Origin of the sequence: [Mycoplasma] cavipharyngis (assembly GCF_042984175.1) — a bacterium.
GTDB lineage: Bacteria > Bacillota_I > Bacilli_A > Mycoplasmatales > Mycoplasmoidaceae > Mycoplasma_N > Mycoplasma_N cavipharyngis.
Window position 1 is genome coordinate 634,386 of the sequence record NZ_CP155569.1, and the last position, 57,671, is coordinate 692,056.

46 protein-coding genes (2 of these 46 cut by a window edge) are annotated in these 57,671 nt (G+C 25.3%); 31 read left to right on the forward strand and 15 right to left on the reverse strand.

Annotated elements, in window-relative coordinates:
• Both MCAV_RS02575 and MCAV_RS02580 read left to right on the forward strand, forming a co-directional pair.
• Positions 1 to 530: the 3' end of a hypothetical protein gene (locus tag MCAV_RS02575; protein WP_391591573.1), read on the forward strand. 982 nt of this gene lie to the left of the window's left edge; 530 of the gene's 1,512 nt are visible here — the last part of the coding sequence; its start codon lies off the left edge, out of view; its stop codon occupies positions 528 to 530.
• A gap of 139 nt (positions 531 to 669) precedes the next feature.
• Positions 670 to 1,359, forward strand: a complete 690-nt coding sequence (locus MCAV_RS02580) for a ribulose-phosphate 3-epimerase (RefSeq protein ID WP_391591574.1) — start codon at positions 670 to 672, stop codon at positions 1,357 to 1,359.
• Between the two features lie 81 nt (positions 1,360 to 1,440).
• Here the strand turns inward: MCAV_RS02580 and MCAV_RS02585 are convergent, their stop codons facing one another.
• A complete protein-coding gene (locus MCAV_RS02585; protein WP_391591575.1) occupies positions 1,441 to 2,301 on the reverse strand; it encodes a hypothetical protein in 861 nt (286 codons plus the stop codon).
• 352 nt (positions 2,302 to 2,653) lie between these two features.
• On the opposite strand from MCAV_RS02585, the gene rpmG reads away from it, so the two are divergent.
• From rpmG to proS, 6 genes are all read left to right on the forward strand, one after another.
• A complete protein-coding gene (gene rpmG / locus MCAV_RS02590) occupies positions 2,654 to 2,803 on the forward strand; it encodes a 50S ribosomal protein L33 (RefSeq protein WP_391591576.1) in 150 nt (49 codons plus the stop codon).
• A gap of 6 nt (positions 2,804 to 2,809) precedes the next feature.
• Positions 2,810 to 3,193, forward strand: a complete 384-nt coding sequence (locus tag MCAV_RS02595) for a preprotein translocase subunit SecE (protein ID WP_391591577.1) — start codon at positions 2,810 to 2,812, stop codon at positions 3,191 to 3,193.
• A 46-nt stretch (positions 3,194 to 3,239) separates the two neighbouring features.
• Positions 3,240 to 4,337: a hypothetical protein gene (locus tag MCAV_RS02600; RefSeq protein WP_391591578.1), complete on the forward strand. Its 1,098-nt coding sequence runs from the start codon at positions 3,240 to 3,242 to the stop codon at positions 4,335 to 4,337.
• 116 nt (positions 4,338 to 4,453) lie between these two features.
• Entirely contained in the window at positions 4,454 to 4,873 is a 420-nt protein-coding gene (locus MCAV_RS02605; RefSeq protein WP_391592246.1) for a PTS glucose transporter subunit IIA, read from the forward strand.
• A 27-nt stretch (positions 4,874 to 4,900) separates the two neighbouring features.
• A complete protein-coding gene (coaD, locus tag MCAV_RS02610; protein WP_391591579.1) occupies positions 4,901 to 5,317 on the forward strand; it encodes a pantetheine-phosphate adenylyltransferase in 417 nt (138 codons plus the stop codon).
• A 50-nt stretch (positions 5,318 to 5,367) separates the two neighbouring features.
• Positions 5,368 to 6,789 (forward strand): proline--tRNA ligase, encoded by a 1,422-nt coding sequence (gene proS, locus MCAV_RS02615; protein ID WP_391591580.1) that lies wholly within the window; start codon positions 5,368 to 5,370, stop codon positions 6,787 to 6,789.
• Positions 6,790 to 7,057: 268 nt separating this feature from the next.
• Here the strand turns inward: proS and MCAV_RS02620 are convergent, their stop codons facing one another.
• Positions 7,058 to 7,327: a TM2 domain-containing protein gene (locus MCAV_RS02620; RefSeq protein ID WP_391591581.1), complete on the reverse strand. Its 270-nt coding sequence runs from the start codon at positions 7,325 to 7,327 to the stop codon at positions 7,058 to 7,060.
• Positions 7,328 to 7,536: 209 nt separating this feature from the next.
• Here MCAV_RS02620 and MCAV_RS02625 point away from each other — a divergent pair, with 209 nt between their 5' ends.
• Positions 7,537 to 8,154, forward strand: coding sequence for a hypothetical protein (locus tag MCAV_RS02625; RefSeq protein WP_391591582.1), 618 nt, complete (start codon positions 7,537 to 7,539; stop codon positions 8,152 to 8,154).
• 62 nt (positions 8,155 to 8,216) lie between these two features.
• Here MCAV_RS02625 and MCAV_RS02630 read toward each other — a convergent pair whose 3' ends face one another.
• The 3 genes from MCAV_RS02630 to MCAV_RS02640 are packed head-to-tail and all read right to left on the reverse strand — an operon-like array spanning position 8,217 to position 12,452.
• A complete protein-coding gene (locus MCAV_RS02630) occupies positions 8,217 to 10,643 on the reverse strand; it encodes a DEAD/DEAH box helicase family protein (RefSeq protein WP_391591583.1) in 2,427 nt (808 codons plus the stop codon).
• Between the two features lie 13 nt (positions 10,644 to 10,656).
• Positions 10,657 to 12,030, reverse strand: a complete 1,374-nt coding sequence (locus MCAV_RS02635; RefSeq protein WP_391592247.1) for a site-specific DNA-methyltransferase — start codon at positions 12,028 to 12,030, stop codon at positions 10,657 to 10,659.
• Positions 11,931 to 12,452: a type III restriction endonuclease subunit M gene (locus MCAV_RS02640; protein ID WP_391591584.1), complete on the reverse strand. Its 522-nt coding sequence runs from the start codon at positions 12,450 to 12,452 to the stop codon at positions 11,931 to 11,933. The genes MCAV_RS02635 and MCAV_RS02640 overlap by 100 nt, the downstream gene beginning before the upstream one ends.
• 600 nt (positions 12,453 to 13,052) lie before the next feature.
• Here MCAV_RS02640 and MCAV_RS02645 point away from each other — a divergent pair.
• The 3 genes from MCAV_RS02645 to MCAV_RS02655 all read left to right on the forward strand — a co-directional run bounded on the left by MCAV_RS02645 (position 13,053) and on the right by MCAV_RS02655 (position 15,093).
• Positions 13,053 to 13,247 carry a hypothetical protein gene (locus tag MCAV_RS02645; protein WP_391591585.1) on the forward strand — a complete coding sequence of 65 codons (195 nt, stop codon included), beginning with the start codon at positions 13,053 to 13,055 and terminating at the stop codon, positions 13,245 to 13,247.
• Positions 13,248 to 13,267: 20 nt separating this feature from the next.
• Positions 13,268 to 13,483: a hypothetical protein gene (locus MCAV_RS02650; protein ID WP_391591586.1), complete on the forward strand. Its 216-nt coding sequence runs from the start codon at positions 13,268 to 13,270 to the stop codon at positions 13,481 to 13,483.
• A gap of 686 nt (positions 13,484 to 14,169) precedes the next feature.
• The gene (locus MCAV_RS02655; protein WP_391591587.1) at positions 14,170 to 15,093 is read left to right on the forward strand and encodes an Mbov_0400 family ICE element protein; all 924 of its coding nucleotides are present in this window, start codon (positions 14,170 to 14,172) and stop codon (positions 15,091 to 15,093) included.
• 82 nt (positions 15,094 to 15,175) lie between these two features.
• On the opposite strand, the gene MCAV_RS02660 is transcribed toward MCAV_RS02655, so the two are convergent.
• From MCAV_RS02660 to MCAV_RS02670, 3 genes are read right to left on the reverse strand one after another with little or no spacing between them, the layout of a single operon-like run.
• Entirely contained in the window at positions 15,176 to 17,314 is a 2,139-nt protein-coding gene (locus MCAV_RS02660) for a Z1 domain-containing protein (RefSeq protein WP_391591588.1), read from the reverse strand.
• Between the two features lie 36 nt (positions 17,315 to 17,350).
• Positions 17,351 to 18,598 (reverse strand): DNA cytosine methyltransferase, encoded by a 1,248-nt coding sequence (locus MCAV_RS02665; protein ID WP_391591589.1) that lies wholly within the window; start codon positions 18,596 to 18,598, stop codon positions 17,351 to 17,353.
• Between the two features lie 39 nt (positions 18,599 to 18,637).
• Positions 18,638 to 20,221 (reverse strand): ATP-binding protein, encoded by a 1,584-nt coding sequence (locus MCAV_RS02670; RefSeq protein ID WP_391591590.1) that lies wholly within the window; start codon positions 20,219 to 20,221, stop codon positions 18,638 to 18,640.
• A 453-nt stretch (positions 20,222 to 20,674) separates the two neighbouring features.
• Here MCAV_RS02670 and MCAV_RS02675 point away from each other — a divergent pair, with 453 nt between their 5' ends.
• The 10 genes from MCAV_RS02675 (at position 20,675) to MCAV_RS02720 (ending at position 36,216) form a co-directional block, all read left to right on the forward strand.
• Complete coding sequence (locus MCAV_RS02675) at positions 20,675 to 22,711, forward strand: alpha-amylase family glycosyl hydrolase (protein ID WP_391591591.1); 2,037 nt, start codon at positions 20,675 to 20,677, stop codon at positions 22,709 to 22,711.
• 2 nt (positions 22,712 to 22,713) lie between these two features.
• Positions 22,714 to 24,363 (forward strand): alpha-amylase family glycosyl hydrolase, encoded by a 1,650-nt coding sequence (locus tag MCAV_RS02680; RefSeq protein WP_391591592.1) that lies wholly within the window; start codon positions 22,714 to 22,716, stop codon positions 24,361 to 24,363.
• A gap of 62 nt (positions 24,364 to 24,425) precedes the next feature.
• Entirely contained in the window at positions 24,426 to 26,789 is a 2,364-nt protein-coding gene (locus MCAV_RS02685) for a glycosyl hydrolase family 65 protein (protein ID WP_391591593.1), read from the forward strand.
• A 343-nt stretch (positions 26,790 to 27,132) separates the two neighbouring features.
• Positions 27,133 to 27,987 (forward strand): carbohydrate ABC transporter permease, encoded by an 855-nt coding sequence (locus MCAV_RS02690; RefSeq protein ID WP_391591594.1) that lies wholly within the window; start codon positions 27,133 to 27,135, stop codon positions 27,985 to 27,987.
• Complete coding sequence (locus MCAV_RS02695; protein WP_391591595.1) at positions 27,987 to 28,949, forward strand: carbohydrate ABC transporter permease; 963 nt, start codon at positions 27,987 to 27,989, stop codon at positions 28,947 to 28,949. Before MCAV_RS02690 ends, MCAV_RS02695 begins: the two co-directional genes overlap by 1 nt.
• A 14-nt stretch (positions 28,950 to 28,963) precedes the next feature.
• A complete protein-coding gene (locus tag MCAV_RS02700; protein ID WP_391591596.1) occupies positions 28,964 to 30,694 on the forward strand; it encodes an ABC transporter ATP-binding protein in 1,731 nt (576 codons plus the stop codon).
• A gap of 40 nt (positions 30,695 to 30,734) precedes the next feature.
• Positions 30,735 to 32,231: an extracellular solute-binding protein gene (locus MCAV_RS02705; protein ID WP_391591597.1), complete on the forward strand. Its 1,497-nt coding sequence runs from the start codon at positions 30,735 to 30,737 to the stop codon at positions 32,229 to 32,231.
• A gap of 695 nt (positions 32,232 to 32,926) precedes the next feature.
• A complete protein-coding gene (locus MCAV_RS02710) occupies positions 32,927 to 34,423 on the forward strand; it encodes an extracellular solute-binding protein (RefSeq protein WP_391591598.1) in 1,497 nt (498 codons plus the stop codon).
• 5 nt (positions 34,424 to 34,428) lie between these two features.
• The gene (gene pgmB / locus MCAV_RS02715; RefSeq protein ID WP_391591599.1) at positions 34,429 to 35,091 is read left to right on the forward strand and encodes a beta-phosphoglucomutase; all 663 of its coding nucleotides are present in this window, start codon (positions 34,429 to 34,431) and stop codon (positions 35,089 to 35,091) included.
• Between the two features lie 234 nt (positions 35,092 to 35,325).
• Complete coding sequence (locus tag MCAV_RS02720) at positions 35,326 to 36,216, forward strand: hypothetical protein (RefSeq protein WP_391591600.1); 891 nt, start codon at positions 35,326 to 35,328, stop codon at positions 36,214 to 36,216.
• Positions 36,217 to 37,055: 839 nt separating this feature from the next.
• Here the strand turns inward: MCAV_RS02720 and MCAV_RS02725 are convergent.
• The gene (locus MCAV_RS02725) at positions 37,056 to 37,220 is read right to left on the reverse strand and encodes a hypothetical protein (protein WP_391591601.1); all 165 of its coding nucleotides are present in this window, start codon (positions 37,218 to 37,220) and stop codon (positions 37,056 to 37,058) included.
• Between the two features lie 452 nt (positions 37,221 to 37,672).
• On the opposite strand from MCAV_RS02725, the gene rpsD reads away from it, so the two are divergent.
• Positions 37,673 to 38,290, forward strand: coding sequence for a 30S ribosomal protein S4 (gene rpsD, locus MCAV_RS02730; RefSeq protein ID WP_391591602.1), 618 nt, complete (start codon positions 37,673 to 37,675; stop codon positions 38,288 to 38,290).
• A gap of 48 nt (positions 38,291 to 38,338) precedes the next feature.
• Here rpsD and MCAV_RS02735 read toward each other — a convergent pair whose 3' ends face one another.
• Positions 38,339 to 42,427, reverse strand: coding sequence for a hypothetical protein (locus MCAV_RS02735; RefSeq protein ID WP_391591603.1), 4,089 nt, complete (start codon positions 42,425 to 42,427; stop codon positions 38,339 to 38,341).
• Between the two features lie 290 nt (positions 42,428 to 42,717).
• The gene (locus tag MCAV_RS02740; protein WP_391591604.1) at positions 42,718 to 47,022 is read right to left on the reverse strand and encodes a hypothetical protein; all 4,305 of its coding nucleotides are present in this window, start codon (positions 47,020 to 47,022) and stop codon (positions 42,718 to 42,720) included.
• Between the two features lie 87 nt (positions 47,023 to 47,109).
• Here MCAV_RS02740 and MCAV_RS02745 point away from each other — a divergent pair, with 87 nt between their 5' ends.
• The 8 genes from MCAV_RS02745 to MCAV_RS02780 all read left to right on the forward strand — a co-directional run bounded on the left by MCAV_RS02745 (position 47,110) and on the right by MCAV_RS02780 (position 53,655).
• Positions 47,110 to 48,012, forward strand: a complete 903-nt coding sequence (locus tag MCAV_RS02745; protein WP_391591605.1) for a hypothetical protein — start codon at positions 47,110 to 47,112, stop codon at positions 48,010 to 48,012.
• Positions 48,013 to 48,022: 10 nt separating this feature from the next.
• Positions 48,023 to 48,442 (forward strand): iron-sulfur cluster assembly scaffold protein, encoded by a 420-nt coding sequence (locus MCAV_RS02750; RefSeq protein WP_391591606.1) that lies wholly within the window; start codon positions 48,023 to 48,025, stop codon positions 48,440 to 48,442.
• On the forward strand, positions 48,433 to 49,344 hold the full coding sequence (locus tag MCAV_RS02755; protein WP_391591607.1) for a deoxyribonuclease IV: 912 nt from the start codon (positions 48,433 to 48,435) through the stop codon (positions 49,342 to 49,344). The genes MCAV_RS02750 and MCAV_RS02755 overlap by 10 nt, the downstream gene beginning before the upstream one ends.
• Positions 49,317 to 49,859 carry a Fur family transcriptional regulator gene (locus MCAV_RS02760; protein WP_391591608.1) on the forward strand — a complete coding sequence of 181 codons (543 nt, stop codon included), beginning with the start codon at positions 49,317 to 49,319 and terminating at the stop codon, positions 49,857 to 49,859. The genes MCAV_RS02755 and MCAV_RS02760 overlap by 28 nt, the downstream gene beginning before the upstream one ends.
• Before the next feature lie 77 nt (positions 49,860 to 49,936).
• Positions 49,937 to 50,530, forward strand: coding sequence for a hypothetical protein (locus MCAV_RS02765; protein WP_391591609.1), 594 nt, complete (start codon positions 49,937 to 49,939; stop codon positions 50,528 to 50,530).
• 144 nt (positions 50,531 to 50,674) lie between these two features.
• Entirely contained in the window at positions 50,675 to 51,763 is a 1,089-nt protein-coding gene (locus MCAV_RS02770) for a hypothetical protein (RefSeq protein ID WP_391591610.1), read from the forward strand.
• Between the two features lie 22 nt (positions 51,764 to 51,785).
• On the forward strand, positions 51,786 to 52,886 hold the full coding sequence (locus tag MCAV_RS02775) for a hypothetical protein (RefSeq protein ID WP_391591611.1): 1,101 nt from the start codon (positions 51,786 to 51,788) through the stop codon (positions 52,884 to 52,886).
• Positions 52,879 to 53,655, forward strand: a complete 777-nt coding sequence (locus MCAV_RS02780) for an ATP-binding cassette domain-containing protein (RefSeq protein ID WP_391591612.1) — start codon at positions 52,879 to 52,881, stop codon at positions 53,653 to 53,655. The genes MCAV_RS02775 and MCAV_RS02780 overlap by 8 nt, the downstream gene beginning before the upstream one ends.
• Before the next feature lie 147 nt (positions 53,656 to 53,802).
• Here MCAV_RS02780 and MCAV_RS02785 read toward each other — a convergent pair whose 3' ends face one another.
• From MCAV_RS02785 to mraZ, 4 genes are all read right to left on the reverse strand, one after another.
• A complete protein-coding gene (locus MCAV_RS02785; RefSeq protein WP_391591613.1) occupies positions 53,803 to 55,200 on the reverse strand; it encodes a hypothetical protein in 1,398 nt (465 codons plus the stop codon).
• A 67-nt stretch (positions 55,201 to 55,267) separates the two neighbouring features.
• Entirely contained in the window at positions 55,268 to 56,380 is a 1,113-nt protein-coding gene (locus MCAV_RS02790; protein WP_391591614.1) for a hypothetical protein, read from the reverse strand.
• A gap of 3 nt (positions 56,381 to 56,383) precedes the next feature.
• Positions 56,384 to 57,307 (reverse strand): 16S rRNA (cytosine(1402)-N(4))-methyltransferase RsmH, encoded by a 924-nt coding sequence (rsmH, locus tag MCAV_RS02795; protein WP_391591615.1) that lies wholly within the window; start codon positions 57,305 to 57,307, stop codon positions 56,384 to 56,386.
• Positions 57,307 to 57,671 carry the 3' portion of a division/cell wall cluster transcriptional repressor MraZ gene (mraZ, locus tag MCAV_RS02800; protein WP_391591616.1) on the reverse strand. The gene runs 79 nt beyond the window's last position, so only the last 365 of its 444 coding nucleotides appear in the window; its start codon lies off the right edge, out of view; the stop codon is at positions 57,307 to 57,309. The genes rsmH and mraZ overlap by 1 nt, the downstream gene beginning before the upstream one ends.

Here is a 57,671-nt window from a genome sequence, read left to right on the forward strand (position 1 = left end):
CTGAAACGATTATGACATCAAACAAAAATAATTCCACTAGCCAAACAACAACTAATACAAATTTACCTTCTGAAACTTTAAACATTATTGGTGCTGATAATTTAGCATGAAATAATTTAGCTAATCAAGATAAATTGTTTGATGATAGTATTATTAAACTAACTAATCAATTAAGCCCTGATAAATTTTTTAATGTTAATGATCGTGCTTTAGTGCAAAATACTTATAGTCATTTTATTAACACTAAATTATTTTTTCCTAACAATAAGTTAATTAGTTCAATTAGTACAACAATTAATGCTTTTAAAAATGTTGATCCGTCTAACAATTTGATTGATTGATCTAATTTGAAAAAATTACAAGTTAATGATTTATTATTTAGTTTTTTCCCTGATTTTCAATTTAGTAGCAATTATGATAATGTTGAAAAATCAAAATCAAGTACTAATTCAAACCAATGATTAAATCATGATGATGAAACTACTTTAAAAGCTAATTTTAAAAAAAATTCAACTGCATCAGTAAAATAGAATTTTAATAAAATTAGAATCAATAAAATTATTGATAAAAATAATTAATTTAGTTCAATAAAATTAAAATGATCTTTACAATATAATTATTAAAACTTAAATAATTAAATAACAATAATAAATAAGCAATTTTATTTTTATGGATCGTACTATTCAACCATCTTTATTAGCCTTTAATCCTAAAATTATAGAACAACAATTACAAACGTGTGCTAATCATGGTATAACATGAATTCATTATGATGTAATGGATCATATTTATGTTAATAATAAAGCATTTGATTTAGAATACATTGATTTAATTGTTAAAAATAACATGAAAGTTGCTGTTCATTTAATGACTAAAAACGTTGTTGAGCAAACCCAAAAATATTTAACTCAAAATGTTAATGCAATTATGATTCATCCTGATGCTGATATTAGTTCTAATATTGATTATGCTTTATCATTAATTAAAGCAAAAAAAGAAGTTAAAGCAGGCATTGCTATTAAATATTTTGCTAATTTACACCAATTATTACCTTATTTTAAAAAAGTTGACATTGTTTTAGTTATGGGGGTTCCTCCTGGTTTTGGTGGACAAAAATATCATTCTTATACTACAACTAAATTAAAACAACTAAAACAATTAAAAGACGAGTTCAACTATCATTTTCAAATTGTTTTAGATGGTGGGGTTAATCAAAATGTTGTTGCACAAGTTAAAAATGAAGTTGATATTTTTGTCACAGGAACATATTTAATGAATGCTACTAATTTTACAACTACTTATCAAAATTTATTATTTTTAGCAAACCAAAAAATTGGTTTTCAACAAACTGAATCATAATTAAAAAATTCTATTTTTTAATTTAATTAATGACTTAAATTAATAAAAAGATTATTATTTTCTAGGATTAAAACTAAAACTTTAATCACCAATTGGATTTTCATAACTGAATGCTTCAGTTTTTAAATTGGTCTCTTTTTGTTGCTCTAAATCATTCAAATCACTTGATGGTTTTTCATCAGATTCAATAATAGGAGTTGATTTGTTTTGAATATTAGTAATTGATTCTTCTAATATTGTTAATTGTTCTTTTAAGTTTAAATCTTGAACATTTTTTAAATTATTTTTATTAAAGATTTTCTGATATTTAAAAGTATGTTCAAAATGTAATACACCTAAATAATAAATACATAAAACAGTTCCAATAATTGGAATTAGTGAAAAAATTGCAATAAATAAGTTTCTTAAAATTTTTTGATAAATTGAAATTACAACTAACATTATTAGAAAAACAAAATGAGCAATTAAACTATAAAAACTAACATAAAAACTAATTGCGAAAATTAAGCCATCAGAACTAGTGGCACTAGTAATATTAGTTTGAACATTACGAAAAAACGAATAAAACGTTGGCGTGTTTTTCAAAACAAAATCATTTCACAAACTAGTATTAAAAATAAAAAACAAACGACTAGGAAAATCAGTTAAATTCGATCTACTACCAATGCCAATCACATATGAATAACTAACAGCAATCATATAGAAAATGACAAAAATAGCACTAAAAAAGGCTAATAAAGCAATCAAAGTATATCCTGTTACAACAATTCGTTTTTTTGTATTTAAACTAGGAATTGATTTAGCAATAATATCAGCTTTTTCATTACTAATTTCTAATGATTTATTTTTAATGAAACTTAAAGGAATTTTAAATTTCTTAGTTGGATGATTATTTTCAACTGTTTTAATTGTTGAATCTAAATTTTGATTTAATTGGTTCATAAGATATTTAAATTATTATTATCATTTTATTTTAATATTTTTTGAAAAATAAAATTCCCAAATAAAATTAAAAATTGATTAATAAGTAATAAATTTTGAATCATTATTATCTTCTAAAAAATAATAATTAAGATAATATTAATTTATTTAAAAACTAGTTATTTTAAAGGTGGTAACTGTTTTTTGATTATACCAAAAGAACTGTATCATTTTTAATTTAAAAAATGATATAATGTTAATTATTGAATTAATAAGTTATCAAATATAAATAATAACTTAAATAAGATCTTATTATAAATTAATAAACAATGTGATAATATCACCATAATAATACAAAATGTTGGATTTTTAGATGAAAAATAAAAAAGTTATATTAGTGTGCGATCAATGTTTAAGTCGTAACTATCGCTTTAGATTTTCGACTAATCGTGTCAATCGTCTAGAGTTGTCTAAATATTGCAAATTTTGTAAAAAAACTGTTATTCATAAAGAAACCCGTTAGTCTCACATGAAAGTTTTTAAGTTAGCTAAAAAAAATAAAAAAAATAAAATTAAAACTTTTAATTTAATTCAAGACAAAATTTTACAACAAGAACAAATTAATCAAACAACAACAAAAAAATCAGATTTAGAATCTACAAATAAAGTCAAAAGTGTTAATAAAAACAAAAAAATTAATACTAAACCTAAAAAAGATTCTATGATTAGAGCATGATTCAAAGTGTTTTTTGATCGTTCCACAGTTTTATTTAGTGGTATTGTTAAAGAATTTAGTCGCGTAACATGATTAAAAGGACGAAAATTGTGAGAAGCTTATATCACTGTAATTGTTATTGCGATTTTATTTGCAGTTTTATTTTATGTGATTATAACAATAGCACAAAGAATTTAGTTAAAAATAATTTAATAATTTAAAAGGTTAACTTAAAAAATTAAATATGAATTTAAATAATTACTATTGATATGCACTAAAAACTCACATTAGTAATGAAGATACAATTGCTAAAACAATTAAAGAACATGTTGATTTATATAATCTTGATAAGGCAATTCATGATGTTGTTGTTCTAAAATCATATCGAATTGAAGAATCTGAAGAATATCATCCTAGTAGTGAAAAATTGCCTAAAACATTTCGAATTACTAAAAAATCACAATGAATTCGATTACGCAATGGCAATTACATTCGAATACGAATTTGTGAAGAAAAACCATATCAAGGAATGATATTTATTCTTACTAATGGTGATCCAAAAATAATGCGAAGTATTTTATCATGAGCTCCAGGAACTCATTTTTTAGGTACTGCTAATATTCCTGAAGTAATTTCAAATGATGAATTTCAAAATATGGCAGAAAAATTTTTAAATCAAGAAATACCTGATTTGCAAAAATACTTATTAGAAAAACATTTAGCAGATCAAGTAATTAATAAAGTCCATGATAATGTTGTTATTACTAACATTAAAAAATCAACAATTGATGAAGAAGATTTATCAAAATATGATTTTAATGTTGTTAGTGCTAATGATGCAAGCTATTTATTTAAATTAGATCAAGAAAAATTAAATAGTGGTTTTAATCGGGGAACTAGTTCAATTATTTTTGAAACAACTGATGCTCAAACTTCAAAAACAAATAATGAGATTAATAATAACGTTGCTAATGATGCTTCAGATCAAGATCATTCTATATCTAATGATTCATTAGATCAAATTAGTAGTCAATCAATTGATCATGTTAGTAGTCAATCAATTGATCATGATCAATTAATACAAGATGAACCAATAAATCAAACACCATTAATTGATGCTAGTTCAGAAGTTTTAGCAGCTGAAATTAATGATGAATTAGAAGAGCAATTTGAACCAATTAATTTAAAAATCGATCAAGTTGTTTTTTTAACTAAACTAAATATGCAAGGTATTGTTAGAGAAATTCGTGATAAGTCAGCTGAAGTAATTGTTGAAATTGAAATGATGGGTCGTAGTAATAAAATCGCAATTGATCCTAAAGATATTAAAACAATTGAATAAAAAAACAAGGTTGAAATAATAAATGAAATTATGGTCAAAATTATATAATTATTTCAAAAATAAAAAACATGTTGGAATTAATATTTATGCTCCAGTTGATGGAATTTTAGTGCAACTTAAAAGATGTTCCTGATGAAGCATTTGCAAGTGGAATGCTAGGCAAAGGTCTAGCAATTAAACCACATAATGGTGATGTATATGCTTATATGAATGGTTCATTAGAAGTTGCTTTTGATACTGGACATGCTTTTTTAATTCAAGATCAAGTTACTGGTGTTACTGTAATGTTATATTTAGGCATTAACACTCATAATTCATCATCTAAAAATTTTCATAAAACAAATATTTCATTGCACACATTAGTTAATCCTAATGTTAAATTATGTGATATGGATTTAACTAATATTCAAGCTAATGCTACTAGTGATTTAGTAATGTTATTAGTGCAAAATGATACAATTGAAGATCGTAACATTTTTTTTCAAAAAACTAGTGGTGAAGTCAAACGTGGTGATTTATTACTAGTCATTCAATAATTTAATTTTCAAAATTTAGCATTTAAGATGAATTTAAAAACTGCATTATTTGCTGGTACATTTGAAGTATTTCATCAAGGTCATATTGACGTTTTAGAACAAGCAAGTAAACTATTTGATCATGTTTATGTTGCTGTTAGTTACAATCCTTATAAAAATTCCTTGCCAATTGATCAGAGATTAATTAGTACTCAAAAAGTTATTAAATCTTTAAACTTGAAAAATGTTACTGTAATTCAAAATAATGGTTTTGGTGTCATTTGCGCTAAAATCCATAATTGTCAGTATTTAATTCGTGGCATTAGAACAGTTAAAGATGTAGAGTATGAATTAGAATTAGCAATTCATAATCAAGAATTAGAACCAAGCATTCGTACAATTTTTTTAGTTGCTAAAAACGAATTACAAAACATCTCTTCTTCAAGTCTTTTAACAAGAAAATAAAAAATAATTATTTTTCAACATTTCATTCTGATCTTAAGATCTTCTAAATTATGAATCAAAATCGCATTAAAAAACAATCTGATAACTTTAGTGGTTGATATGACAGTGTTATTGAACATGCTAAACTTGCTCAACCAGGATTGGTTAAGGGAACTATTTTTATTCTTCCTTATGCTTGAGCTATTTGAGAAGAAATTCAAAATTTTATTAATTGTCAATTTAAAAAAGAAGCGATTAGTAATGTTAACTTTCCTAGTTTTTTAACACAAGAAGCTTTTATTAAAGAAAAAAAGCATATTGCAGGATTTGCACCAGAATTATTTTTAATTCAACAATCAGAACATCTGACTCAAAAACCTTATGTACTAAGACCCACTAGTGAAATTATTTTTTGTCATTATTTTAAAAATAATTTACAAAGTTATAATCAATTACCAATCAAAGTAAATCAATGATGTAATGTCTTTCGGGCTGAAAAAAATACTAAAGCATTTTTAAGAACTTGTGAATTTTTCTGACAAGAATTGCATACACTACATGCTGATTGATTTGAAGCAGAAACAATGATTAAAACAGTAATTAATGTTTATAGTGATTGTTTATCTAAATTATTAAATATTGCTTTTTTATCAGGATATAAAACTAAGTTAGAAAAATTTGCTGGAGCAGATGAAACCTTTAGTTTAGAATCACTAATGCCTGATGGTCAAATGTTGCAAAGTTGTACAGTTCATAATTTAAGTACTAATTTCACTAAAGCTTTTGATATCTATTTTAATGATGCTAACAATCAAAAACAACTACCCTATCAAACTTCAGCAGGAATTTCAACAAGAATTCTTGGAGCAATTATTATGAATCATGGTGATGATAAAGGTTTAGTATTACCATTTCAAGTTGCGCCATATCAAATTGCGATTTTAGATCTAGTTCATAATAAAACTAATGAGCAACAAAAATATTTTGATCAAATTGTTGCGTCTTTAAAAAGTTATCGTTATAAAATTGATAATACTAAAAAAGGATTTGGTTTTAAAATTCAAAATGAAGAATTATTGGGTACACCATTTAGTATTGTTGTTGGTAGTAAAGAAATTGATCAAAAAGTTGTTTTATGCATTAATCGTTTCAATAGTAGTAAAGAAATAGTTCCAATTAATCAATTAGATATTTGATTAACAACAAAAATTGAATGATATCAAATGCAAATGTTAACAAAATCACAAAAAAGATTAAATGATGCAATTGTCTTATGTGAAAATTTTGAACAAGTTATAAAAGTAGTTCAAGAACAAAAAATTGCTTTAGCAGCTTGATTTGATGATGTTGATAATGAAAATAAATTTTATGAAGCGAAATTAGGTTTTTCAATTCGATGCATTCAAAAAAGAATTAATCCTTCTCAACAACAACTATGTATCTTTAGTCAAAAACCAGCTAATTGTTTAGTTTATTTTGCTCGTAGTTATTAAATATATCATTTAATGTTAATTATTATAATCAATGATGTTTTTAGCAACAATTATAAAAATTTATACTTTTAAAATAAATATTCTTATTTTTCTTATTGCTTGCTTTATTTTTCTTTTTTAATTGGAAACACATTTTAAAAACAAACGATCATAAATCAAGTAAAATCAATAATTTAAAAAATCATCTTAAAAAAACTAGACAAAAAATTCTAAGTTATAACAATTAACCTAGAATTTTTTATTATATTGATTGTTGTTAAAATAATAATTATAATGGTTGAATGTAGCGGTTTTGTGAATCTTTCATTGTACCAGTAAGAGCAATAATAACGTCAATAAATCATCATATTCCAAAAAAACCACAAAGAAACAGTTTTAATAATCCTAAACCAATTCTTCCTGCATAAAATCGATCAACACCAAAACATCCTAAAAATATTGATAAGATAATTAAAACAATTCATGATCGATCAGATACATTTGAAGCAATAGGATTAATAACTTTAGGGTTAGTGTTATTTGTTGTATTAAGTTCCATTTAAAAATACCTTTGTTTATAATTTAATTTATAAGATACCTAAGAAATATAGCATATTTTAAGATTTATTATAAACATTAAAATTAAAAAGCGATTAATCATTTTTTTGTATTATATATAGATAAGATTAGGATGTAAGTATAAAATACTAATATATTTAAGACCTATTGTTTAAATAAAATAAATAGTAATAGTATGAGAGATATCTTATGAAATTTAACGCATACGGAGCACTTTTATCATATTTACTAATTCCTATTGCAAGTGTTTTATTATCATATGGATTAACTTATAATAATGTTCTTTTCATAGGAAATAGTATTTATTTTGGTGTATTATTATTCCTTATTTTCTTTTTAATAATTAATTCAATTATTGTTTTTATTGCAATTAAAAAATTAAATTTAAATATAAAAAAGCATATTTTTTTCATTTTATTTCCTGCATTAATGTTATTTTTTAAAAACGAAATCATCAATCTTCATTTTAATTATGAACGTTCTTTATTAACATATGCAACAATGTTTTTATATCCAATGGCATTATCAGCATTTATTACGCAAATAGTTTTTGTGCTCTTTTTTATTAAAGGTTTTGATATTGCAAAACTAAACTCAAATTTAGGTTTTGCTCAATCATTATCATCCTTATTTTTTACAATAGTTGGATCTTGGTTTACTATTGCATCAGTCATTGTTTTAATAATTCTTGGTTGTTCAACATTAAATTATTATCATGGTAAAAATAATCGATCAAAATTATTTAAATTTTTCTCGTTTTTCTTTCCTTATTTTTCTTTTACTTTAGATGCAAATATAACTAAATAAAAAAACTATCTTTTTTTAAAATAATGAAAATCTAAGTTTATTTTTTAAAACTTAGATTTTTTTTATCTTTCTTTATTTTTAATTTGATAAATTTTCAGTAAAATTTTAGTTAGTTCAACTGCTATTTCTTGGTTGCAATTTTGATTAAATAATAATTGATCAACACTATCAATTGTACTAGCACCATAACATAATAATGTAACTTCTTGATTAAATAATTCTTTAACTTTACAAATCAACAAAGTAATTTCTACTAATTTATTATTTTTAATAGCATATTGTTTTTGATTAATATAATTACGATATGCTTTTTTTAAATTGTTAGTTTTTAGTTCATCAATATCATTAATTGATTTAACTTCAATATAAATATAATGATCAAAAATTTTTAAAACAAAATCAGGATATGAAATCTTAGCTAATTCAATATCATCTTGATATTCTAAGCTAATTCCTTCAAAAGGAAAATTTCGAGTTCAAATTTCAATACATTTAGTTAACATTACTTCTTTTGATAAGATATTTTTTAAGGCATTAAAAAATTTTTCTTCAGCACTAGAATCTAAAACAATTGTTGTATGTTCATTATTTTCAACTGTTTTATAAGCAAAAATATTTTCAGCAATACTTTTAATTTTTAAAAAAGATAATGGCTCTTTTTTTAAAGATTGAAATTTTTGGGGTAATAACTTTGATGATTCAATTAATTGATAATTTTTAACTTGATTAATCTTGTGTTTTAATTGATGATAATAATTTCTTAAATCTTTTAATTTATAAATAATTAAAGTATAAAAGAAAAGTTGATAATGATATTTTTGATCATTTTTTAATAAAAAATTTTGATAAACATTTTTAATTCTTAATAAAGCAGATGGATTAAATAAAAATTGATTTTTTTCTATCATATGAAGATTAAAAAGTTCAAGCTCAATTAAATTAAAAATTTTGGTTTCAATATAGCGAACACTAATTCCTTCGTTATTAGTTAAATTTCCTTGATAAATTTTTAAGGATGCTAATTCATTATTTTTAGTTGAACGATATTCTTTTAAAATTTTTTCAATATCTCTTTTAGAAATAGTTTGTGCTACTTTTTCAACTTGATCTAAATATTCAATATTTTCACTAATATTTTCAATTTTTTGATCATAAATAATTTTTCCTTGATAAAATTTTTCGTTTTCAAATTTAGATTTTAAAGTGTAATTAATATAGCGTTGGTTTTTATCTACTCAAATAACATTAGAATAAATAAAATATTCATGAGCAATATGATCACTTGGAATATTTTGAGCCATAGGATTAGGAAATCTTTTAATTCGACCAATAGTTTGTTCTTTTAAAGTTTCTGAACACACTTTTCTTAATTGCACAAGCATGCATGCTCTTGGTATATCTCAACCAACAGATGGGCCAACTTTAAAAATAATTACTTGAACAAGACTATTGTTTTCAGAAACATCGCTTCATTTTACATTACCTAAATTTTGTGAATGATCACTAATACCTTGATCAAAACGTTCAATTCAAGTTAAATTATTTTGATCTAATTGTTTTTTAATTTCAGATAAAGCAGCATCGAATTTTTCTGCTGCAGCTAATTTTGAAGGTCGATCACTTACTTGGATTAACATTGCAGGATTAATACCATTTAAAATACCAGTTGAATCTGAACTATATTGTTTTTGGATTGCAATGAATTGTTTAATTGCTAATTCTAAAATTGCTAAATCATCAATTTCAGTTTCAGCACCAATTCCTTGATTAATTCATTGTTTTTTCTTAATTAATAAAGGATAACAATTAAATAAATTTTTTTCTTCTAATTCTACTAAATTAGTATAACTTTTAGGTGTAGCAGTCATTTGAATAACATATTTTGCAACGTTTTTAACTTGATATTCAAAATGTTGTTCAAATTCATTAATTTCTTTTTTATTAGTTTTATCACCAATGTGTGCTTCATCACGAATATAAATTAAATCATAATTTTGATTTTTTAAATCTTGTAAAAATCGTGTTAAAGTTTGCTGTTCACTATAAATAGTATTTTTACGAAACGCAGCAGAACCACAAATAAAAAGATGATTTTCTTTAACAGCAAATTCATAATTTTCAATTGCTTTTGATTTGTTAGTTTTAGCTGAAGGCGATAAAATTAAAGTAATTTGATCTTTAGATAAATATTGCAAAACACGATTAGCATATTGATAATAAAATTTGTGATACACTTGCTTAGGTAATTCAGCATTAGAAATCGTAGCATAAATGAAAAATAATTTTTTATTTTCACCATTAAAACTTTGCTTGTTATTAATTTGAACATGTTTAATAATTCGATCAATAACATTAGCAATAATAAAAGTTTTACCACTACCAGTTGGTGCTTTAAAATAAACATTAATTGCTAAATTATCATCTTGAGCAAAAATATATTTTTCAACTAAAATCTTAACTGCTTTTTCTTGTTCTTGATTTAATTTCATTATTAATTAATCCTTATTCAAATTCCAAATTATTTTTCAATGAAGTAAGAAAAAATAATTTTTCTAAAATTTGTTGTTTGGATAAATTAATATTAATTTCAAAAACTTTTAAACAATCTTGAAAAAGATTAATTAATTGATCATTAATGTTAATTTCAGTTGTTGTTAAATCAACAGGAAATGTTTGAACTGTTAATACTTTTAAATTACTTTGATAAGCTTGATTTTTATTGGCTCATTTAAATGTTTCGTTTTTAGTTCCTTTAGCAAAATTGATGCGATAAAGTCGTTCATAAGTAATATCAGTAGCAATATTATTTTCATTATTAGTTACAAGATAAAAACTTCTTTTACCACCATCATCTTGATTTAAATCTAAAACAGCATGACCAGTTGTCCCTGATCCAGCAAAAAAATCTAGTACTCTGGCATTTTTATTTGGATGTAAATTAATTAAATGTTTAATTAATTTATAAGGTTTTGAAAAAGAAAAAAAGATATCTAAATTTTTTAAATCGGTTGCTGAAGTTTGGGTTGTTGATTCACAATAATAATCAATATTTTGATTAAAAGTATCCAATTCAGTTGATGGATCATAATAATCACTAAATTCTTGTCGAATACTATCGCGATAAACAATTAAATGTTTTTTAGGATCAAAAAAACATTTAGTATACACCTTACGATATGCTTCTCATTGATTGTTATTTTTATTTTTTTTAAATGCTAAAAAACCTAGTTTATTACCTGCGATTGCTGTTTTTTCACTTCATGTATAACACCATTTATCGATATCTTTACGATTTTGATTTTGTCAAAGATAAAAAACAGTGCCATCAGGCGCAGTTAATGGATAATCCAAACTTTTACTATAAGCAAAACTTGAACCAGAATTCGAATGTCATAAAGGGGTTAATTTGTAATATCCTCTTTGATCAAAATATTGATCTTTTAATTTATAAGTAGATGTTGATCTTTCTTTAGTATTTAATGTTTCAATTGCTACTAAATTTTTCGCATATATCAAAATATATTCGTGTTGAACATTTAGAAATGATTGATGTTGATTAGTATTACCAGATGGTGAATTAGTTTTGCGTCATTTAATAGTACCAAGATAATTTAATTCATCAAAAATTTCATCCATTAATACTTTTAAATATGCAAATTCTCGATCATCAATTGATACAAAAATTAAACCGTTTTCTTTTAATAATTGTTTTGCAAGAATTAATCTTTCATTCAAAAGATTCAATCAACCATCACGAGAAAACTTATCACGATAAATTAAATGATTGTTTTTATTATCATTTTGTGATTTTGAAGATCAATTATTGCCTTCAGAAACTGTTGCTTGGGTATTATAAGGTGGATCAATATAAATAATATCAAATCCAGAAACGGTCTCTCTCTCTCTCTCTCTCTCTCTCTCTCTCTCTCTCTCTCTCTCTCTCTCTCAAGAGAAATTAAATTTTTTAGTGCATCATAATTTTCACCAATAATTAAATAATTATTAGGCTTAATTGGATCAAGTTGAAAACTTAGTGTTTTTTGTTCTTGTAATAAACTAATCGCGTGTTTATTAATATCAACAGCTTGATCAAAAACAAAACCACGTTTAATTCTACGGTTTAAAAAATTAAATACTTGTTGTAATTCATAATTAACAAGTTTTTCATTTTTATTTTGATTTCAAAAAGATATTAATAATTTTTTTACTAACTCTTTTTGTTCTTTATTCAATACTACTAAAGGATTATTTTCAATTTTATCTAAAAGCAAATTAAGTTCGTTGTTTAATTTATTCATTAATTTTTATTCCAAATTGATTAGATTAGATATAAGTATATAAAAAATTAATTATCTAATTAATTTTATTTGATTTTTAAATTACAAATTTTAATATTAATAATAAAAAATCAAAGATAAAAATAATAATTTATCAATTTTAATCAAAAAGAATCGATTAAAATTTTAGAAATATATCATCAATTATTATATAACTTAAAACAAAAATTAGCATTTTGTTCAATTATTAAAATAGATTTTGATAAAAATTTTCAATATTTTACAAGTGAAATTAAATATAGTGATTGAAAAAGATGTGAATCAAATTTTTATCAAAAACAATTAAAAAATAAATATGAAAATCTTAAAAACAATCTTCATAAAGATGTAATTAATTTTGTCAACTTGATAAAACTAATTTGTAATTTTGTAAACATCTTTATAAAATTGTTGTTAAAAAATTAACAAATTTTTCTGCAAATAAATAATTGTCTAAATTTTATTATTATTTATTAGAAAGAAAAGATTTAATTCATAAATTATCTTTTGATTTTGATTTTAAAAAAGCATACAATATTAAAAATATTTAATAATTTAAAAATTTTTAAATAGAAAAATAATATGAGATCAAAATTGAAAAAATGTAATAGAAAAGCAGTAATAAGTTTTAATGAATTAGGTAATTGTTTAGATCATCATCCAATTATTGTTTATTATTCTCAAGTTGAAGATGAATATTACTATTTAAAAATTCATAGTACTAGAGATGAAAAAAGAAGTTTAAAAAAATTAGAAATAAAGAAATTTTTGTTCTAAAAAATTCTAATGATAAACAATTGTTGTACAATGATTCTTATATTGATACAACTAAAATCTTTCGCATTAAAAAACCTGAACTTATTAGTATTATTAATCCTAAAAAAATCTATCATATAGAAAGAATTGATCCGGTATATTGCTTATTAATTTATGATACTTTAGAGAGAAACTTAGATCAAGAATCGCCCTTTTGTTCATTAATGAAAGTAAGTTTTAATCAAAAATCGTTGTAAAACTACACTTGAAGTTTCAGAAATTTTAAATAATTTTGAGAGCAGTTTATATCATGATCGTCGTGATTATCACTATCAAAATAGCTATCATCTTAATAGAAATAAAGAGTTTTCTAATGAGATTGAAAAATTATTTGTCCATAATTGAGATCATTTTAGAAACAAAAGTTTATCTAATTTAGAAATAGAATCAGAATTAAAAATATTTAGTGATGATTTAAAACATTTATTAGAAAACAAATATGTACCACCAAAATCTATTTCATATGAAGAATTTCAAACAAGAGAAATGTTAATAAATCAATGATTAAAAGATCTAGATTAAACAAGATTAATTTTAACTCCAGCAGAATTAACGGTTTTAAAAAAGAATCCTAATTATGATTTAATTTATAAAGAATATGAACCAAAAACAAATGAAATATTATTTGAATATTTACAAGAACAAGGGATTCAAATTGAAATTGGTGAAGATTTAAGACTAAGATATTTTATAGAACATAAAATATTACGTGAATACATTAAAAAAGTGAATTTAGAATATTTAAAAAATAAATCTAAATCTTATGAACGATAAAAGGTAATATTTTCATTAATTAAAAAGTTTAAGCATTCAAACGAATTTTCAATAGTAATAAAATTAAAAATTTAATAAAATAAATCTAATTAAAAAGGAGTAAGTAAAGATGAATATTGAAAAAATGAAGCCAATTTTTACTAAAAATAAAACTGACATTACTTTTAGTGAGTTCGGAGAAAACTTAGGTTTTCATCCAATTATTATTTTTTATTCTCAAGGTGATGATGAGTATTATTATTTAAAAATTCGTAGTGCTAAACACGATGATGGAAGATTTAAAAAACCTAATTTTAATGATGTTTTTCTTCCTGCAAATCCTAATGCTAAAGGCATATTAAAAAAGGATTCTTATGTTGATCCTACTAAGATTTATCACATTAAAAGGTCTGAACTTGATCAATATGTAAAAGAAGATGATATTTGTGGTATTAACCAAATTGATCCAATTAAAGGATTAGATATTTATTCTGAAGTATTACATAATTTAGATCAAGAACCGCCCTTTTGTTCAATAATGAAAGTTAGTTATGATCAAAATTTAAATAAATTTATTAGTAAAACCGAGTATGCTCATGAAAAATTATTAAATCATGAATGAATATTATTACAAGAAAACATAAGAAACAAATCTTCTGAAATCAAAGAAAAATGAAGCATTGAATTTGAAAATTTGAAAAAAACCGTTCATGAAAACGCTCCTAACTTTTTTTGACCTGAATGAACTAACAAACGGTTTTGTGAAGATTTTGCTTGTTGTATTTGTACAGAAAAAAGATATTATTGAAATGACTTTTTTTCATTACATGAATCTTTATACGCGATTTATGAAAAGTTACAATATCAAAAAATTAATGTTCGTCAATCTGCTTCTGATCCTAATCGACCATATACAATCGAAAATATTATCGAGTTTGAGAACTTTTTAGAAGAAAACAATTACATTCAGTATTATACTTATGAAGAAATGGAAAAAAGAAGAAAAGAAGAGCAAGCAGAAAAAACCAAAAAATCCAATTCATACGAACGATAAGAAACAATAATTAATCAGTAAATATCAAAATAATCAGCATTGATTTGATAAATTTTAGTTTCTAATGTCATTATAAAATTAGTTAATAGTTTTGAAAATCAGAACCAAAAAGATTGCTTGTTTTTTTAGAAATATGTTCTGGAATATAAAGAACAAATGTTGGTGATATGATATTTGTTGAATCTGTTGGGCTAATCAAATAAACTCATAATTGAATCATATCTTTGCGATTTAACATTTCAGCAATTTTAGCATCACCAAGATATTTACCATTAGAACTACTACTTCGACCTGTAAATAAATTAGTTTCAATTTTACCAGTTTCTAAATTAATTTTTCTACGATCATAATCAAGTTTATTATCAACTCGAACAAAAACAATATCAGCTAAATGATCAGAAGTTTCAAACATTCTTTCTAATTTATTAATCAGGCTTTGATTAAATTTTATTTCATTTGGATTAAAAGTTAAATTTTTTAAAATTTTTTTAATTATTTCAAGAAAACTCAAATCCTTAATAATACGGTGATTAAAAACTGTTTTTTGATATTGATTGATATTTTTCATTTTAAAATTTTCAACAATTTGTCAATTTAAATCGTTTATTGTTTGATCTAAAATAATATAATTTGATTTGTATAAATTATTAGTAGAAATTGATACTTGTTTAGCAACATTAGGTCTTGTCGCTCGAAGTTTTGGAGAATCAATTTCTAAAACACGATAAAATTCTCTAAAGTCATGATCGTTGTTTTCTTTTCAATCTTTTAAATCAGATCACAATTTTTCTTCTCATACTGAAATTGATTCAAAGTCTTTTTTAATATCTTCAGTAGTAAAAACACGACAAAAATTTAAATATTTTTTTCGATAACCTAATCATCTTGCTCGTTGTAGTAAAGTGTCAATATTTGCTTTATTTTTTGATCTTCTTAAAAACAAACTAGTTGTAAGTCCTTGAATTGTCAAACCACGAGAAAGTTTATCGCCACCTAGAACAATATAAGTATTTGATTTAATATCTTTTTCTTTATTGTTTTCTGAATTATAAACATAAATTGTTGGATAACAATCTTTAATTGCTTTAACAATATAAGGTCATAAATTTTCAAATGATCCAAAATCTAGAAAAGAATTATTTTTTTTAAAATCATCATATTCGGTTTTTAATAATTTTATTAATGAAATAGTTGCTAAATCAGATTCTAAAAATGATGATCGATCATAAAAATTTTCAGTTCATTTACTTAATTCAATTTCACCAAATTCTTTTAATTGATTATGCCCTTCTAATGATTTAGTTACATGTAAAAGCATTGCATGTTTTCCATGATCATTTATTTTTAATCTTAATGCTTTAGCAATAAAAAAATTAGCAAATACTTTTGGTAAAACAGTAGGTAAACTAAATTTAATTTTGCCTGAACCATCATATTTTACGGTTTTAACATAAATATTTTTGTTTTTTAATGAATGAAATTGATCTAAACCACAATAATCATCACTTGGATCAATTAATTCAACAAAGTTAGGTGATAATCATTCTTTAGTGTTAACTAAAATATTAGCATTTGGTGTTGCAGTAACACTAAGAAAATCAGCTACAATTAATAATTCAAAAAGTTTTTTAATTTCTGAATAAATTTTACTTGCTGTTTTTTTAGTATAAATTTGCGTATTTAATGTTGCTTGATCACCTTCATCATCAATTATTAAAGTTTTTTTTCTTTTTAGTTCAATATGATTAAAAACATTATTAAGTCTGTTTAAATGAGTAATATTTTTTAAACAAATAATAATAACTTTTTTTTGATTTTTAAGAAACTGTAAAATATTAACCGCTTGAAAATTAATACTATCTTTTGAATTGAATATTTCAACAATTTGTTCATTTTGATCTGAAATAAATGATTGTTTCATTCTATTAAGATTTTGTTCTAAAAGATCATTTTCTGACCCGCCAAAAACTATTCCAATATCATAACCATTATCTAAAGCTAATGATAATAAACAATGAAAATTAGTAGTTTTACCACTTTGAATTTTATCAATAACAATACCAACCTTTTTTTGATTGATAATTTGATTTTTTGAATTAATAAAATTTCTTAATATATTAATATTGTTATTAAAAATTTTATCAATAACATTTTGAGTTAAATCTTGTTTTTCTAAATTATTGGCAAAAATTTTACTAACATTTTTTTTCTTAATATTCATATTTTTATTCTTTTTTTAAAAAAATAGCAAAGTTTATTAATTAAAAATTAATTTATTTGCTAATAGTTCAATAATTTTGACATTAACAGCATTACCTAATTGTTTAAAACTAATTAGATCATTTTCTAAAAACTTAAAATCCGAATTAAAACTTTGCAATATTGCTCCTTCTTTAACTGTTAAATAACGATATTTTCTAATTTTATGATCAAAACCAATTGGAATACTTGTAATTGCAGTTAAAGTTGGAAAACTATCGCATTTCTTAGTTCTAATACCAGAATGACGAAATTGAATAATAACATTTTTAAATGATTTAATTTCCTTACCAGCATTTCATTCTAATTTTTGATAAATTAAACTTTTTGATAACAAAGATTTATTTTGTTCTCATCATTGATCAATAAATTCTTTATTTGTTAAGTAAAATTTTCTATTTTTAAGAATGATTTTTTGTTTTCATTCAGGTTCAGAATTTAAATATTGTTGCTCAAATTTTTTTTGATTATCAATTCCTAAACCCATAAAATGTAATCAAATTGGATTAATAATTTTTCAATCTAATTGATTAATAAAATTTTCTCAAATATTTAAAATTTCAGTTTTCTCTTCTGATAAAAGATATTTATTTTTTTTGATTTTAAGATTCACTGATTTTTGATTAACTAATTCAAATGGATTAAAATAAGTTTTTAATGATGCTTTGTGCTTTGTGATTTCTTGATTAATTTCAATTATTTTAGTTTTAAGATTTTTATTTTTGTTTCTTTGAGCTAAAATATAAACTCGTTCTCTTCTTTGGGGAATACCTAATAAATGTGGTGATAAAATTAATGGTTCTTGATTAACTTCAAACCCTAATTGTTCTAATTTTTGAACAATTTTTTTAAATCATTCTTTACGTTTGTTAGCTAAATTTTTAACGTTTTCTAAAATAACAAAATCACATTCTGGATGCTTTTTTAAAATCTTAATAATTGATAAATAAAGTTTGCCTCGATCATCATTAAATCCTAATTGTTTACCACAATGAGAAAAAGGCTGGCAAGGAAAGCCAGCAACTAATAAATCAAATTTAGGGATTTTATTTTGAACATTTAAATCATTAACATTGCCAAGAATTTTAGTATTAGTAAAATTTTGTTGATAAACATTAATAGCATTTTGATCAATTTCACAAGCAGCCACACATTTACCACCAAGTTTTACTAAAGCTTGATGAAATCCTCCAATGCCTGCAAAAAGATCAACAAATTTAAAAGATTTTTTCAAAGCATCATTCATATAAACCCCTAAATCAACATTGATTTGTATTTTTAAATATTAAGCATCATTTAAAATTTTTTTAAAAACAAACTGAAGTCGACTTCACAATTGATCAATTGTGTCTTTGACAACATTATCATTTGTATACATATCTTTTAATTGTTCTGAAACAACAAACAAAGAAAAGATAAATTTCATTAAAATTTCTGGTAAATAACCTTTTTTAGGTAAATTTTCAAAATAATGATGATCTTCATTAATTTCAACACATCTAAGTTTGTTGTTTTCATCATTTTTAAAAAAAATTCATTTATCAGAAATCAATCCTTTTTTAACAAATTCGATTTTAAATTTCGGATTATCTTGAGGAAATACAATGCTTAAAGTGGGTTCATCAGAATCAAATAAATTATTGGAATTTATATCATCTTGATCTATTATAGGCACAACAGAATTAATCGATTCAGAAGGATTAAGTGATTCAATATTATTTTTAAAATCACGACTAAAATCAACGTCATTAATTTTTTCAGCATATTTTACTATTCCTTGATGAAAATTATTTTTATTTTCTCGTTTACGAATATTTCTGGATTTTCTAACAAGTTCTTCCATTTGTTCATCTAATGCAGCAATAAAGTTTTCTTCAAGATCTTCATTGTGCCAATCAAATTTATCTTTTGCTTGAGTTACTGGTCAATTATCTAAATGTAATTCTCCAAAAACTCTTTGATGAGCAAAATCATTACCTTTTCCAAAAATTTTTTCTGGTTTGTATTTATCTTCAATCCCACCAACAATGACTCGACCTCTTCTAATTAAAACTAAGCCACCATCATTAGTTGAGCCTTTTTCTCTAATAGCAACAAAACCATTAACATATAATGATTGACCTAAATGATCAATAGAAAATTCAATGTTTTTCTTACAGACATGATTTGAACCATCTGGGTTTTTTTCAATATAAATATCTGGATCTTGAAAAGTTAATATTTCATTATTAAAAACAATTTCAACTTCACCACTTCTAATATCTTGTCGATAAATGCTAGAAAGTAATTCTTTGATTTTTTTAAAAACAACTGAAGTATTAATTCGTTTTTCAGAATTATTTTTTTTACCAATACGTCGATTTAAATCAGTAATTTTAATTCTTGTAAAATGATCTTCTTTAGGTGTTGACATAACTTCAAAATTAATTTGCGTTAGTGAAGCAGAAGTAACTTTTTTAATATCAAAAGTAGTGTAATATAAATTATCTGAACCATATTGAGTTGTAGTAATATTTAAACAATTACCAAATCAAAAAGCAGCTGTTTTTAAACCCATTCCAAATTCATTTCTACCATTTCGATTTTCAGGAAGTTTATCAATTTTAACTGCTCTTTCAAAATCTTCAAATTCCATTCCAAAAGCATTATCAGTGATAATTAAGTAGTCTTCATCATACTTAATATCAATTCTTAATTTTTTAAAATTAGATAAACTTTTTAATTGTTCTTTATTATCAAAATAACTTTGAGTAGAATTATCAACAAATTCTGCAATGGCTGTTCATGGCTCATAACTATAATGTTTATAACCGTTATAAACAAGTGTTGATGGAATAATGCTTATTTCTTTTTTATCGTTGTCATTCATAAATTTTAAAATCACTGTTTTATCAAAATTAAATTAAATATCATAACTTATATTTTAATAGTTGAATTATAAAAAAGATTAATAATTAATATATCTAGATAAATTAATTTAATTAAAATATTGATTTATTAATTTAAAATTGATCAAAGAATATAAAAAATCGACAATAAAATATTAGAAAACAATCTTAATAAAAACGATATTTGAAAAATTAAATCATCGTTTTAGTTTAAAATAATGATCGTTTATTTAAAATTATTATTTAAAATTAACAAACATAAATAAGAAACTAATGTGTTTTACTAAAATAAATATTTTGATTTAAAATATTTGTTACATGGTTTAATTTTATTCAATCTTTTATTTTTTATAAATAAATTATTTGTAATTAAATAAATAATAAATAAAGTAGTAATAAAAATTTGATTTAGTATTTTTTTAGAGTAATAAGTGATGGCTATCAATAAGAATTTTCATGAATTTTTTGATCAAAATGATTTTGAAACTTTTGATCAATTATATGCTTCAGAACATGAGCGACTAGGTGTTAAATTCAATTATAAAACTAAAGTTTGTACTTTTAAATTTTGACAACCAATTGCTAAAGCAGTTAATTTAATTTTTTATGATTTTAAAAATTTAAAAAAAATTAAAAAAATTATTCCTTTAGTTACCAAAAAAAATATTTGAGTAACTAAATTTCCTTTTAGTGATCTTAATTGTTATTATCGAATCGAAATTTTACATCAAAATGACACTAAAACTTGATGTTTGGATCCTTATGCATATTCTATGGCACGATTTAATTGAAATGGATCTGAAGATCAGGTAGGTTATGGTTTTTTTGCTGATGTTAATAATGAAAAGTTATCAGGAAAAAAACCAAGAAAATTAAAAACGAAATTCAATCACACAGTTGATCCTGTGATTTATGAATTGCACATTCGAGATTTTACTTCATTAAAACAAGGAAAAATTAAATCTAAAAGAGGAACTTTTTTAGCAGCTTTAGAAACTAAAATTTTTAATTATTTAAAAAAACTTAATGTTAATTATTTAGAACTTTTACCAATCCAAGCAACATATACTATTAATGATTATGATCAAAAAATTTTAAAAAAAGGTGCTGGGAAAAATTGAACAACCAACTATAATTGAGGTTATGATCCTCATAATTATTTTACGATCAATGGTTGATATTCTTCTAATCCTAAAGATCCATATGCAAGAATTAGAGAACTAAAAAAACTAATTGATGAAGCTCATAAAAATAATATTGGTATTATTTTAGATGTTGTTTACAATCATGTCATGACTAATAATATTTTTAATAATATTCTTCCTAATTATTATTTTCGTAATTCTCAACCATATCCAGTTAATCAACCTTCTTTAGCTTCTGAACGCTTAATGGTAAGAAAATTGATTATTGATTCATTAGTTTATTTAGTGAAAAATTTTAATGTTGATGGGTTTCGTTTTGATCTTGCTTCATTTATTGATAAAAATACAATTGATCAAATCGTTACTACTTTAAGAAAAATTAATCCAAAAATTGTCTTAAGTGGTGAAGCATGAGAGTTTTCTAATTTAGATTATCAAAATACTTATATTAAAGGTCATAGTATCAATCAACATAATTTTGCTTATTTTAATGATACGATTTTAAAAGCAATAAAAGGTTATGATAATCATCAAAAAATCGATTTAGGTTTAATTCATGGTAATTTAGATTATTTTCCTCAATATGTCAGTTGTGTTAAAGGCAATTTAAACGATTTAATTTTTTGAAAAAATTCATCTGCTAGTCAATTGCCATATGATAATTTTGCTTCTAATCCAGGAGATAGTTTACAATATAGTTCTTGTCATGATGGTTTTACTTTATGAGATAAAATTAATATTACTTCTCAAGAAGATTTTATTACTAAAATTGAACAATATCGTCAAGCATTAATGATGCAATTTACGGCTCAAGGACGACAGTTGATTTTAGCAGGAACAGAATTATTACAATCAAAACCACTTGATCAAACTGGTGATGATTCACATCGTTATTATAGTTTGAATGGTTTAGTAGATATATTTAATTATCAACCAGATAATAATGGTTATTGTGATAATAGTTATAAAACAACAGATTATGTTAATGGTATTAAATGACAAAATTTAAATCATCAATTAGTCAAAAAACATGTTTTTACTTTTTTACAAAAACTAATTAAATTTCGTCAACAAACACCTTTTTTTCGTTTAAAAACTAAAAAGGAAATTTTAGAGCAAATTGAAATTTTAGTTGCTGAAAATGGCATTTTAATATATCAAATTACTGTTAAAAAAAGCAAAATTTTAGTTGCCCACAATTTTACATCTGAAAATTTAAACAATTTTGCTTATTGAAGTAAAAATATTTTATTCCATTCCAAAATTAAACATCAATGAAACCAAAAAATTTTAGATTCTAATAGTTCAATTATTGTGAGATTATAGTGATGAAAGATCCATTAAAAAATAAAATTATTTATCAAATTTTTCCTCGTTCTTTTAAAGACGCAAATAATGATGGTGATGGTGATCTTTTAGGGATTGTTAGTAAGTTAGATTATTTGCAATCACTAAATATTGATATTATTTGACTTTGTCCAATTTATCAAACTAATTTTATTGATGCAGGATATGATGTTTTAGATTATTATCAAATTTGACAACCATTTGGTACTTTAGCTGATTTTCAGTTATTAGTTCAAGAAGCAGAAAAACGTAATATCAAAATTATGTTAGATATTGTTTTAAACCACACTTCTAACCAACATCCTTGATTTCAAAAAGCAATTAATGATCCTAATTCACAAGAACATAATTACTATATTTGATCAACTAAACCATATAACACCAAATCAATTTTTGGTGGTTTAGCATGAGAATATGTTCCATCATTAAAAAAATTTTATTTCCATTTATTTACTAAAGAACAACCTGATTTAAATTGACAAGCAATTGAAACCCAACAAGCAATGGCTGATGTCATTAATTATTGATATAACCTAGGTGTTAAATATTTTCGATTAGATGCAATTCAACATGTTCATAAAGAAATTGTTGATCATCAATTAGTTCATTCTTTTGGAACTAAAATGGTTCAATATTTACAAAGTTTTATTAATCTTGTTAAAAAAGATAAAAACGATATTTATTTTATTGGTGAAGCATCTGGAATTAGTCCAGAAAAAGCGATTAAATATGGTTTGGGTAAAGATAAAATTGCTGATGCCTTTTTTAATTTTAGTTGATGGTGAATTGGTTGAGATAAAAAACAAGGACGAAATGGTTATGATCCTAATTGAACAATTGCTGATTTTGTTAATGATGCTTTAGTTGAATATCAACATAATGAACAAATTCCTAGTGAATTAATGTTTAATTTTTTAACTAATCATGATACAGCAAGAGCAATTTCTCGTTGGGGTGATGAAAATGTTTTTTGAGCAGAATCTGCTAAATCATTTGCAATGTTGCAATTTATTTTAAAAGGAAATATTGTCATTTGTTTTGGTGAAGAGATTGGTATGATTAATAATTTTTATCAATCACGAGATCAATTTAGAGACTTTGATGTCATTAATTCATTTGCCTTATTAGTCGATCAAGAAAAATATTATTCAGAAGATGAATTAATTAAATACCACAACATTAATAGTCGTGATCATTCGCGATATCCGATGCAATGAGATTTAAGTGTTAATTATGGTTTTAATGACGGTCATAAAACATGAATCAAGTTAGGAAGACATTATCAACCAATCACAGTTGCTCAACAAGAAGAAGATGATCAATCAATTTTAAACTTTTATCGCAAATTGATTCAAATTCGTAAAAACTTAAAATATCAACCACTTTTAGTTGGTGGAAAATCAAATGTTAGTTATTTAAATAACAATTTAATTAAAATAGTTCGTACTAATAATCAACAAAAATTAATTGGTTTAATTAATATTAGCAAACACCAAATTAATGATCTTGAACATTTTGTTTATGATCAAATTATTTTATCTTCTTATTCAGATAATAAACCATTTGCTTTTGTATTAAGACCATATGAATCGATCTGATTTTTAGCAACAGAAAATCATCTTAACTCATAATATCAATCAAAATTTAAAATCTTAATCAAATTAAAAATTAATTAAAAACTGGTAAATTAAAAATGGCAATTAAATTAATTTATGATCCTAAAAACCTTTTGATTACTCAAGAAGGTTATGATTTTACTAAAACACAAAAAACTGAATCAATTTTTGCTCAAGGTAATGGTTATTTAGGCATTAGAGCTGTTGATGAAGAATTCTCTTCTTTTAATAAAGAAGATTTTTTTATTAATGGTATTTTTAATATTGGCGATCCTGCTGAAACATCAGAATTAGCTAATATGGCTAATTTAATTCAAACACAAATTTTTATTGATAATAAACCTTTAATTATTAATAATTCATTTCAATATTCTAAAACTTTAGATTTAAAAAATGGTTCACTAACAAGAAAAATTACTTTTAATTTTGACCAAAAAAAATTTGTTATTGTTTTTAAACGAATTGTTGATCAAAAAAATTGGCATCATTATTTTCAAAAAATTAGTATTAAACAATTAACAGGATCAAGTTGTATTATTAAACTAATTCCTTTAATTAATGGTCAAACAACTAATCGTGGGATTCAACATTTTGCTGAAGGAACTAAACATTTACTAGATCCAATTACGATTCAGTATCATGAACAGACAACAGAATCTTTAATTGATGTTGTTCATACTATGGTAGTGAAATTTTATAATCCACAACAGAAATTATTAACATCAGGTAATGATAATTTTGTAATTAAAATGGCACGAAGACAAATTGGTTTTGAAATTAGTCAACAATTAAAAGCAAGACAAACAATTGTTTTAGAAAAAAACATGTCAGTTTATAGCACAATTGATTCTGATTTTCCTAATAAAGAAACAATTATAAAAACTAGTATTGCTAATAAAGAAGCATTAAAAGCGATTAGTTATGATCAAGTGGTAAATGAAAATAATCAAATATGAAAAACAATTTATCAGCAATTTCCAGTCACAATTAAAGGTAATAATAAAAATGCTGCTTATCATCGTTTAGCGTTTTATTTTTCAATTTTTCATATGAATAATTTTGTGCCAAAAAACAATAGTTGATTATCAGTTGGTGCAAAAGGTTTATCAGGTGAAGCATATCAAGGACATTGTTATTGAGATACAGAATTTTTTATTATGCCTAATTATTTATTTACCAATCCTCAAATTGCTAGAAACCTTTTAGAATACCGTTATAAAGGTATTGATGGAGCAAGGAAAAAAGCGGCTGAAAAAAATTATCTTGGTGCACAATATCCTTGAGAAATGGCATGACCAACAAAGGGTGAAGTTACTCCATATTGAGGACAACCAGATATTATTACAGGTAAGCAAATTCCTATTGCTTCAAGAGAACAAGAAATTCATGTATCAGCTGATATTGCTTATGCAGTTGATCAGTACTATCATGTAACTCAAGATCATGAGTTTATGGAACAAATGGGTTATGAAATGATTATTGATACAGCAATTTTTTGAACATCAAGAGTTGAATGAAAAAATGATTGTTATCAAATTACTAATGTTATGGGACCAAATGAATATAAAGGTAATATTGATAATAATAACTTCATTAATCAAATTGCAAAACGTAATTTGGAATTAGCAATAAAATATATTAAACAACTACAACAAACTAATGAAGGTAGTGAAATTCTAGCATCCATTAATCAAAAATTACCTTATCAATATTCAATTGATAAAATGATTGATGTTAAAAATAAATTAGTGCAACAATTACCTAATAAAAATAAAATTATTGCTGAAAATGATCAATTTCTTAATTTACCATTAACTGATCTAAAACAATTTCAAATGTTAGGTGATGCTGGTAAAAAATTATTTAATACCCAAGAAGGTCATAAACGTTTAGAAGGTCAAATTGTTAAACAAGCAGATGTTATTCTAACAACTTATTTATTTAATGAATTGTATGATAAAGCAATATGTGAAGCAAATTTGAATTATTATGAACCAATTACAACTCATGATTCTTCTTTGAGTGCGACTACTTATTGTATTCAAGCAATTGCTTTAAGACAAATGGAATTAGCTGAAAAATTATTTCAATATTCAATCAACATTGATTTAGGAACTAATTTTGCTTCTTCAAACGAAGGAATTCATGCAGGATCATTAGCTGCTATTTGACAAACAATTGTTTTTGGTTATGGTGGTTTAAGATATTATGATCAAAAATTACATATTAATCCGATTTTACCAAAAAGTTGAAACGGTTTAGAATATCAAATTTTGTATCAAAAATCATGATTGAAAGTAATTGTTAATCAAAAAAATTTTAGTTTAGAAGTAATTGATGGTAAAAAAATTGTTGTTTATGTCAATAATCAAAAAGTCATTGTCCCAAATGATCAAGCAATTACTTTTAAAATAATTACTAATTGAAAAAAATCCAATTAAAAGTTTTAAAACTGATTAATCAATTACATTTTAATTAATATTTGGCCTAATTTTAATTTAAATATTAATCATATAATTAAAATGTTAATTTATAATTAATGGTTTTTTTAAAAAAATAACAATTTTTTATAAAAATAAATTTTTGAGAATTAAAGTTTTATTTTTTAAAAAACTTATCACTAATATTTAATTTTTAAAATTTATTGCTAATAAATTAAATGAATAAAAAACTTGATTTTTAACCAATATTTAATTTTTTAAAAACTTATATTACTAATAAATTAAAAATGGATAAAAAATTAAATGGATAAAAAAACTTGATTTTTTTGATTGGTTTGATTCCATGTATAAAAAAACTTGATTTTTTGGATTGGTTTTACCCAGTTTAATCGTTTTCACGATTGTTTGTTTAGTTCCCACAATTATGGGGATTTTTCTTTCTTTTAACGATTGAAAACAAGGGCAAAATCTTTTTGAAGGTGGTTGAATTGGTTTTGCAAATTACAAGCAAGCTTTTGAAACTGGTAGTTTTGCTACATCAATTTGATTCACAACAGTTTATGCTATTGTTTCATTAATTTTAGTTAATGTAATTGGATTTGGATTAGCTTTAATGCTTAATTGATCATTCAAAGGCAAAAACTTTTTTCGCGGTGTCTTTTTTGTTCCCAACTTAATTGGGGGTTTGATTTTAGGTTATTTATGAAGATTGATGTTTGATCAAGTATTCATAGCAATTTTTGGAGGTGAAAGTTTAAGATTAGGATCACAAATTGGTGGTATGTTTGCTATGGCAATTGTTTTTGCATGACAAATGGCTGGATATGTGATGATTATTTATTTAGCAGCATTACAAAATGTTAATCGTAGTTTATTAGAAGTATCACAAATTGAAGGAACAAATTTTTGAAAACGCTTTAGAAACGTTACTTTACCAGCAATTGTACCTGGAATTACTGTTGCAGTTTTTTTAGTATTAAGTGGTTCTTTTAAAATGTTTGATCAAAATTTAGCTTTAACTGAAGGAAGTAATGATACTGGATTATTATCTTATGATATTTATGGTACAGCTTATATTGGTTCTTATTTAGGAACATATGGGATTGCTCAAGCAAAATCAGTTATTTTTACTATTTTAGTATCAGCAATTGCGATTAGTCAAGTTTATATTTCAAAAAAATTCGAGGTTGAACAATAATGAAATTAAAATTTGATCCTAAAGTTTTATCAATCAATAGCAAAAAAATTAATTTTTGATTAACAGACTTTAAATTAAAGTTTTTTGAAATTAAAAATTTAAAAATTGAAAAAGATAAAACTCAAAATAAAAAAAGAGCATTAAAAATTAGTTTCTTTGTTTTTTTAGTAATTATTTCTGCTTGTTGAATTTTCCCTTTTGGTTTAATGAGTAATGTTTCATTTAAAGATGCTGCACAAATTGTTACTAACTCAATTTTTGCCTTACCAGAAAATAGGGGTGATTTATTCAAAAATTATGAAAATGCTTGAGAAGCTTTAAATTTTGTTGAATCATTTTTTACTTCATTAATAGTCACAATATTATCTAATTTCTTTATTGTGTTTCTAGGTTCATTAGCAGCATGACAATTATCAAGAACAAAAACATGATATTCTAAAATTATTTTTTATACTTTTCTAGTCGTACTAATCGTGCCCTTTCAAGCAATTATGTTACCACTAATTACCATTATGGGCAAATTATCTTTTCTTAATATTCCTGGTTTAATTTTTATGTATACAGGATTTGGATTAAGTTTATCGATTTTTATGATGCATGGTTTTATGAATACAGTTCCAATTTCTTTAGAAGAAGCAGCTCAAGTTGAAGGTTATAATCCATTACGAATTTATTTTAAAATTATTTTGCCCTTACTAAAACCAGTAATCACTACTATTGTTATTTTAAATACTATGTGAATTTGAAATGATTTTCTTTTACCATATTTAGTATTTACTCAAAATAGTAATGCTCTAACAACTATTGTTGTTAATTTATATACCAAATTAGTTGGAACCTATGGTACTGATTTTCCATCATTAATGGCTGGATTAATTATTTTAATTATTCCAATTATTATTTTCTTTTTCATAGCACAAAAAAATATTGTTGCTAATATTACTAAAGGTGCTATTAAGTAGGTAGGTATTATAAAGTGGTCACTAATCAAAAAAAATTACCTCAATATTTAATTGATCGATTACAAAAATTAAAAACTGAGCAAGCAAATGATCATCAAAATTATGTTTTAGAACTAAATAATTTAGACAAAATTTATGACAATGGATTTCAAGCGTTATTTAGTGTTAATATTAAATTAAAACAAGGAGAATTTCTTGCTTTATTAGGTCCAAGTGGTTGTGGTAAATCAACAACATTAAGAATGATTGCTGGATTAGAGCAAGTTAGTTTTGGTGATATTTATATTAATAAAATTAATGTCACTAATTTAGAACCAGCTGATCGTAGTTTAACTATGGTATTCCAAAATTATGCGCTATTTCCTCATTTAACAGTAAAAAATAATATTGCTTTTGGTTTAAGAGCAAACAAGAAGAAACTAGGAGAAGGAGGTAAAATATATAAGGAGATTACTTATTTAAAAAACCAATATAAATCTTCAAAAATTTTAATTGATAGTATTAAACAAATTGAATCTTCACAAAAAAAAGTTGATAAATTAAAAACTAATTTAAGTCAAAAAAAAGAAAAATATAATCGCTTTTTAAAAGAAAATAAAAAAACACTTTTAAAAAAATTAAAAATTCAAATTAATACTTTAGAAGCAGTTATTAATCATGCTCAAAATAAAATAAACTATTATTTGAGAATGAAAAATAACTTAGCAACTATTAGTCAAAATTTAGTTAAATTACAAGAAAAAATTAATCAATTAGAAATAAAACGTAAAGAAGTTGCTAAAAACGATAAATATGATTTAATCATTAATCAAAAAGTTAATCAAACAGCCAAAATTTTAGGACTTGAATATTATTTAGATCGTAAACCAGCAGCTTTATCTGGTGGGCAACGTCAAAGAGTGGCTTTAGGTAGATCGATTGTTAGCAGTCCTTTTTTGTTTTTAATGGATGAACCATTATCCAATTTAGATGCTAAACTTAGAGCCACAATGCGTAAAGAAATTCGTTTTTTGCACGAAAAAATTAATACGGGTACAGTTTATGTTACCCATGATCAAATTGAAGCAATGACAATGGCTGATAAAATCGCTGTTATGACTGATGGTTTTGTTTTACAAACTGGTAGTCCTAGTGAAATTTATAAAAATCCTTCTTGTATTTTTGTTGCAGGTTTTGTTGGTAGTCCAGCAATGAATTTTTTATCTGGTAAAATTCAACAAAATGCCTTTGTTTCAGATCAAGGATTAGTGCTTCAATTAACAAAAGAAAAATTAAAACATACTCAAGAAAATCAAAAAGTGATTTTAGGTATTAGACCAAATGATTTTAGTACTGATGATAATCTAACTGATTTATACAAACCAATTAAAGTTAAAATAACTAATAAAGAATTGTTAGGAAATGAAATTCAGTATACTGGATTAGTCCAAAATAATAGTTCTGATCATGAAGAAATTACTTTTATTACTAATTCATATGAAAATTATCAACTACATACTATTAAAGAAATTATTCCAATCTTATCACGTATTCATCTTTTTGATCAAACAACAACAATTTCATTAACATCAGAATTTAATTATGAAACACTTGTTGCATTAAATAACTGAATTATTTCAGATGACAAAATTAAAATTCGTCAAGAATTATTAGAGGCTTCTAAGAGAAAAACTCAAAAAAAATCTTGAACTAGTATATTAATTAGTTTCTTGGTGAAACATTCTAAAAAATTATTCAAAAAATAATAAATTAAATAATTACTTAATATATTGAAAGATACAAATTATGAAAAAATCAACAAAAAAATTATTAATCTTACCATTTATTGGTCTTATTAGTTCAATTACTCTTGCTGCTTGTTCAGCTAAAAGTAGTTTTAATCAACAATTTTTTGATCAAATTGCTAAAGATCAAACAGCAGTTGCTTTAAAAACTGAATTAGCAGGTTATTCTAAAGATGCATTAGAAATTGTTGCTAACAAACAAGAAATTGCAACTCAATCAAAAGAATTTATTGAAACATTTAATCGTTTTTATGATACTAAATTAACATTCACACAAGTGGGTGGTGTAACTGATTATGGTCAATTTTTAAATGCTAAATTTGCTAATGGACCACGTTCAGTATTAATTTTAGGTGCAGGTTCACTTGGTGGTTTTAAAAATATTGCCCAACATTTAATTGATACTCCAGCATCAACAATGCTAAAAAACGACAATACTACTGAAGGTCAATTTGTTGTTGATGGCAAACATTTTATGCCTCAAGCAGTTGAATCTTTTGGCATTATTTATAATAAGGATGTTTTTGCTAGAGCCAATATTACTGTCCATGAAGGTAAAAGTTTCAAAGACATTAATCCTAATGGTACTGAACCAATGAGTTTTAATGGTGTTGAAGAAAAAAATAATAGTGGTGGTACTAAAACTTATAATGTTTATACTAGTGATTTAAAAAAAGAAGGTTTTGAAAAAATTAATCAAGTATTAGAAAGTAATAATATCAAACCTTTTTACTCTACTGCTAAAACAGAAGCTAGCAATATATGACCAATTACCAATCATTTATTAGGCGTTGTATCTGCTGCACAAACTGGATTAAAACAAGATAATGTAAATCTTACAAATGCTGATCAAGTATTAACAGATCAAGTTTTAATGAACATGCAACAAGCATTAAATATTTATGGTCAAGATAAACCTTATACTTTAAAAACCAATACAGTTGATCTTGCCATGCAAAATGTTGCTGTTGGTCAATTTGCTATGACCCAAAATGGTACATGATCAATTAATCAAATTTTAGATGCTAAAAAAGATGCTAAAATCGGTTTTATGCCAATGCCTGCTTTTGATAAAGATACACAAAAAGCAAAATTGGCGCGATCAATTTCACAACGTTGGGGCGTAACTACAACAGGTAATGATCCTGCTAAATTAAAAACAGCAAAATTATTTTTCCAATTTTTATATCAAACCAAATCAGGAGTAGAATTTGCTTTAAATAAAATGCAATTACTTTCACCATTTAAACAAATTCCAGGATTAGATCAAAATAACATTAATGATCCATTATTACGATCAGCAACAAATTATACAAAATCAACCGATGTTGTTTCAGCAATTGATAATTATTTTCCAAATGGTTTTAATAATAGTGATCCAGTATTAAGAAAAGTAACTAATGAAGGTTATAAAAACACTACAACTAATAAAACCGAATTAATAGCTGAATGAAATAAATTAAAAGAAAATGAAAAAAAGCAACAAACCAAAAAATAAATAAAATCTAAAATTAAAGATTTAATTTTTGATCTTAATGGTGTTATTTACTAAAACTTCTGAATAACACTTTTAAGCAATGAAAAACAATTTAAAAAAATTGTGATGTTAATTATTTTTCTAATAAAAATTATCAGTTAAAAGGTTAAAATCGAATTGATATTTTAAAGACCAGTTTAAAAATTAAAAAAAATTAATGACTGGTTAATAGAATTAACTAATTCAGTAGTATTAATAAAAAATTAAAAAATAATTTTAACTATTTGACCAAATGGTTTTGGTGCTAATAATAATTTATACTGATTGATATAAATCATTTAAAATCAAAATAACTAATAAATAATTGTTGAACAATGAAATTCAGCATATCTGAATTACTAAAAAAACAATAATTTTGATTATGAAAAAATTATTCCAACTTTTATCACAAATTCATCTTTTTAATCATGTAACAAAAATTAAACAATAACAATTTGATTAACATCAAAGTTTAATTATGAAATTCTTGTTGGATTAAATGACTAAAATATTTCAAAATACAAAATTAAAATTCGTCAAAAATTATTAGGGGTTTTTAAAACAAAAAAATTAAAAAATCTTGAAATAATTTATTAATTAATCTCTTAATAGAACATTCAAAAAAATTATTTAAGAAATAATAAAATAAATATTTAATATATTAAAAAATACAAATTATGAAAAAATCAACAAAAAAATTATTAATCTTACCATTTATTGGTCTTATTAGTTCAATTACTCTTGCTGCTTGTTCAGCTAAAAGTAGTTTTAATCAACAATTTTTTGATCAAATTGCTAAAGACCAAACAGCAGTTGCTTTAAAAACTGAATTAGCAGGTTATTCTAAAGATGCATTAGAAATTCTTGCGAACAAACAAGAAATTGCAACTCAATCAAAAGAATTTATTGATACATTCAATCGCTTTTATGATACTAAATTAACATTTACACAAGTAGGTGGCGCAACTGATTTTGGTCAATTTTTAAATGCTAAATTTATTAATGGTCCAGGATCAGTATTAATTTTAGGTGCAGGTGGTCTTGGTGGTTTTCGTACTATTGCTCATCATTTTATTGATACTTCAGCATCAAAAATGCTAAAAAATGATAATACTACTGAAGGTGAATTTGTTATTGGTAGTAAACATTTTATGCATCAAGCAATTGAATCTTTTGGCATTATTTATAATAAGGATGTTTTTGCTAGAGCCAATATTACTGTCCATGAAGGTAAAAGTTTTAAAGATATCAATCTTAATACTAATGAACCAGCAAATTTTAATGGTGTTGAAGAAAAAACAATAAATAATACTAAAACTTATAATGTATATACTAGTGATTTACAAAAAGAAGGCTTTGAAAAAATTATTACAATATTAAAAACTAATAATATCAAACCTTTTTATTCTACTGCTAAAACAGAATCTAGTCATATATGACCAATGACTAATCATTTATTAGGTGTTGTATCTGCTGCACAGACTGGATTAAAACAAGGTGATATGGATCTTGCAGACGCTAATAAAGTATTAACAGATCAAGTTTTAATGAATATGCAAGAAGCTTTAAAAATTTATGGTCAAGATGAAAATTACACCTTAAAAACCAATACGGTCGATCTTGCCATGCAAAATGTTGCTGTTGGTCAATTTGCTATGACCCAAAATGGTACATGATCAATTAATCAAATTTTAGATGCTAAAAAAGATGCTAAAATTGGTTTTATGCCAATGCCTGCTTTTGATAAAGTCACAAAAAAAGCAAAATTAGCGCGATCAATTTCACAACGTTGGGGAGTAACTACAACAGGTAATGATCCTGCTAAATTAAAAACAGCAAAATTATTTTTCCAATTTTTATATCAAACTAAAGTAGGAGTAGAATTTGCTTTAAATAAAATGCAATTGCTTTCACCATTTAAACAAATTCCAGGAATAGATCAAAATAACATTAATGATCCATTATTGCGATCAGCAACAAATTATACAAAACCAGCCGATGTTGTTTCGGCAATTGATAATTATTTCCCAGCAGGTTTTAATAATACTGATCCAGTATTAAAAAAAGTAACTAATGAAGGTTATAAAAATATTGCAACTGATAAAACTGCATTAATAGTTGAATGAGATAAATTAAAAGTAAATGAGAAGAAATCAATAAATTTAAATCAATAAAATCTATGATTAAAGGTTTAATTTTCGATCTTGATGGTGTTATTACTGAAACTTCTGAATGACACTTTTTAGCATGAAAAAAAATTTTAAAAAATTATGATATTGATTATTTTTCTAATGAAAATAATCAGTTAAAAGGTTTAAATCGAATTGATACTTTAAAAGCAATTTTAAAATTAAAAAAAATTAATGACTGGTCAATAGAAAAAATTAATTCAGTAGCATTAGCAAAAAATGATTATTATCTTCAATTACTAAATGAAAATTTATCATCTCAAAATATTTTACCAGGCATTGAACAACTAATTATTGATGCTAAAAAAAATAATTTAAAATTAGCGCTCGCTTCTTCTTCATTTAATGCTAAATTAATTTTAGAAAAAATAGGCTTATTAAATAATTTTGATTTTATTGTTGATCCAAAAACAATTAAAAAAGGTAAGCCAGATCCAGAAATTTTTTTAAAAGCAGCAGCAGGTATTAACCTAAAACCAGAAGAGTGTTTAGGATTTGAAGATGCAATTGCTGGTATTCAAGGATTAAATGCTGCTAAAATTAAAACTGTTGCTATTACTAATGGAATTAAAAATTCAGAATGAGAAAAAGCACAATTTGTTTTTAATACAACTGAAGCAATTAAATTAGCTGATTTAGTAAAAACAAAATAGTTTTATTATAAAATAATCAAACCAGAATAAACTAAGAATGACTATTTAAGTTTTGATTCTTAGTTTATTTTTTATTTAATGATTATAAAAAACTATTTTTTCTTGATTTTAATTTCAGATGTTTTTTTCATTGTTTTCTAATTAGTTTCTTTTAATTTAATTCGTTTAATTAAATTTGATAAAATTTTTATTATTTAAGTTGCTAATTTACATTAAATTTCTAAAATTTTAAAAATGCTTCGAATCATAATTTTTCTTGTTGTTTTTTGAGTCATTGGTAATATTATTATTCCCATTTTAAATAGTGAGGAAGTAAAGTTTATTACACATTGATGACCTCCTTTATTTTGGACTCAAGAATGATGGGATAAAATGATTACTGTCTTTCCAAGTGAAGCAAGTGGATGGATTGGTAATGTATTTGCTTGGATTTTCATTATTTTTAGTTTCATAATTGCTTTAATTGTTTTAATTGCAATACCATACATTATTAAATATTTGCCTTCATTTTTTATTAAATTGTCTCGATTTCTTTTTTTTAGATTACCAATAACCATTTTAAGTAATATTGAAGATTGTAGTATTTATTTTAATGAGTGAATCAAAAAATGAATTAGTGTTATTTTAATCATCCTAGCATTTGATTTTATTGCTGTTCCAATTTTAATTAGTCAAAAAATAGAATTTTTTAGCATTTGATGACCACCTCAAATTTGAAAAAAAACATGATGAGAAACAATAATTGCACCTTTTCCTAATACTGCTGGTGGTATTGGTGGTAATATTGGAATTTGAATTATTACTCTTATTAATCTTTGATTAGCATTAGTTGCTTTAATTGCATTACCAGTAGCCATTAAAAGATTAATTAGATTAATTTTTAGAAAATATTGAGATTATCAAGTTTATCAATTTTTAGACAGAATTTGAAGAAATAATCAAGACATTGTTAATCGTAGAAAAAAATTTTTTGATAATATCGAAGATTATCAACTATGATTTTATAATCAAGTCATAAGTGATCCTGAAATTCGAAAATGAGAAAATAAAATTCGTGATATAAACACTAATGAGACTTCTGATCGTTATCAAAAATTTATTAGTGAAAAATTAAACAATTTTTAAAAATGGTTAAAATTGTTTTTTTGTGTTTTATAACATCATATTTAGTCACTATTTTTACTACATAATGATAAGTTAGGTTAAGTAGTATTTTTTATTTATTTAATATAAGTATATTTTTTGATCATTCGGTCAATAATTTTTTTAGTTTTCAATTTCAGTATTAGTTATAAATACTATTTTTAGTATTAATTTTTTATCTGTTTTTTTCATTAGATAAAAATTTTATTTTGCTTATTGCATTAATAAGACCGGTTTGATTTTTGATGATGTAATTTTGCTAATTTTTGCTTAACTTGAATGCTCTCACTACTTTTTTGCAAATTTTGTTTAATCATCTTCTAAATAATTTTCTTATAATTTTTTTCAAATTTAATGCAATTATTATTTTCATTTATCTTCTTATTCACTTTTTGTTTTTTAACTAAATAATCATCTTTTTTAAAATCATTACTGAACATTCAATTTTATAATTTACTTTAATTTTAATCATTGCGTTTTAATTTGGTATTTAGATAATTTTGCTGAACTATTTTGATTGATTTTCTAAAATAGCTTGCTAATTTAGAATTATTTTTTTTAGCAGCCATTTAACCACCTAATCCATCATTATATGCTTATCCCTACTTGAACAAATTGTTTTTTAAAAATGAAATAGTTTTTAGCATTGATATTTAATCAATTATTTCTATTTATGCATCCTAAATTTTTCATATTATTCTTGTTTTTGTTGATCAGTTAAAATTCTATCTAAATTATTTTTTTAGATTTTAAGATCTAGTTTTCTTATTATTGACTCATTAAATTCTTTAGAACATTGATTGCCAATCATTTTCATTGAATTATTTTGTTTTTATTGCTTCATTAACACTCATTGCTTCATTAATGAACATGGTCATTAATTGATTAATGTTATATATTCTTAAAATCCCAGTAACAATAATAGCAAGTTTAGCTACTTGATGAACTATATCAAAACCTTGATCTTTTAGAAAATGATCTATCACTTAAAATAGTTGTTATTAGTTTGACATAAATATAAAACAAACTAAAATCTAATGCTAAAAGTTAATTACTAAGATTTTAGCTACAATACTTTGTAATTTAAATTAAACTAATTGATAATAATTTATGTTGAATTATTTTTAAATAATAGATTATAATTCTAGATACATATCAGCAAAGTTAATAATGTTTTAGTATTTTAGATATATTTACTTAAATTAATTAAATAAAAGTAAGATTGGCTGATCAATCTGAAATTTATATCACCTAATTTATTTATTAACTAATTTTAATTTTCGAAGTTAATTTTCGATTTTAAATATCTATATTTTATTCACTAACATCATTTGTTAAAAATAGATAATATTCTGTATATGTCAGCAAAAACAAATTTTAATTTTATGAATTTGTTTTTGGATTTTTATTGAATTGAATTAAAAAATAAAGGCATAAAATGTCAAGATATACTGGCAGTATTTATCGTAAATCCCGTCGTTATGGAATTTCTTTATTAGAAAATAATAAAGAATTTTCTAAAGGTAAAAAAAGAACAACTATCCCTGGTCAACATGGACCAGCTCAAATTCGTCGTAAAAAATTAACTGGTTATGGTGAACAATTACAAGAAAAGCAAAAAATGGCTTTTATGTATGGTTTAAACGATCGTCAATTTCGACGCTTTTTTAAAATTGCTACTAGCATGGAAGGTGCTTTATCTTTAAATCTATCTTGAGTTTTAGAAAGTCGTTTAGATTCTTTAGTTTATCGTATGGGTTTTGCACCAACTAGAAGAGCAGCAAGACAATTAGTTAATCATGGTCATATTTTAGTTAACAATAAAAAAGCTAATATTTCATCAATGATTATTAATGTTGGTGATGAAATTTCTCTAAAACCAAAAATCGCAAATTTACCACTAGTTCAAGTAGGTTTAGAAATGCGTCTTCCTGAATTTGTAAAAGTTGATAAACAAGCAAAAAAAGGTATCTTTTTAAGATATCCTAATCGTGATGAATTATCAGCTGAAATTAATGAAGTTTATGTTGTAGAATGATACAAACGTTTAGTTTAAAATTCATTTCTAAAATTTCTTAATCAAAATATTAAAATTAAACGTTTGTTAAATGACAAACGTTTTTCTCACCTTATTCCCCACATCATACTCCTTAGCTGTTGTCACCTCAAACTCTTTTGGTTTCTCACCCATTTTTTCCACAAAATTAGTCACTTTAATTGCACCAGATTCAAACTTTAGTTTACCCTTAATTAGATCAACTTTCACTTTAGTTACATCAACATGATATTGGTGTAACAACTTACCATCATTATCAAACGTCTTCACACCTTGATTTAAGCCATCAATATAAGTAGCAGCAGTTTTAGGATCAGCAAAAAGTTCAGCAATTTTTGGCACAGACAAATTAATTAAAAACGGACTTAGTTGCTCACTAAAAACAAAAGTGTTAGTAATTTTCTCACCTTGAATTACTTTTAGATCAATCATTTTAGTAATTGTCTGATAACTCTCATCTTCTTGTCAGTTATTAACTTTTATCCCATCAAAACTTAGAGTTCCTTTTTGATCATCACTACTAATTAGTTGAGATAATGGGACACTAATGCTAACATCTTCAACTTTAATGTTTTTTAGTTCAAAAATCTTAAGATCAGTTAGTTTTAAATTGTTAGTCACAATTAATTGCTTAATTTGAAATAAAGTTAGTTTATCTTTATTAAGTCCTGCAGGAATTAGGTTGTTAGTATCTAAATAATTTTTAATGTTACTAATAACTTCACTATCTTGTTTTCAGTTCAACTTAGACACACCACGTTGAAATAAATAAATTGCAGATGCAGGCAAAGTAAGATAGGATGGATTAGTATTATTAGTACTACTACCATTATTTACTGGTTGTCCATTTTCAAATTTGACACCATGTTGATAATAGTTTTTAAGTTGGACATTAAAAAACTGAATTGTCCCCCTACTTTCATCAACAATTAAATTAGGATTGTTACCATTTGCATTATATTGAATTTCTTGAACCAAATCAGCTTTAGTAATTGAATTATTACTACTTGCACCCCCACTAACAACAGTAAAAAACATTTGTGGATTAGTATTAAACATCTGCACCACTTGATCAATGCTTTTACCTCTCAAAACATCTTTTAAATCTTCTGGTTTTTTCCACTCAATAGTTGTACTTGTAGTACTAAATCCAGCTCATTGATAAGTTGCTATTAGGGGGGCAATTTTTTTATTCTCATCAGCTGGTAAACTAATCGTTCAAGTTACAGTTCCAGCTAAATTGTTAGCTAATAAGCTAAAGGCGGCTTGTTTTTCTGTGTCTGGTTTTTTAAGTCATTCAGCATTGTTAGTTGTCACTGCATTCAAATCTAGTAAATCAGCTGCTGTAACTGCACTTGCAGGTTTTTTGATTAACTCACGAAATTTTTTCTTCTGCTCATCAGAAGTGTAAGCATCAACATTGAAGAGTTTAGAAGCACCAGTTGCAGCATTTCCACTCACACTAGTTCCAATAAAACTAGTACTTAGTTTTTTCAATCCTTGATACACAAACGTTTTAGACTTTCATTTGCTTGGAAACTCTAAACTATTATTATTGCTAAACTTAAATGAAGGAACATTAACTTGAAAACTAATAGTTCCAGAAGTTGCATCTTTAGTTAAGTTAGTAATATACTGTTGATTAACATTGTGTAAATCACTATGATTACCATTAATAATATCTGCTGTTGTTTTAGATGAATCAGCTAATAAATTACCTAAATAGTTGGTTTTAAGGGTGGCTGCAATTTTATCTTTAGTTATTTGATCATACCCATCTAACTGGTCCTTAATCAAATCTTGAATGCTCTTAGGTGCAGGCAGAAGGATTGTGTTTGATTCTGATTGATCATTTTGGTTTTGCTGCTTAGTCTTAGCCATATCCACATCAGTTCAAGTGCCTGTATGATCTTCCACCTGCAACTGCCCCTTAACAAAGCCCTTAACAGTTTGATTAATATTTTGATCAATTGTTCGTGTTTCATTTTTAGTTGCTTGAACTTCATGATTTTTAGGCAACAACCTTCCATTAGCAGAATATCCTGGCAGATACACTTTAAACTGATACTTTAGTGTACCACTAGTATCATCAAAGTCTAAATGCACTTTAGTACGATCTAGTTGTTGTAAATAAACTTGATCAAATTGTTTACTTGATTTTCAAAACTGGTTTTTTCCAGTTAAAATATTTTCAGCACTAATAACTTGAGCAAATTTGTTAGCATATTGGCTTAGGTTGAGGTTATTGTTAGTGTTAGTCCCTGCTGGACTCTTCACTTCTTTAGCTAAATTTCCCTCATTCTGCAACTCACTCTCTATCTGATCCACGACATAAAAATAGCTCGTATAACTATATAACCCATTAGTATTAGTATAAGCTGATTTGTATGGGGTATTCTCGCCTTGTCTAATCCCAAAACTACTAGGTTGCTTAATATTTGTCAATCATAAGTTTGGTGCAAGTCCAAAAAGTGCTGCATTGTTGTTGTTAGTGAAAAATGATTTTAAACCTGGTACTTGTTGTCCAGAAGTTGGACTTAATGGATTAGTACTACTAGTCAAATTAATTAATATCATTTTATTATTCACTCCAGTAGTATTGTTTAAAGTTTGCCCACTAGGACTTAAACTAATTGTTTGATTGACATTATCAGTAGTAGTTGCATCATAAAAAACATTGCCATCATATACAGGTGTGTATGCTTGGCGGCGATGAGATCTAGCAAAGCTTTTAGCACTTACTAAATATGTTCTAAATGGTTTATAGCGGGTTCAGTGGATGGGGTGGTTTGCTCCGGCTGATTTGTTACCCATGAAAAAACTGGAGCTTCAATTCCCACTAAATGTTTTCACCCCCCATCAGCCATGAGGGTCTTGTCCGTTTTTTCCACTAATAAAATCACTAATGTTGGGGGGGATGGAAGTATTAGTACTAGAATTTTTAAACACCTTAAAATCACTTGCTTTAGGTACGGTTCATTTGATGCCTTGACTATTATCTGATCCATTTTTACTCGTACCCGCATAAGGATCAGGTTGTCCCTGTTGGTTCCCTCCATTACTAGTCATCTGGACATTATTATCCCACATGTTCCCTTCAGTCCCATCAGCCCTACTATCCTCCTTCTGCTCAAACAGCCCATAACCATTAAATGATCGTATAGTATAAACACTATAAGTGTTTCAAATGTAGCTTGTTCCTGGTAAATATTGTTTAGTTTGTCCAATTTGATTAATTCAAGGATAAATACTATCAGGTTCAGGAACTAGTAGTTCAGCATTGTTATTGTCTGAGAAGGGGGTTTTGTCTGTTTGTTTTTCATATTTTTCAATAATCATCTTTTGATCCATATGATATTTTGATTTTTGAAAATCATCTAATCCTACAAACAAGTTGACACTTTTAGTTTGAGGAGCAACAATTGCATTTGGATCATAATTCACATTGCTTTGACTAAAAATCATGGGCGCAACTAAATGGTTGTTAGCAAAGTTGAAGTAGGGTTGATTGCCTCCAGAGTCAGCCATCATGTTGTTATTAAGACCATTATTAAAAGTAACATTACTATCAAACTGGTTATTACTATCTGGCACATCATTAAAATTACCAAAAGTTAGCCCTCTAATTGGAAAAGGCATTGACCTTCATCTAGCTACTTGCTCATCTGTGTATTTTCAAGATTTGCTGTTGCCACTCCCACTCTTCTCACTTGTAGCATACACATTAATTCCATATGGGCCACGAATGCTTGGATCTTGGATTGGAAGTAGTCCTTCAGTATTACTTGATTTGTTCAACGAATATCATGGAATGCCATACACTCCTAGTGGATCTTTTTCTGTTCCAATTCCTAATAAGTTGTTAGCTAGATCAAAATAAGCGAGCTTAATTTTTAAGTAGTATCTAGGGATTTGTTGAATTTGGTTGTTGTTTAAGGAGAAGTATCTTGGGACACCATCTTTAATTGGATTGGTGTATTGGGCTTCTGCTTGGGATTTGGTGACATTATTAGAATTTGCCCTAGTTGTTTGATCTTTAGAAGAATTTGGGTTAGGATCTTGACACATCTCTGTGTCTGAATTTGCCCTAGCACACCAATCAAACGGATCAAGTACATATGAACTAACATCAATCATTTGCTTTAAATGAGCATTATTAGCACTAATTTTATATAGTTTTGGGAAATTGGTTTTTTCAAACTTGATAGTGTACTTACTAAAATCATTGTTAGATAAATCAATTGTGTGTAAGGATTCTCATTTTAGAACGGGATTAAAAATTGAATCAAGGTTACTTAAGCTTAAGTTGGATAAATCAAGACTAGTGATTTTAGCTAATTGGGTTTTAGCAAAACTGGAATTGACTCCTAAAGAATAATTTTGATCAGGATTAGCTTGTTTTAGGGCATTAACAACTTGATTGGCAATTAGGGGGTTGTTGAAAATTGAGATGATTGGTTTGGCGTCTGTATCTGAGTCAGGCCAAGTTGGTTGGGTTGTGGTTGCTTGAGCTTGAGTGGGGGAGGGTGCTTACCTGAAAAAGCATCAACAGTTAAATTAGTAATTTTCAAACTAGTATTTTTAGGTAATAAGTTAGCTGCAACCAACATCTCACTTGTTTGATCTTTACTTCATGTCTGACTATTAGTTCCACCTTGCTGCTTTATCCCCCCTGTCTGTGGATCCACCACCCCTTTTTTTAAGATCACAAGTGGGTGCAACTTCTTAATATCAAGCTGATAATCATAAGCTGATAAGGATTTGTTAGCCTGATCAGGCTTAATCTCATAATCAAACACATTAAAGGTGTTAATGCTAATGTTTTGATTAATATTAATAAAACCATTGGTTGAACTACCACTAATTTGGATGCTAAAACTTAGTTTACCTTTTAAATGATCAATAATGATGTTTGAAACATAATCAGCCTTATTTTTTAAATAGTCTAATAAGAAGACTTGAGATGATTTGATTAAAGAATCAGCTGAGTCTGGAAGCACATTAGAGGTGGATAGATTATTGGGGGAAGTATTGTTGCTTGTGGGTTGACCACCATTACTTCCCACAATTGCTTGTTTTTTACTCTCATCAACCTCCAAGCCAACAAAACTAATGCCAAAATGAGTATAAATCCATTGTCTTGCTGCATCTTCATCTTCAGGAACAAACTGGTTAGGATAATTATTCTGATCAGAATTAAAATCAGCCACAATCTTTCTTTGGGTAGAAGAAGATTGTTGACCGGTTTGCCCCTGCTGCTTACCCCCAGCCACAAACTCCACTTTCTGCTGCTTAAACCCACTTAATGTAATATCATCAAGCTTTACCTTCTGATTAAACTGGTCTTTAACATCAAAAGATAAAGTGACTGATTGAGCATTTTCATTCACAGATTTAACATTAATGACACCAACTTGTTGACTAATAAAATTTTTAACATAATCAGAAGTGTCAGCTCACTCACTTAAATGTTGTTTAAGTACTTCAGGGTTAATCGTACTTGCAAAATAGTTTTTTAACTTATTACTTTTGCTAACATCAAAAGTTCTGGTGGAAGTTCCTGGTGCTTGAGGTGGGTTGGCTCCACCACTAGGTTTCGGATCCAACTTATACTCAATATTTTGAACTAAATTAAAATCATAATTATAGTTTCAGTTTTGTAAGGGTGCACGAATCACTAGTTTAATTTTGTTGTAGTAGAATTTGGTGGTGGTGTTATTACCAACAGTATACTTCAATATCTCCTTATCAACCCCTAATGGGTGGATCGAAGATAGTTTTGTTGTGTTTGAACCAGTATTAACTGTCCAATCCCCTGCATTTTTCCGCCCATTATAATAGGGCAGTTGGCCAATTAGTTGAACTAGTGGTTGTGTGCCATTGTTAATGGCAGAAGAACCCCCTTGAGCCCCATTATTAGTAGAGGTAGGCACCCCCTTATTATCACCTGGTGAATAACTCATTATCATGCTATCCCCATTCTCTTTAAAACTCAAATCATAATCAAGCCCATTAGCATTCGCATAAAAACTCGTTCAGTCAACATCTTTTCATTCAGCTGGAGTTATTTCTCTCCCATCCCCATACAACTTAAATTCAAGTTTTTGTGGGTGAGTTCTACCACTTAGTCTACCATTATTAGACCCTCATGAGTTTTGGTTGTTACCATTTTGCGGTAATGTTCGTGTGAGTAAATAAGGAATAAAGGAGTTGAATGATTGATAGGCGTCAGAATCACTAAAGTTGGAAGTACCAACTTGTTTGTATTTGTCTGAATTTGTGGAGGGGGAAGAACTCGACCCTACCAGACCAGTCCCATTGTTTCCTGTGGAGGGGTCTCCGCCCCCTACCATGCCAGTCCCACTATTTGAACTTCCAGTAGAACCCCCAAACCCTGGTAACACCAACCTACTAGAATCAGACTCATCCACATGAAAATCAAACGCATAAGTACTAGTTTGTCCTTTAGATAACACTTCATTATCACTTAGTTGATTAAACCAGTGAGCATAAATCCAGCGATCAAGTGCAGCAGTGGCTCATAACTTGTATGAGCCATAAGCGGCTTGATTTGTTCCATCCAGTGTCAAATTGTTAATCCCTGCAGACATATCAATCCCATCAGAAACATCAGCCACTTGATAAGCAAAATCACGGTTAATGCCGCCTAAATAAGTGTGGCTGAAAAAGGGTGTTTTATCTCCTCCAGTAACCAATCCCGCTAAATTCGCTCCAACTCAAATTCGGCTGAAATAAGGGTTGAAGTCGTTTGAAGGCGCTCCAATTTGGTTGTTTCATGGAAAGATGGGTTTGCCCATCACATTTGTTGGGTTGTTTTTGATCATAATTTGCTTGGAGGGGGAGCTGGCTCCCCCTACCAGACCACCCCCACCAGAAAACCCATAAGTAATATTCCCTGTAGGACCTTCCCGCTCGTTTGCACCAACCGTCAACTTCGGTCATAAATACCAGCTGTCAGTTTGTTTTTGTTGTGGTCAAAAATCAAGCAACTGGTTGTTAGCAAAACTAATTTTAGGTAAAGTTTGATTGACATCTGCTAAACCCACTCATTGGATTTTGTCGTTGGCAAGACCTTCACTACCAAGACCAAACCCAGCTGGCTTCTCATTCACCATCCCCGTACTATAATACTTATTCCAATTCGCTGGATTGGGTCCAGGTCCGTGCATTGCATTATAAAAGTTAGTATCTGCCACCTTCATTAATGATTGATGATAAAACCAGAACTGCAAGTAAGGTAGTGGTTTAATGCCTAATGGAGGAACATATTTGAGTTTGTTACTACTAAAATTAATATTAGTAAATAAGTTGGGAGATACGGAAATGGCTTCAATTTGATTATGACTAAAGTCAATATTATTAATGTCTTTAGTGATCATTAAGCGAACTGAACCAAAGTTGAGGCCTTTGGAACGATCATTAGCTTGTTTGCCTTGGATGAGACCATCTGAGTCAGTAGTAATGCCACTTGCTGAGTCATACATGTTATTGTCTGTGTTGTTGGCATTCATATTTGTGCTTGGACTTACCTGATTAACATACACTCCTCCTTCCTTATTATTAAAATAAAAGTCGTCAGATGAGATGGCGGCAAGGAAGGTGGAGTAGTCAGAAATGGTTTTGTTAGAATTGTTAGCAATGGTTCCAGAAGAACCAGGGGTTCCACTCCCACTACTAGTGGTAGTAGTAGGCAAATGCATATACATTTTGCCTGGAAGTGTCTCTTCCAACCACTTCATGATGGCTTTGACTTCAGGTCTTGCTTTAACATCACTCGCATCATAAGTGTAGGGTTCTTCAGTAGAAGAAGCAGAAGAAGAAGAAGAAGAAGAAGAACCAGAACCACCTTGGTTCTGACCAGAACCATCATCCCCCAACCCCTTCCCACTACTTCACAAACTTTTTAAGTACTGATAATAATCGTATTTGTTGGTAGTAGAAGAAGCAGAAGTAGCAGACCCCCCATTCCCCTGGTTCATATTCATATTTGCAATCTCACTATCACTCAAATACCCCGTATTTTTCTGATTCATCCCATAACTACTAAAATTACCAATCACCCTAATTTGATTATGAGAAGCACTAATAGTTTTTAGTGCTGGAAAATTAGTAAAATTAACATTAGGAAAATAGTGTAATTGATTATCATCAACTTTAAGTGTAGCAATCCCATCATATAAAATGTGATAATTAACTTTTTGAGTAATTGGATCAGGTTTAACACTTGCAACAAGATTGTAAATGCCAAGACCCCAGCGAATATAAGGATTAAAAATTTCAGCAATACTAGTTAAGTTGTTATTTGATAAGTCTAAAGTTAAGTTGGGCTTATTTAGCGCATTAAATCAGTCATCTCGACTGAAACTAGTTTGTTTAGATTGATTAGTTGAACTAGTTCAGCCTAGAGTGGCAGCAATTGCTTGAGCAATAGCAGGTGTTGGGAATAAGTCTGATAGTTTGTTATTACTTGCTTCAATTTTAGGTCATTGGTCATTAGCAAATAACCCAGGTGGGGGTGCTTGTTTGACTAGTTTGACTTTTTTAGTACTTTGATCATAATGAACATATCTTAAGTTGATATAGTCATAGGCGTTGGCAGATAAAGTATTATCAACTGAGTTTTTAATAGTTGTTGACATAGTGATAATGCCTGTAGGTGGATTTTTTTGAGTGAATGATAAACCTTGGGATTTAGTTGATTTATCTTGCAAGGTGGAGATGTATTTAAATTTAATCTTTTTAAAAAGATTTATAATTTTTATATATATTTAAAATAACTTTAATACACTTAAAAACTAATGAAAAATAATTGACCTAAAATTAATTGAATTGAAAAATTAAATCAATATTATATTTATTTTCAAACAAACACACATAATAAACTAGCTAAATTATCACAAGAATTAAATAGTAAAATTAGAACAAATAAAATAGCTATTGCTAATTTATTTAAGGTTGATGAAAAATCAATTACCTTTATTCCAAATACTATTATTACTAAATTAATTAGTTGTCAATTAATTAATTTAAATGAAAATGGCATAATTCATTATTATGGTAATGATTTTGCTTTTTTGAAAAAAAATTTTTTATTGAATAATGAATCAATTATTGAAATTAATTATTTAAAAAATCTTGAAAAATTAAATTTTGACTTAAATCTAAACAATCAATTATTATGAATTGATTCGACTTTTAATTACACTATTGAACAATTAAATCAAATTATTGCCAAAGTTAAAAAAGAAAATCCAAATATCAAAATTTTTATTAACTATTCTTTTTTAATTTATGAGAATGTTAGTCATTTAAGTCAAATGATTGCTGGTTTTTATTATGATCCTTGAGTTATGTTCCAAATTTTAGGTTCTATAATTTTATGAATTAATCCACAATATCACAATCAAATTAAGCCATTAATATTTGGTGGAGGTATGAGTTATTTAAAAGCAAACCAATTTTATGCTTTTAATTATCCTGAAAATTTAGCAGCAGGAACTCAAAACGAATTAATCAATTTAATCTTATCTGATTTATTAAAAATCTATTATGATTATAGTGATATAATTCAAAAAAAATTAATCAATTTCACCAATAACCAAAAAGACTTTTCTAATCAACAAACTAAAAATCGTTTTGTTTATTACACTAGTTCAAATAAGGATATTAAAATTTTGAATTTTAATGCTGATGACATTTAATTGAATTGATATGAACGATTATCGCTCTCAAATTTTAACTCTTTATAAAAATCCACAATTTCGTTCTGAATTTTTAAAATCGAATTTTCATCATTTTGAGGGTCGTGGATTAGTTTGTGATGAAAATTTAATTATTGGTTTAAAAATTGAACAAGAACACATTGTTGATGCCTATTTTTATGGTGAAGTTTTATGTATTTTTACAACTTCTGTTAGTGAAAAATTAATCTCATTAATTATTAATAAATCAATCAATGAAGCATTAGTTGTTGTTAATAATTTTAAAATGTTTTTAGAAAATAAAAAATATAACAAATCATTATTAGCCGATTTAATTATTTTTAGTGATTTAATTACATCAGTTCAAATTAATTGTGGTTTATTACCAGTTCAAGTTTTAATTAAAGGATTAACTACTAAATGAAATTAATTTTAGGTTCTCATGTTTCTATGAGTAAAAAGAATCATTATTTTCTTGGCGCTGTTGAAGAGATGTTAAGTTATGATGCTAATACATTAATGATTTATACAGGACCACCACAAAATACTAAACGTGTTGACATCAAAACAATGGAAGTTGAAACAGGCACAAAGAAAGCTCAAGAACATCAAATTGATATATCAAACTTTGTGATTCATGCTCCTTATATTATTAATTTAGCAACTTATAAAGAAGAAGCACGGAAATTTGCCATTGATTTTTTAATTGAAGAAATAAAAAGAGCAGCATTTATTGGCATTAATAAAGTTGTTTTGCATCCAGGATCTTTTATTGGACAAACTTTAATTTCTGGATTAAATCATTTAATTGATTCTCTAAATCAAGTTTTAGCAAAAACCGAACATTTAAATGTCTATCTTTGTTTAGAAACTATGGCTGGTAAGGGAAATGAAATTGGTCGCACTTTTGAAGAATTAGCAGCAATTATTAAAGGTTGTAATCATCATCAATTATTAGGAATTTGTTTTGATACTTGTCATGTTCATGATGCAGGTTATAATTTAAAAGAAAAAGCGCAATTAATCGAAAAATTTGATCGTATCTTAGGATTAGATCGCTTAAAAGTTTTACATATTAATGATTCTAAAAATTTAATTGGTTCACATAAAGACCGACATGAAAATATTGGTTATGGTATGATTGGTTTTGAAACATTACTTGATTGAATTTATGAACCAAAATTTGCTCATTTACCTAAAATTTTAGAAACACCATACATTAATATTCCTAGTTCAAATAATAAAAAAGAATTCATTAGTATTGCACCATATAAAGATGAAATTGAATTAATCAGGAATAGAAAATGAATAAAAAAATATCCAGAAAAATAAAAATTGGTTTTCCCCAACATTTTTGTGAAAGTCATATTCCTTCTAATCATAAAATTAATATTCAAGAAGCTAAAGATTTTTTGAATGATTCTGGTTTAAAAGTAACTAAAACTCGAGTTGATTTACTAGAAATTTTTGTTCAAAACCAAAATCATAATTTAACTTTTGCTAAAATTCTAAAATTTTTAAATCAAAAAAAGAATAATGTCAATGTTTCAAGTTTATATAACAACTTAAAAATTTTTTGTCGAATTGGAATTTTACGATCTAATTTGAATTTATTAACTCATGAAACCACATTTGAATTATTACTAAATGCCGTTCCTCATATTCACGCATATATAATTAGTAGTGAAAAACAATTAGTGTTCAATATTGGTTGTGAGTTACATGATGCTATGATTGCACAATTTGAAAAAGAAAATTATATTGTTGAAGATTATTTAATTCAAGCAGTAATTCGTTCTAAACCATCTAATCTTAATAATGACAAAGATCAAAAAAATAATAAATAGTTACGATTTAATCAAAACAATAATTTTTTTAAATCATTAAGATAAAATTAATACTTCCAATAATAAAATTGATATTTATGCATAATTATTCTAAAAATTTGCAATTATTTAAAAATTATATTGCAACTAAAGATCATAATCTTCTTAAAGAAGATACAATTGCTGATTATTTTGATGATAAAACCAAAATTAAAAAAGCATTAAAAAATTTTTGAAAAACTAAAAAAAGCCCTTTTTATAAAGAGGCCTATTTTTATTCTGTATATAGTAGTTTTATTTTAATTGCTTGAATTATTTTAAGTTTGATTGGTTTTAGTTTAATTGCTTATAATCCTAATAATGTTGTTTTCTTATCAATTGGTATTGTTTTTGTTTTATTAGCCTTAATTAATAATTGGGTTTTTATTATTTTTAATTTAAAAAATAAACCAAGTTATTATTATGTTGTTTTAAATGATACAAAAATCAAAACTAACTATAACACAATGTTGTGATTTTATGCTTTTGGTTTTACTAGTTTAATTGGTAAAGCGATTATGAGTGCAATTCAATCAGAAATGATTTTATTATTAGAAATTGAATCAGGAATGCCAATTGATTTAGATCACAAAAAAAATCAAGAAAATTTAGCAATTATTACCAATTATCCTAAATTCAAAAAAGACAATTAATTGTTTGAAATTATTATTTAAATTTCAACTTTGAATTTCATCTTAAAAACTTTTTATTAATTTAATTTTTATTTAATATTTGTTTATAATTACTTGTTAGTTGAGACTTATAAATTACAATTTCGATACTAAAAATTTAGCCAATTGGATGAAAAATTAACAATGATTCCTTTTTGAAATAAGTATTTTACAACAAAAATTGATCCATCTTATTCAGATAGTTTAAATTTATTTAAAACTACCATTTTGTTTTCAAAACGATCAAAATGGTTGTTTTTTGTTGCTTTTATTATTCCTTTGCTTATTTTTTTTATTAGTATTTCAGCAAGCGATCAGCAAGAATTTTTTATCGTTTTATTTCGTGTTTTTGCCATTTCTATTACTATCATGCTAACAACAGTTGTTGCTTTTGAATTGAATAATACCAGTTTTTTTAAAAAAATTATTATTAGCACTGGTATTAAACGTTATCAAATGTTTATTCCTGGAATCGTTGTTTTTTTCTACCAATTAATTCAATTAGGCATTATTTTTGCTTATTTTAAAATTTATTTTATTATTAACAGTAATTTACCTGCTAATCAATTACCTCAAGTTTTATCTTGAGATTATTTTTATACAATAATTGTGACTATGATTGTCTCAATTATGATCGGACTATTAATCGCTAATTTTTTTAAAATTAGAACAACCGCTTTTTCTTTTGCTTTATTTTTTTCTTTTTTAATTGTTTCTCTAACAATTTTTAATTTATATGTTACTAGTAAATTTTATTCGCAATTATCTTATATTACACCTTATAGATATTTAGCATTTTTAGAACGTGAATCTTTAAATCAAAATAATTTTTTAAATCTAACTGGTACTAGTATTTTTAATATTAAAACTAATTATTATATTAGTCATCAAATTTTTGATCCTAGTTATACTGCAATTAGTCCTTCAGAAATTCCTAATTTTTCTAATAATTCTACTACTAATGCTTCTTCATCAGACAATCCTTGAATTAGCATTTTTTTAAATTTAAATGAGCAACTTCGTAATAATATTTTAAAAGATCTGCAAAATTGAAATTTAGAGAACAATAGTGGTTCTAGTACAAAAAATGTTTTTCTTATTATTGCTAATTTGGATGAAAAGATTGTTAATCTAGTAATGCCTTGAGTTTTTATTGCGATTTTTATTGGTGGCATTTTTTTACTTGATCCATTGAAAACAAGAAAATATCAATAACTAATTTTTAATAAATTTAAATATGAATCTTCAAATAAAAATTCAACAATTTTTTCATAAATTTTTTACAACTAAAATTGATAGTCAATATTCAGACCGAATTAATTTATTTAAATGTTCTCTACTTTATATTAAAAAATCCAAAGCAATTTGGTTCATTTACTTAACTCCTTTAATACTATCAATTATTGGAATTGCAATTAATAACGATCAGAAGAGTCGGCAAGCAATAATTTTTTGAATTTTGTCAATTTTAATTAGTTCGATTTGTTTACCATTATATTTAAGTGCAACAACAACTTTTCAATTAAACAGTACTAGTTTTTATAAAAAAATTTTAATTTTTACAGGAATTAAACGTAGTTATAATTTAATGCCATGAATTATTGTCTTTCTTATAAATTTTAGTAACATTTTATTGCAAGTTGGTTATCAAAACCTTTTTTGATATATTAGGTTTCACCAATGATTAAACATTGATTATTATGGCTTTTTTTATGGTGCTTTTTTAGCAATTAATTTATCAATTTTAATTGGTTTAACTTTAGCAATTTGCATTCGCAGACAAATTACCCTTTATTTAGTTTCGATTTTTTTACCATGATTAATTATTGTATTAAGTAATGTTGTTTTATATGCTATTAGTGATTTTTATGCTAATTTTTCTTTTATTAATCCATTCAAATATGTTTTTTATTTAATTTCTGAATCATGAACTAATACTAAGCATATTAATTCGATTATGCAATCATTACAAGTGCAACCATTAAATTTAATTCGTTCTAATATTTTTGATTTAAACACTCCTTGAATGATCTATAGTTTAAAATCATCTGCAGCTTTAAATATTAGTGAATTAGGTAATGTCAATAATCTTTCAGGTTTTGATTTTAATCAAATTATTAATAATATTCAAGATCAAAATCGGATTGATTTTTTCATGGAAATTTTTAAACAATCTGAAATTCCTGGTAATGCTAAAATTTTAAGTGATTTAAATCTTACAGTCATGGCTAATGCTCCAATTAAAATTGCTAATTTAGTTATGCCATGAATTTTTAACATTGGTTTTTTAACTGCTTTATTAATTTTAGATCCTTTAAAACGAGGTCGTTATGAATAACCAAGTTCCATTAATTGAACTGAAAAATATTTCTAAAACTTATAAATTAAAAATACATAACTTATTAAATCAAGATTTAAGTTGAGCTGCTAAATTTAAAAAATTGTTTTTTGAAACTAAACAAGTTTTAATTAAAGATTTAAACTTAAAAATTTATTCTGGTGAACGAATTGCACTAATTGGTAATAATGGTGCTGGTAAATCAACTTTATCAAATATTATTTGTGGTTATCAAAAAGCAACTAGTGGTCAAATTATTCATAATTACACTTATAAAAAACATCCTAAAGAACGAATATCAATTCAATTTCAATCAGGTAGTTTTCCAGCTAATTTTTATGTTTATGATGTTTTAAATTTAACAAAAATATTTAGTAAAGAAGATGATGCTATTATTAGTAATTTATACAACTTATTAGAAATTGATAAAATTATAAATAAAAAAGTAAGATCATTATCAGGTGGTGAACAACAACGTTTAATTTTATATACGAGTTTAATTAGTGATCCATTGTTATTAATTTTGGATGAATATTCTAATAATTTGGACTTAAAAAGTAAAGAAGAAGTAGGCAATTACTTAAGTGCTTTTTTAAAAGAGAGCAAAATTACTGTCTTAATTATTTCTCATGATGCTAGTCAAATTTATCGTTTTGCTAATAAAATTTATTTAATGAAGAATGGTGAAATTATTGATCAGATTGATGATATTAAATCTAGTTTTCCATCAATCGAATCATTAAGACAATATATTGTGAAAAATATTTAGTTTGTGCTTGAAGCATCTTAGAAATTTATTTTTTACTAAATCAAACTTGTAATAATAATTATTAATAACAATAAAATTCCCCAAGATTATTCTAAAAAATAATCTTGGGGGGTTTTTTAAACTAAATATTGATTTGAAAAATAGAGTTTAATTTTTAACTTTTGAATCACGATTTTGCATTGATTTAGTTTGAGAAAACATTTTAGTAATTGATTCAAAAATAAAATCTGTATCTTTATGTTGATGATTTTTTAAATTAATTTCATGATGCTTATTATCAACTTTATTTACTGGTTTATAAACTATATTAGGATCTAATGATTCAACTTTTCTAGCATTAGTAACATTTTCTTGATTTCATTCATGAACATTAGTTTTAGTGATCACTTTTTCATTGATCAGTTTTTGATTTTTAGGTTCAAACATAAACACATTAATTCGAATTTTTTGACTAATTTTATTGTCATAAAAGCCAAAAATTCAATCACTTTCCTTAGGATTTTCAGTTGCTAAAAATCGATTTAGGTTTTTAGCAATTGCTTCACAAATTTTATTAGTTGCTTTAATTTGACCAAAATCAATTGAAATAATGTATTTATTAATTTTTCGATGTTCAATTTGATAAATTTTTAGTGCTTGATTTAATTTATCTTTTAATGTTTGAATGCTTGTTGAATTAACATCCATAGAATAAAAACAAAATTGTTTGCGTTCATTAATAATGCGAATAAATTCATTACTATCAATATTTTTGTATAAATGTCCAGCAATATTAATAATTGATTCAAGACCATCAATTAATGAATCATTTGCAAAACGAAATGATTGCTCAGCAGTATAATCATTTTGATAAAAATAATTATTGTTATAAACAGCAAATGAACTTGAATAATACTTAATTTGATTTAAAGCATCATCAAACTCATTAATTTTAATTTGTGAAACATATTGAGTGTGAGGATAAAAAACTAAACTAATAACAGGAATATTTAAGTCTTTAGCTAATTTTGCAATAATTGGAGTAGCACCACTTCCAGTTCCTTTACCAATTCCAGCAACTAAAATTAATAAATCTAATCCTTTTAGTTGTTGAATAATTTTGTCTTGATACTTATAAACTAAATTTTTAACAACATTACGATCTAAACCTCCTGCTAATCTTTGATTAGCATTAGTTAATAACAACGTTTTAGTATATTTACTTAATTGTCTTAAATCTTCATAATTTGTATTAATTGCTAAATAATCAACGTTTTTATTAAAAATTAATTTTTTTTCTAAAAACTCTAATAAAACATTATTACCAGCATTGCCAATCCCAACAACTTTAATTTTAGCTCGTGAATAATAATAATTTTTTAGATGACGAATTTTTAAGTTATTTAAACGTTCATTCCTAAATTTAACTTGAATTTTATTAATACTTAAAAAGCGCAGTGAAGATAAAGTTTTTTTTGCTTTTCAAATAAAAACTGGTAATTTTGTTTTAGATAGTAATAATTTATTTAACTTATTAAATGCTAATAGTGAAAGTGTGTGGTTCATTTTAGTTGTTGAATGATAAATTTTTAATTAATTTTGAATAATCTTAGTTATCTTTTTTAATCTTGTTTTAGATAGTGCTTTGTAATAATTTTTGGGTTTTTAAACGTTGTTTTTCAGTTTTTTGAATTTGGTTCTGATAATTTTGTCCTAGGAAAAAAGTAGCGATAATTGGATCATTGATTTGATAAATGTTATGGTTAAATTGTTGACAAACGTCTTTTAAACACATTCATTTACCAGCTAAATTTAAAAAATCATTTTTAAAAATTTGATAAATATATTCGTTTTTATAAAAAAAGATATTATCAATTCAATTGATTTTTAATTCTTCTTGAAATGCTTTTAGTTTTTTATGAGAAATACTAATAATCATTTCATTAATTGCTTCTTTTAATGTTTTAATAAAAAATTCTAAAACTGTAAGTGGCTTATGATTAAAAAACAACATTAAGGAAACATTTTTTTCTATTTCAAATAGTGATCCTTTTTTTAATAAAGCAATTACTTGATCAATTTGAAAATCTTGATCTAATTGGTATGCTGTTTTTAATTTTTTGACTAAATATTGAACTAAATAATCACTACCATAAGAAATACTTTTAGTATTAATGATATTTTGACCATAATAAAAATTATAAGTAATTTTTTTTCGCTCAAATTCAATTACAACATTGTATTTAGAATATTGTGAAAACACTTGACCAATTAATAATGCTGGAGTATAAATTTTAGAAATTTTTAAATGTAGTTTAGTAAATAAATTTTGGTATTTTTCAAATAAACTTTTATTAACAAAATAAGAATAAATAACTTTTTTATTTTCTTGAAGAAACTCATAATTTCTAATTTTAAAAAATTGGTTTTCATCAAATTTTTTTACATAATGATCAAATTTGTGATTAATTCAAACTTGTTCATTTAAGATGGGAATTTGAAATGGTAAAACTAAATTAATTTCTTGAAAATGATCAACTAAAACATTAGCACATAATAAATCATAATGTTGCTTAAAAGTAGTTGTTAGTTTTTCAACATCTAAAATTGTTGAATTACTAATAATTTGATCAGTTGCAAATTCCACAATATCTAAAATTTCATATTTATGAGTTGATAAATTATAAAAATAAGCTGTTAAACTACTTTGCTCATTAGTTAAGTTAATTAATAAATTGATTTTCATAATTTAACGTTTTTTCACAACCCACATTTTAGTACTACGAGCTCTTGGATTAGTAGCAATTTCTTGATCAGTAGGAATAATTGATTTTTTAGTAATTAATTCAAAAGGTCGTTCAAGACTAATTGGCAAATTTGCTAAATTAATTACACCCGTATTTGCTCTAATTCATTTTTTAATTAGTTTCTCTTCTAAAGAATGAAAAGTTAGAAAAATGATTACTCCTTTTGAATTAATAATTTTTCCTAATTGATCTAAAACTAATTTAATGTTTTCAAGTTCTTGATTTAAATAAATTCTTAAAGCCTGAAAATATGTTTTGCAAGGATGTTTTTTTTGATATAGTGTTTTTTTAGCCACTGAATTTTTAATAATTGTTACTAATTGATCAGTTGTGGTAATTGGTGCAATTGCTTGATGTTTTAAAATCTTTCTTGCAACTTTTAAACTTTCTTGACATTCACCATATTTTTCAAAAATATGAGCTAATTCACCAACTGATAATTGATTCAATAAATCAGCTACTGTTGTTTTTTGGTTTAAATCCATACGCATATCTAATGGACCATTTTTCTGATAACTAAAACCACGTTTAAAATTATCTAATTGCGGTGATGAAACACCAAAATCAAATAAAATACCATCAACTTGAAAAATTTTCAATTTAAATAAAATTGATTGTAAGTTTTTGAAATTACCATAAATCATTTGAAAACGATCATCAAGTGCTTCTAATCTTTCACCAACAGCAACTGCTTCTTGATCAATATCAAGAGCGATTAAACGACTTTTTTGATCAATTACTTCTAATAATGCTCTACTATGTCCTCCACGACCAAAAGTACAATCAACAAAAATGCCACTACCTTGATTTTTTCAAAAACTAACTACATCATCTTTTAAGATCGGAATATGAGTCAAGGAATTCATTATGATAAATTTTCACTAGCTGTTTCTAATGTATTAATGTTTTGTTTTTGAAATTCTGCATACTTAGATGCATCTCAAATTTCAATGACACTACCTAAACCAACTAAACAAACTTCACGCTGAATTTCTGCTAACTGAATTAAATGATTAGGGATTAAAATCCTAAAGGCGCGATCAACAACTAAATTAGCAGCATTACCAAGAAATTTTCTTAACATTAAACGAGCATTTTTGTTTTTAAAATCTAAAAGACTTAACTCATTATTGTAATATTCTTGAAATTTTGCTAATGAACGCAACTCTAATGCACCATCATAACCTTGAGAAATAACTACATCAGAAGAAAGCGTTGCACGTCATTTTG